The organism is Leptospira sanjuanensis, from assembly GCF_022267325.1.
In the GTDB taxonomy this organism is placed as follows: domain Bacteria; phylum Spirochaetota; class Leptospiria; order Leptospirales; family Leptospiraceae; genus Leptospira; species Leptospira sanjuanensis.
The window spans coordinates 2,430,858-2,488,528 of sequence record NZ_JAIZBG010000001.1 but is presented as its reverse complement, the minus strand read 5'-3'; the positions used below and the strand labels follow the sequence as shown (position 1 = coordinate 2,488,528).

Below are 57,671 nucleotides of genomic sequence, written 5' to 3'. Positions count from 1 at the left end.
CGTGCAAAACATACGCGACTACGACGCCGGCGTCCTGGAAAAAAGAAAGATCCGGGTTCACGAACACTGTTACGGTTGTACGGCCGGAGCGGGGTCCAGTTGCGGAGGTGCAACCGCTTGAAAAAGGGGGGCATATTCCGCTTCGATCTCATCGGCATCGTTGCGGAAAAGTCCGGAGACTCTTTCCAGATTTAAGAACTTTTCCTGTTTTGTCACGACAGGAGTTTGCAGATTTTGGTTGAAATGAAGCAGCGCTTTTCCTTCGTCTTGTCTGCTTTGCACGAAACGATCGTGATTGATTTTTCTTTTTTCCACTAAGACGTTGAGCTCTTCGGAAAGGGTTTGAAGATCGTTGAAACGATCCAGCAGGACCGTGGAATCCAATTCGAAGCCGATCGAATTTCTGCAATTTCCAAGTGCGGCCCGGACGGTCGTGCCCGTTCCGAGAAACGGATCCAAAACGAGATCTCCTTTGAGGGAATACATCAAAATGATTCGATTTGCAAGTTCCAGCGGATATGCGGCGCTTCTTTCGCGACCCGCCTGCGAACTCAAACCCTGTTTTTTACCCTTGAAATCCCATACGTCCGTAAACCAGGAATTCCGTTCTTCCCAAAAAAACGCGCTTTCCGCACGGGCGAGTTTGTCCGCTTTGGAAGGGAATTTACGTTTGTTGTTTTTTCTGAATATTAGAATATGCTCATGTTCTAAGGTCACATACGCACCCGCGGGAAGCATTCCCGAACCCATGAATTTGTTGGGAGAATTCGTCTGTTTTCTCCAAAGAATTCCGGGAAGACTTTGAAAACCGATCGCGTTGCATCCCTGGAGAATTCTCGCGTGATTCATAAAAATACGGAATCCGAATGCGGTGTTTCTCGTGGCGTCGCCTATGTTGATGACGAGAAAGCCCCCGTCCTTCAAAACGCGGAAGGATTCTTTCCAAACCATATCTAGCTCGTTATGCATTCTTTCATAAGAAAGAAGGGGATCGGTCGCGAATGTTTCTTTGATTTCGGAGGAAAAACCGAAAAACAAATCGTCCCACATTTCGATCATCGGATACGGAGGAGAGGTAAGGATCAGATCCACGCTTTCGGATTCTATGGGGAACGTTTCCCTCGCGTCTCTGTGAAGAATTTTGTGGATCGTCCGTTTCATATTCTAAACCATAGAATCCCGATCTCCGTTTTCTCTGTCCACTCAAAACGATTTTGCGGTATTCTTCCGTTTCGATCCTCCGAAAGGATTCTTTCGTTCCATTGATTCTTTTTCTTGGAACGTATTGAATTCTTATGGGAATCGCGTTTTTGCCTTTTTTCTTAAAAGAAAATGATGAGAAGACGTCGAATGCGAATATTTAGATCTAGGGGAGATGTTTCGCATAACGTGTAATTTTGCTTTTCCGCGCCGGGGGACGATTGGGTGCGTTTTCTCTGGAACGGTTTCCAAACCTTGCGATCGAACTTCCTTTTTGGGTTTGGCTTTCCGAGAATATTAGAAAAAAAGAATTTACCATCCTGCTTTGGTGTCCTCTGCTCGTGATCGAAACGTATGTGCAGGCGCATCCGGACTTTCTCGGAATGTTTTTTTTAGCCGGATCGGAGATTCGTTTGTCTTTGCGGATCCTTTTGTCCAAGATATCTTACAAAAAGAGCAAAATATTTTCCAATAAATTCAATATATCTTACAAAGTATTATGTTATAGCGAAATATACGTTGACATTCTAATATCTTAGAGAATTTTTCTAATCGACGGGTGTGAAGCACATCCGTTCTAACTCTAACTTTCTCTGAAAAAGACCCTATTCTACCCCGGGATTCCCGGGCTTTTTTTAGAGTCGGAAAGGAGGTTCTTTTGCATACGATTATGGCTCGCAGTTTAGAAAATCAGAACGATTCTCATTCAACCGGAAAATGCTCGGATGATTTTTTGACCAGTTTTCTGGGTGAGAAAATCCGAAAACGCAGATTGGAATTAGGACTCTCCATGGAGAAGGTCGCGCAGATCGCGCAGGTCAGCCGAGGGATGCTTGGGCTGATCGAGACCGGAAAAACTACCCCGAGTATCGCGATTCTCTGGAAATTGTCTAAGGCGCTTCGTACTCGGGTGGCGGAGTTTTTACCCGACGTTTCCTTGGGCGGTCCGAAAATTCTCAGAAAAGAAGAATCTAAAACCCTCGCATTATTCAAGGATAAGCTGATTGCACGCGTTTTATACAAGGACGCAGAAAACCATCTGGAAGTGTTGGAGATCCGTTTGGCTCAGGGAAGTTTTCCTCTTCCGACGTGGTTTCAAAAACAAAAGTTGCAAACCGTGACTGTAATCGAAGGGGAGGTCGCTCTTGTTTTTGCCGGTAAAAAGAATCTGCTTTCACCGGGTGACAGCGCCGTTTTTCTCGCGAAAGATCTTCAGGAAATTTCAAATCCTTCTCTGACCCAAGCGGTCGTCTATTGGATCAGTTCCACCGCAAATCTTTAATTGAAAATCTCCACTCCTTGATCCTCGGCTGAAAAGATTCTCCGTCGGGGCTTTTTATTTCTTTTTATCATTCCGTATCCTTTTCTTCCCTTTGAGTTTTCTCTCCTGTTTCGCGGTTACGTTAGTCATTCATTGATAAAGATATTGGGTAATGCGCTGATTGTAGTATCTATTATAGTGAAAATTTTGTTCGTTAAAACAGAAAAAATGAAGATTCAAGCCTTTGCCTTCGATGGTGGGTTTAGCTTCCCTTGGGAAAAGAAACCCCGTAGGAAAAAACTAACATAAGGAAATCCACCATGAATCGCAAACTTGGTATATTCGGAATTGTGCCGGTTTTAGCGGGGTTTCTCGGATCCTCTGCAAGCCCGATGAAAAGAAGAATCACGATAACATTTCTTTTTGCGCGTCTTGTCATGTCCGCAATTACGTTCGTTACGGAGACGAGATTCTTTTTTACGCGGTCGTGAAGTCGAACGAGTTTTATGTTCGAATGTTTTTCAGCGGAATGCCGATCGGAAAAAGGAATTTCGGATGGGGGACGCCGAATCGAAACATCTGAACGAGGCCTTGCAAAAAACGGAATCTACGCGGTATGTGTTGTTGGAAAAACGACTTAAACTTCCTCTTTGATCGAAGAAGACTTGAGTTCTTCGGAGGAAGGATTTACAAGATAGGAATTCGAGATCGGAAATTCGATTCGAAAACAAGCGCCTACGGAAGAGGAAATCAGTTCGATACTTCCGTCGTATTTTTCCAAAATGCGTTTGCAGATATCCAGGCCGAGTCCGATTCCTTCTCCTTGTTCCTTCGTGGAAAAGAACGGATCGAAGATCTTGGATTGAATATCTTTGCGGATTCCGGGCCCGTCGTCTTGGATGAAAATTTGGACTCGGTTTCGATCGGGAATCACCGAACCGTAGATGTCCACCGTTCCCGCGCCTCCCGTCGCTTGCACCGCGTTGAGAATCAAATGCGTCCAAACCTGGGTAATTTCCTCAGGATCACAATCGATCGTGGGAAGATTGGAGAGTTTGATTCGAATGAGCGTGTCTCGCAAGGAAAGTTTGAGATTGGTATCCAATACTTTTTGAATGGAACGACTGATTTGAATCGGTCGAGGAGAGCGATTGGCGGAAAGGGAAGAATACGAACTGAGGGCAAAGACGGTCTTTCTCGTTTTTTCTACGGAAAGACGCATAACGCTGATGTTTCTTAAGAACGAAAGCGTCGAGTCGATAAAGCTCAATAGTTCGAACACGTCCGGATGATTCAGGAACGGCGCCCAGCGTTCGTGAACGTCCTGCAGGCCGAGTTCCGTAAGAAGTATCGAAACCCGTTCCGCGTGTAAAACATTATAAAACTTTAATGCGTTTTCCAGAGATTTCGCCTGTTGCCTCATCTTGAAGCCGAGAGGAGGTTCTTTGGAGTCCATCGCGATCGCGTAGATTTCGAAAAAGGAATTTCTGTCCTCTTCGCCCAAACGGGGGATCGTGACCGAAACCTGAAAAATCTTGTTTTGAAAGGATTGGGAAACCGCTTCGATCGTCTGTAGACCGGCCTTGATCGCGCCCAACGGATTGTTGATCTCGTGCGCGATGCTCGTAACAAGCTGACCGAGGCTGGCCCATTTTTCCGAGGTGATCAATTTGTTCTGAGCGTTTTTCAGTTCTTGGAGCGCGTCTTCCAATTCCTTCTTTTGGATTTCGATGATCCGAGTTCGTATTAAAATTTCTCCGTTGGCCTTTCTTAAATCCTCGGCTTGTCTCCAATCGGTGACGTCGAAAACGATTCCCGAAAGCGTTCCGGAAAGTTTCTCCCGATCCGGAACCTCGTTCGCGTTTCCCCAGCCGCCTCTCGCTCTGAACCAGCGAACTCCTTCCGGAAGAACGTTCGGAAAAAGGATTTCGATTTCGTTCGAACTTCCGTACAGGAATTTTTGAACGTAACGAAGCATTTCCATTCTCTGTGCGCGGTGAAATCTTTTTAAGAAGTCCTTCGCCTTCATCTTTCTGGATTCGTTCAGCGATAGAAAGGAAACTTCTCCCTCCGGAAAGAAGACGATTCCGCTTTTGAAATCGAGTTCCCAGGTCGCCATTCCGGCGCCGACGAGAGCCATTCTGAGTTTCTCGTTGTTCTTTCCGATGATCGCGTTGGAAAGCTGCAGTTCCGCGAGGACGTTCTTTAAACTTCTCCGCATAGAATCCAATGAATTGACGAGGGTTCCGAGTTCGTCGTCTTCCGTATGCGGAATCGCGGCGTTCAGATTTCCCTTTTCGATTTCCTTGGAAAACGCTTCCGCCTGTGAAAGTCCGTTTAAAAACCATTTTTTTAATGAGAAATTAAGAACTCCTAATGCGATCAAGGAGAATACGAAGATGAGGATCGTGTTTTTCAGAATCAGAGAAGCTAATTCCTCGTAAAAGATGGAATGGGGAATTCCCACTTCTATATGAAGCTGGGTTCCCGAGTTGGAAAAACGCATCGGCAGGATCGCTCTGAAATAACGTTCCTCGTCGAGCGTATGCGTTTCGCCAGTTTCCTTTTTCAGAAATTCTTCGGAAGGGATCGGAGGTTCGTCTCCGACGGTGGGCGGGAGAAACGTTCCATCCGGAAAGATGATTCTCGCGTAACCTTTTCCTTGCAGCGGTTTGAACGATTTCATCTTTTCGGAGATGTCCTTTAGAATGTAATCCACTCCGAACACTCCCGCAAAAACTCCGTTTCGCAAAACGGGCGTTATGAGGGACACGATCCAGATTCTATGATCGCCCGCGTAATAGAGATAGGGACTTATCACAACGTCCTTCTTGGTTCGTTTCGGAGCGAAGTAGAACTTGCTGCTCTTATCGTTTTCGGATTCGTAATCCACGTTCAGATCGACGCGCAGGTTTTTGGGAGAATCCGATTTATTGACGTAGTAGTTGAGTCTTCCCGTCGAATCGTGAAAGACCGAGTTCCTGTATCTCGCATCGGAACCGTCGAACGCGTTCGGTTCCCAAATCGTCCAGGTTCCGAATACGAGTTCGTTTTCGGAAGCGAGCGTTTTTAAAAGGGACAAGATTTCTCCGCGGCTTTGTTTGGAGACCTGCGCGACGTCCCGGATTCCGAGCAGACGATCGAACGGTCTTCCGAAAGAAACTTCCACTTCTCTTTGAACGCGGATCGATTCGATAAGGACGATTCTTCGTTCGTCTTTTTTAAATTCCGTATAAGTGAGAATCGCCTGTCCGATCGTGATAAGAAAAAACGCGGATAATACGGCGCCGGAAAGATAGAGAGTGATTTTTTTTCGAAGGCTCATCGAAAATTCTGATCTGCAACGCGCAAGATCGTAGATTCTCGCCGAGAATCGAAGGATGTAAAATCATTTTTCGAAGGGTTCTTAGGATTCCGCCAAAAATCCGCCGTTTAAAGAGCGGACCAGAAGAAGTCCTCCGCCTTTCGGAAGTTCGTCCACTCTGAATTCGGGATGATTCTCCCATATATCCAAATCGCAAAGGATCAAATCGAATTGTTTCCAGTCGGAAGCGCTCGAACCCGGAGTCAAAATTTTCACCTTGTCTCGTTTGAGGTTCTGTTTGACGCGGGACGGAACCTGATGGATGGAACCGTTTAAATCCACGATCGAAAGTTTCGAGTTGTAATTTCCCGCAAGGCGTTTTGCGATCTGAAGAAGTTCGAGATCCTTTTCTCCTCCGAAAAGAACGTGGATATTCTTTACGTCTTCGAGTTGGGAAGAAAACAAGATTCCCGCGTTGCAATCCGTTTCGTTCAGGATCGTGCGGATCTTTCCGCCGAGGATATCGTCCGAAAAGAAGGAACGCGCCGCTCCGATCAGAAGAAGTTTGTAATTTCCTTCTTCCACGATTCGAAGAATATCCTTCGTGATATTCGTGGACGTTTTATAGATCGGTTGCAGACGTATGTTCAAATCCTTGGAAAGTTCTTTCAAAGGACTGAAGCTGGACGATTCGTATTTTTCCGCGTGGGATTCCGATATGTTCGAATCCGGAGACAAATGAACCGCGGTAACTTCGCGGTCCTTCTTCTTTTCCGGAAAAAGTCCATAAGCGATTTTTAATAGTTCCAGTCCTCTGGAATGCTGCGCGAAGGAGATTAGAATTCCCGCGCCGGCGGAAGGTTTAGGAACCGATTCCTTTGTCGCAAAAATAAGTTCCACAAGTTTTAATCCGGGACCGGTCATGACCGTCGTCACGAGGGCCATTAAAACCATCATGGAGAAAATTTCCTCGGACAAAACTCCGAGATCGTAACCGATGTTGAGCACGATCAATTCCATCAAACCGCGGGTGTTCATCAGAACGCCCACGGAAAGGGAATCTTTCCAGTTTTTGCCGGACATACGGGCGGCGATCGCGCTTCCGCCTAACTTTCCTAAGACGGCGACGAATAGGATTGAAAAGAAGACCGGCCAAAGACCCGCGCTGGATAAGAGGCCGAACTTGGTTCTAAGCCCGGTAAACGCGAAAAATAAAGGAAGGAGAACCGTAAGACTGAAGTCCTCGATCTTATCGACGAGATTGTTTCTGAGTTCCTTTTTATCCGGCATGACGACGCCTGCGAGAAAGGCGCCGAACAACGCGTGGATTCCGATCGCTTCCGTAAGCCAAGCGGAGGCGAAGATGAATAAAAAGAAAAATCCGGTGATCGTCTTGGTCATCGATTCTTTGGTCGTGTAAAGATTTCCGGCGCGTTTCATCAAAGGACGGATTCCCTTCCACATCAGTAGCATATAAACGACGGACATAAGAATCATCAGAATTCCCGAAGAAAAGGAACCCGCGTTTACGATCGTCACGACGATGGCGAGAACGCACCAAGCGGTCACGTCGTCCGCGGCGGCCGCGGTCAGAGCAAGACTGCCTAACGTGGTTTTGGTAAGTCCTTTCTCCATAATGATTCTTGCAAGAACCGGAAAGGCGGTGATGCTCATCCCGATTCCCATAAAAAGACAGAAGGCGATAAAATCCACACCCTGTGGAGCTAACGGTACGTAGATGAAGTAGGCGAGTCCCGCTCCCAAAAGAAACGGGAACATGATGCTCGAATGGGAAATCACGACGGCGGACTCGGCTTGGTTTCCGAGAATTTTCAGATCGAGTTCCATTCCGATCACGAACATAAACAACAGAAGTCCGATCTGACTTAAGATCTGTAGAACGGAAAGAGATTCCTTAGGAAATAAAAGTTGGAATCCTTCCGGAAACAAAAATCCGAGTAGGGAAGGGCCGAGTAAAATCCCCGCGAGAATTTCCCCGATCACGGAAGGTTGTCCGACCATCGTTGCCAACTTGCCGAAAAAACGGGCTGCAACCATGATTACGATCAACTGAAGCAAGAGTCGCGAGAGAGGCTGTTTCAAATGACCGGAAAACATGTTTCCCACCGCTTCGACGTCGAAAAAATCAGGACGGATCGGCGCGGGTTTAACGGTAGAATTTGTTTCGTTCGTTTTTTTAACCGGATCGATCTGCGTAGAATGGAAGATCTCTTTTTTCAGTTCGAGACCTCGTCCGGTCTGAAGGATAAAACCTAGCGAAACAATGAATAAGAAAATAAGAAAAATGTAAAATACCGATATTTTTTTCATACAGGAAACCCTTATGTGCGAGCATTCTGAGATCGAATTCCGAATCCGTCATTCAGATTTTTAGGCGTTTGCGGATTTGAGCGCGTCGAAACGTTTGCGCTTACTGAAGAACGGATTCTTCCTGGAGAATTTTAGACGCGAGTTTGGCGGCTTCAAGCGGAGAAGCGGGTTGGCCGACTGCGCGCACTCTCGTAAGAAGCAGCCAACGCGTGTTCGTTTTTTGAAACGAAACCCAAAACCAAGAGTTCGCCTCTTCCTGCGTATAATGAAACGCGGAATCCGATCGATACTCTTCGACTCCGTTCCAATCCCCCGGGAGATCGTGGCTTCCGCTTGCGTTCGAAAGAGAACCGGGACTTCGTTTGAGAAGATCCCAAACGGTCGCGATCGTCTTTTTACGGAAAGGCGGAGGCGATTCCTGAAGTCGGATTAAAAAATCCGCAAATTCGGACGGTGAGATCGTATACGAACCGTCGAGCCAAAACGAGTTTCTCGTAAACGGGACTGGATTGGAAAACGCACCTAACTTTTCCAAAAGCGGCTTTCCCTTTTCGGGACCGATCTCGTTCCAGAGTTTTGTGAAATACCAATGCACCGAATACTCGAGCGCGGACCGGAGATTCTGATCCTTCTGCCATCGAATGTAAGGATGTCTCGTCTTGTCCCAAAAAAAGAGGGATTGATCTTCCTTCAGATAACCGCTTTCCAGCGCGGAGAGCGCGAGAACCGGGTGAAAGAGGGAAGAAGGGGGAGTTTTCAGAAAACATTCTTCTTTTTGAAAGTAGATTTTGTTACGCGAAGTGAGATTTGCCAAAATCGCGCAGACGAACTTTCCTTCCGAAATGAGATTCTTTTCGGAAAAAGGCATGGGCGGCGGGGCGTCGACGGGAAGTTCGCTTTTGCAGGCAGAGAACGCGAACACTAATACGAAAAACAACGATAAGACGATCGAACGTTTCACTTGAATTTCGAGTGAATCAGAGGAAAACGGAAATTCCAATCAAAATGACTGCGACAGGGAGATAAAAAAAGAAGAAATAAATTTTTCCGGCCTTCTTCCAGGGTTTTTCGAGTTTTGGACGGATCATCTCTTTTAGGATTTCTTCGTTCGCGTTGTAGAGTTCGGACGCGTCGTTCATTCCGTAAAGATTTCCCGCGAGTCGTTTTAGTGCTTTTTCACGATGTACTTCGAGATAATGTTTGCTCGCGGAAACGAGGGTTTCGTTTTCCGAAAACAGATTCCGAAACACCATGGGAATTTCATAGAACTTTCCGATGAGCAGACTCGAAAAGCGGGTGAAAAGTCCGAGATAAAAGAGTGACGCGTATTGAACGGCTTCCCGTTTTAAACCGAACACGATTATGAAACAAACCGCATAGGCTCCGTAACCCACGATCAAACCGGCGCGTTCCAAAAAACGGTTCCAATAGACTTCTCTTTCAAATTCGAGATCCAAAGTTTCTAAGGACGGTGCGGTTGTGTTCGGGAGAGTCATCGGCAGTAAATTCAAAAAAAGGAATATACCCTTCTTCATCCATGCAAAACCCGGGGCTTGAAATGACAAATCAAATCGCGATCGAATTCTTCCCCGAAAAAAAAATTCAAAGCCTATGTCGCATCGTCTTGATGCGATCGGAAAGTGGCGCTTTCGATTTCGGATTCGAATCTCTTTTTCTTCGCCGGGAAACGGCCGGGCTTACCGAAAATCTTTTCATACGAGGCTTCCCGCATGTCGACCGCACTCAAACGAAAAGAAAGAAAAATTCAAACGGGAGAATTTTGGACATCCCGCCAGAGACAATCCCATTCCATTCACTACAGCGTTAGTTACCGCGCCTCGTTTAAACCCGAACTTCCGGCGTTCTTTTTAGACAAATATCTTTCCAAACGCAAGGGAGTCGTTCTCGATCCGTTCGGAGGAAGGGGAACCACTTCCATCCAAGCGAACTTAGAAGGTCATACCGCGATTCACAACGACATCAGCCCTATGTCCTTGTTTCTCGCCAAGTCCAGACAAACGATTCCTTCGGTGGAAAGTATGGAACGAATTTTGGATCGTCTCGATCTGAGAAAAAAAACGAAGGAAGAAAAAGAGGACAAGGACTTACTTGCGTTTTATCACAAGGATACGTTGAACGAAATCAAGAATCTCAAACGGATTCTTTCCCAGGATTCTTCTCCTGAAATTCAATACATCGGAGTTACCGCCCTTTCCCGATTGCACGGGCACAGCGACGGATTCTTTTCCGTTTATAGTTTTCCTCAGATTTCCATTCCTCCTTCGGCTCAAAAACGAAACAACGAGAAGAAGGGAATCAAACCGGAATACAAGGAAATCAAGTCGCGCATTCTGCAGAAAATGAAGCGCGATCTGAAAACTCCGCTTCCTCCGTTTTATCACGAGTTTTCGGGAAGAAATCGTTATACCAATCATTCTTCCCTGCATCTGGAATCTTTGGAGGATGGAGTCGCGGACTTGGTGGTGACTTCTCCGCCGTTTTTGGATAAGGTGAACTACGAAGAGGACAATTGGCTTCGGTATTGGTTTTTGGAAATCGAACTTCCCGATCACAAAAAGCCGAGCATCTTTTCCACGCTCAGCGCCTGGACCGATTTTATCCACGGAACCTTGGAGGAACTTTCGCGCGTCTTAAAGCCGGAAGGAGTTTGTGTGATGGAGGTGGGAGACATCAAAAAGGGCGCGACCGTTTTTAACCTGGACGAATACGTGATCCAGGCGGCGGCCGGTTCCGGTTTGGAATGGGAGACCACCTTTATCAACGATCAGAAATTCACGAAACTCTCGAATTGCTGGAACGTTTCGAATAACGAAAAGGGAACAAATTCGAACCGCTGCGTCGTGTTTCGGAATTACAAGTGAATGATTTTTGCGAGCGGATTTAGGTCCGCGTGTCGGAACCTTTGAAAATCGTGAACTTATCGTTTGATCCTTCAAGAATGCGGGAACTCTTACAATTTTGCGGCCGCATCCGCTAACGCGGTCGCGCCACTTCGGGCTCGCGAAGTCTCGCTCGGTCTAAACGCGCAGAAAGAATTTCTAAAATTCGACTCTTACTTTGGAAAGCGCGTTTAGACTAAACCCTGCGTGTCGCTTGCGGTTGTGGGAACTCATACAACCCGCGATTTACACGGTAAAGTCCCGAGAGTGTGGGAACTCATACGTTATTTTCGCTCCGCAAAGAGCGAAATGGCGACGATCAATCTCCATTTCGCTCTCTCGCTTCGTCAAGAGCCTTCGATTGAACTCAATCTCGCTCTCTAGGGGCGCAGCGAGAAACTCAGCGCCACTGCTCTCTAAGGATCGCAGCGTCAGGCTCCGGGCTTAAATTCGAAAGAAGCCGCCCGGAGAGGGGGTAGCGTAAGCCGCTTGCGGCTGCAGCGAGGGGGACTCTTCCCCCTTCTAACACATTTTCGGAATTCTGTCTCTTTTTCTCGGAAATTCGCCCCTTTCCCCTTCACCAATTTCGGAAATTGGCCGACTTAAACTAAGAAGAGGGTTACCGGAATATGATGCGCTCACTCTGGACGGCTGCCACGGGAATGATTGCCCAGCAGTTTCATATCGATACGATTTCAAACAACTTAGCAAACGTAAACACGACCGGATTCAAAAAGAACCGCGCCGACTTTGAAGACCTCGTGTACCAACACCAGGTATTGGCTGGAACTCCGGCCACTTCCGTGAGCGAGATTCCCACCGGAGTCAACGTGGGTCACGGGGTAAGAGCGGCTGCCTCTCAAAAACTATTCGAGATCGGATCGTTTCAAGCCACCGGAAACAAACTGGATATGGCGATCACCGGCGAGATGGGATTCTTTAAGATCCAAATGCCCGACGGAAGTTTTGCGTTTTCCAGAGACGGATCGTTCAAAATCGATTCGAACCAACAAGTGGTGACTTCGAACGGATATCTTCTCGAACCTCCTTTGATTCTTCCCGAGGGAGCGATCTTAAACACACTCATGATTTCCGAACAAGGAGAAGTCACCGTAAAAGTCGGAGCCGACATTCGTCCCATCGTGATCGGACAAGTGGAATTATACCGTTTCGTAAACCCGGCCGGATTAACCGCGATCGGAAAAAACTTATTTCAAGAAACCGTGGCTTCCGGTCCCGAGATTCCTGGAACTCCCGGAATGGAAGGATTCGGAAACGTCCTACAGGGGTTTTTGGAAATGAGTAACGTAAAGATCGTGGAAGAGATGGTGAACATGATCGTGGCGCAAAGGGCGTACGAATCCAACTCCAAGGCGATTCAGACCTCGGACAACATGTTGTCCACTGCCATTTCCCTGAAGAGATAAGAATTTTATAAATTTCTTATGAACGTATTTCGGACTTTGTTTCTTCTCCTGCTTGCAGCCAACCCTCTTTTGGGAAGAGGAGTTTCCGGAATTTATCTCAAAGGCCGCGCGATCGTGGATGGAGAAGCGGTCCTTCTTTCTTCCGTAGCGCGAATTCCGGACGGATTCGAGGATCGGGTTCTCGTAAAGAATTTAAAACGTCCGATCTACATCGGTTCGAAAGAAATACTGAACGTCTACGGGGATCTGGAACCGAACGTAACCGGAAAGGAAACCCTGGTTCTTCCCCTCAATCACTCTCTCGAACCGAACGAAATCACGGAATCCTTGAGTGAGGAAATCCGCAAAAAGCATCCGAACGAAGGATTTCGTCTAACGTTTATTTCCGGCGAAACCAAGGTTCCCTCCGAGGGAGTGGAGCTGCGCTGGGCCAACCTTTCCTCCCGTCTGCATCCGGGGCAACTGATGGCCTCTCTTGAAATTTTCTTTCAAGGCAAAAAGGTTCATAGTCTGAGAATCCGCTTTCAAGTGGAACAAAACGTCAAAGTTCTCAAGGCGAAACGTCCTTTGAACAAGGGAATCAAAATCACCGAAGATGATTTTCAGGAAGAAGCGGTTCTTGCTCCCGAAGAAATTTTGGATTCTCCAGGACCGGAGCTCCTCGGTTCTACTCTTCTCAAAGACATGAACGAGGGGGAAATCTTCCGTAAAAAACACGTTCGCAAAATCCAGGACGTTCAAAGAGGAGGGGAAATTCTGATGATCTATCACAAAGGAAGTCTCGTCCTGAAAACGAAAGTAAAGGCTTTGAGTTCGGGAAATATCGGAGAAGACGTTCAAGTGACGACTCATTCGAGAGAAGGACAGATGAAAGCGAAGGTCGTGGATAAGAATACGGTGGTGACGGAATGAAGCTGAATTCCCTTTCTAAGATGATCGTAGAATTGATCCCCGGAATTTTCGGCGCGGTTCTTTTAAGTATTCTTTTGATCTTATTGATTTTTACGGGAAGCGGTTCCGGTCTCAAAGCTCAGGACGTTTCTCTTTGGACGGATAAGAATCCGTATTCGGTCCGTCAAAACATCAAGGTCGGTTCCCCTCTTTATGTGAGAATCACGAACGGCCTGCAGGCGGAGTTCGAACTCGAATCCAACGCGGACGAAACGATCACTCTCAAATCTATGCCCGATAAAAAGATCATCCCAGATATGCCTTCGTATAACAACGATCGTACGATTACCCGCAAAAATAAGGGAAAGATCAAGTCACTCGGAAAGGTGAAGGGAAATCTCACCGCGCTAGTAACCGCGATCGATCCGAACACCGGGCTTTTGACGATCCAAGGACAAAAGGTGAACGTGATCAACGGAGAAGAGAACAGCCTCGCCCTTTCAGGAACGGTCTCCCCCGAATTCGTGGAAAAGGATTCCTCCATCAACGCGGATAAGATCGCCAATCTCCAGGTCAATTTTAACGGGAGAATCAACCGTCAACAGGTAAATCCTCCGATCGCCTTGAAATCCGTGACCAACCCGGACGGCTCAGTGACTGTCAAGGCGGAACTTTCCGAAGAGGAAAAACAAAGGCTGATTCTGAATCAGTTGAACCGGCTTCTGGGAGAATCACAATGAAATCAGAATATTCTATTTTTTGTATGTCTTTATTCTCCGAGCGCGTTCGCGGGTTTTTATCGCGCGTTTTTCCGTTTTACGCGGTTTCGTTTTATGTGCGTTTTACGTCGATTTCCGTCCTAGTCGGATTGATCGGAATTTTTTCCGTTTCTTTGAACGCCGCCGAACTGCGCCTCAAAGACATCGCGCGCATCGAAGGAATCCGCGAAAACCAAATCACCGGTTACGGAATCGTGGTCGGTCTTCCGGGAACGGGGGACAGTAAAACGCCGTTCACTTCGGAGAGTATGAAAAACTATTTAAAAAATCTTGGAGTCGAAGCGAATCTCAAACCCGATCAAACGAGAAACATCGCTTCGGTTTTGATCACCGCTACGATTCCCACCTACGCCCGCAAAGGCGACAAGTTGAACGTGGTCGTTTCGTCGATCGGAGACGCAAAGTCCCTCGAAGGAGGAGTTCTTTTACAATCTCCTTTGAAAACCGCGGGCGACAAGACGTTCGCGGTCGCTTCGGGCGTGATTTCATTCGGCGGAAGACAAGAACAGGAACGGGGAAGCGGCGCTCGCGGAAATAAAAAGACGGTGGGTGTGGTTCACGGAGGCGCGATCGTAGAACAGGAATTGGATCAGAATTTTTACGCGTCGGAACGGGTGCAAATCCAACTCGATAATCAGGACTTTACCACTCTCAATGCGGTGATCTCTCAGATTCGTTCGATTCTTCCCGGAAAACACGGAATCGGACCGGAGTCTGTCGTTCCGGTTTCTCCTTCGGAGATCAATATCGTCCTCGGAAAAACGTTCGAGAACAAGTCGGACGCATTCTTAACTTTATTAAGCGACATCGAAAATCTCACCGTGGAAACTCAGGTGAAACCGAAGGTGGTCATCAACGAAAGAACGGGCGTCATCGTGATGGGAGGAAACATCACGATCGAAGAAGTCGCCGTTTCCCGTTCCGGTTTGAATCTTTCGGTCACCGATAAAAACAGAAGACGCAACTGGCTCGGAAAAGAACAGGAGCCGGTCAAAAGTTCCTTTGTGATCGAGGAATCCACAAGCGTAGGAGACGTGGTCGAAGCGCTGAATAAAGTGGGCGCGTCCACGCGAGACATCATAGCCATTTTGGAAGCGTTGAAAAAATCGGGCGCGTTACACGCGGAGCTGGAAATACAATGAGAATCGATTCCGTTCAAGATTATACGAATAAGCTGAATCTGGTGGAAAAGCCGGAAGTAAGAAGTCTGATCAACATCGAAAAATCCAATCAGGAAAAACGGAACGTTACCTTTCCGGAACAACTTCGGGAAGAATTCAACGAGAAACTTTCCGGTAAAATCAGCTCTTCCGAAGTCCGAATGCCTCACAACATCAAGGAAGAAACCGCGGCCGATCCGTATCGCAAAAAACTGTATTCCGCTTCCGTGGAATTCGAATCGATCTTCGTCAAGATGATGTTAAGCGAAATGAAAAAGACCGTGTCCAAGTCTGGCTTGATCGACGGCGGTCACGCGGAAGAGATTTTCGAAGATATGCTCTACGACGAATATTCCAAAAACCTTTCGGCGAATTCTTCTTTGGGTCTTGCGGAACAGATTTATCAATCTCTTTCCTCCAACCTTCCTCCGGTCAACGCCGGAACCAGAACCGACCGCAAAGCTTAAAGCAGGAGTTCCCACAATTTCAACGCCGAACCTCCTTTAGGCTCGATCGTAAATCGTAGCAGTTCCCACGACTCAATCGATCAAATCCGCAAACTTGATTCCGTCCAAATCGTTTTGGAGTTTTTCTTCCGTCTTTTCGACCTTGGAACCGATGTTTCCCGGAAAGAGCTTGAGTTCCTTATCGCCCGTCAGAAGAGGTTCCGGAATCTTTCTGTAAACGTCGCCGATGCTTAAATCGCTCGGAGCGATGATCGGAACGAATTCGTTCTTCCTCGTCTCGGAAAGAAATTCCAGTTCGCAGAGTTTTTTGGTCAACACGGGAATCTCCTCTTCTTTTAAGCGGGAAATCTGCGAAAGCTCGAAGGGAGAAGAGGGAATCTTCTTTTCTTTTTGGATTTTATACGCGGACTTCAAGGTCAGAATCAATTTGCGGAACTCGTTGCTGGAAGAAGTGTGAATCTCGTCCGAGGATTGAAGCGGCGCGAGATAACGTTCGCGGAACTGCAAGGACGCCGTGATCTCCGCTCCGAATAAGACGATTAGAGAAAGCGAATATACTCCCAAAAGAAAAATAGGAACGGCGGCTAACGCCTTGTAGATGATCATCGTCGTTTCGCTGAACGAGGAAAGATACACGTGAAATCCCCAGAGGAACACGAGGAATATGACGCCCGTAACCGCCGCTCCCGCCGCCGACGCTTTCAGCGGAACCTTCGTGTTCGGAATCAAGGAATAAAGGCTGAGGAAAAAAAGCCAGATTCCGGAGAGAGGAAAAAGAATTCTCAAGAAAGAATAAATCGAAAAGACGCTGTCCCCGCCGGTGATCGTCGTAGTGGAAAACTTCTGATCCTTGGATTCGGTGATGCTGATCGTTTTGTATTCTCCGATATTGAGCATTCGGATCTTTCCGTTTTCTTTCCGTTCCAACAAAAGATTGGCCCAAAGTTTTCCGTTCATCGGAGTATAAAACGGATTCCAATGATCTCCTCCGTCCGTGGAAATCAGGATATGACCGAGGCTGTCCATGAGAAAGAGTTCCATCGCGTCGGTTCCGGTAAAGGACCAGATTCGGATGAAGTTGTATCGTTTGTGGCTGAGTTCGATCCAACTATTTCCGCCGTCCCTCGAACGGTAGATGACCCCGCGTTCGCCGGCGAGAAAAATCTCTCCGTTGTCCGCACGATGAATATCATGAAACGCTAAATGAGTTAGACGGTTCGGATAGAAGTTGAATCCGCCGTCGTTGCTCGTCCAAACCGTTCCCGATTCGTCGGCGATATATCCGTTCAGTGCGTCCGGAAAATACACTTTGGACGCGTTCATTTTGAGACGATCCTTAAAGATCGGTTTGAAGGAAATTCCTTCGGGAATGTAATGAAGAACTTCACCGTTTTTGAATACAATGAAAATGTTATTTAGATTGACGATTTCGATGTCCTTGAGTTCGACGCCTTCGAATGACGTCAAAGTCCAGACGGAGGATTCGATCGGTTTGATCAAAAGCGCGCCTCTGCGGGAGAGTGCGTAGATCAAACCCTCTCGGATTCGAATCCGGATAAAATCGGAACTTCCTATGTCCGGTTTTTTACAGAAGTCCAGGCGGCCTCCGAGGTTATCGAGACATTTCATGTTTTCGAAATCGATCTCGTCTTCCCGGATGGAATATTCTTTTTTGAGATTGGAATCCATGCGGAAAAGGGTTCCGTTTTCCCCGCTTACCCAAATTTTTCCGAGAGGATCTTTTTCCATGGAGAAGTAGTGGGGCGGTCTGAAAAAATCGATCGTCTTTTCGGCGACTCCTTCTCCGATCACGAAAAGAAGAGGGCCGATGGCCAATACGAAAAAGTAGAACACTAGTTTTTGAAAGAGGGAACGGTTGGAGCTGATTCTCCAGATTCCGTTGAACGCATTCTCCAAAGAACGCAAAACTGCGGTCGCCGAAAAAACCAAGATCACGAAACCGATGGCTCCGATCTGAGTCGCGGTGTCGATCAAGTCGCCGATCGTTTCGAGATACGTGTTGATGTCCACGTTGATATTGCTCTGAAGTATGAACGTGTTGATCGTATCGAAAATTTCTTCCTTACGATTTTCCAGACCGGAAGTGATCGTGATCAGGGAAAGAGCGACGGTCAACATCGGAATCAAGGAAACGATCGTAGTGTAGGAAATTCCGGAGGCCTGCATCAAACAATCGTCTTTGATGAAACGATAGGCGGAACCGACGATGATCCGGATCGAAAGTACGAAAATTCTTAAAAAACCTTTTTCGGGAATTCGATCCGAATCGGTAAGCCAACCCGGTTTTAAAAGATGCTGCATCGTTCATTCCGCCTTGAAGCTGTACAGAACCATGGACGAGGTCAAGGGTCTGCCTTTTTTTTTGAGTTTGCTCTTCCAATGATAGATCGAAATTCGAATCCATTTCCAGTATTCTTTCCAGGAACGAAAACTTCCTCTGGACTTGAGCAATTTTGCAAGGAGCGAAAAATCGACTCCGGGATACGTGATATGATTCGTAAAACCCGAGCGATCAAGAATTTTTTTCAAATTCGATTCCGAATAATAATAAAAATGTCCCGGAAGATAATAGTGATAGTTCGGCCCCGCGTCGATCGCTTGCCAGCCTTCGAAGTTTGCGGTTTGCAGAAGAAGAAGTCCACCGGGTTTTAAGATCCGACCCAGTTTTTCAAAAACCTTCTCCGGTTCGGAAAGATGTTCGATGACTTCCACGAGAGTCACCACATCGAAATACGCTTCGGGTAAATCCGCGTCTAAAAATTCTCCCGTGTATATTTTGAATCCCCGAGATCTTGCGACATCCGCGGAATACGAGGAGATTTCCACGCCTGTTACGCCGAAGCCCGCTTCTTTCGCGCAGTTTAAAAATCCGCCGAAGGAACATCCTATGTCCAAAAATTCTCCCGTTCGTTTGAACTTGCGGATGTTGGAAAGACGCGCCTTCCAAACGTATCGATCGTAAGTTTCGGTTTGCCGTTCATCGCGATAGGAAAAATCGGCGCCGCCGGAATAATATTCCTCCGTATAAAGCGAAGAGGGTTCCGGTCTCGGATACTGGGTCTGAAGCCCGCAGGTAGAGCAGAGGTATATTGGAATATTATAATTTTGAAAGGAAGAATGGTATAGAAATTTCCAATCTTTTTTTTGACAGCAGGGGCAGGTTTCGTCTATAGTTTGGCCAGAAAAATCCAATGACAGATCCTTTCTTCGAGTTTTCCCAAAGGCGTCCGCTCCGTATAACCGAAATCCGTTCGGGAGAATCCTTTCAAATCCTCTTTCAATTCTTCTAATGTATAAAAACGGGAATAGGCGCCTTTTAAATCCGGGGTTTGAATCACGGTTCCCTGCGCCTGTAGATGCGTGTCGCCGACGGCCCGCACCGAACCCGCGAGAAATCCTCCGGGTTTGAGAATCCTTTTTTTCTCCTTCAGGATTTCCCTTGCGAGTTCGACGGAGTTGTAGTGAAGAACTCCCCAGCTTACGATCACGTCGAAAAAACCGTCTTCATACGAAAGAGGAGGGTGTTCGTGGATCGACGCTTTGACGAACGGATATTCCTGCGAGATCGTTTTGACCGAATTCTCCGTATAATCCGTGGCGTAGACTTGATAACCGAATTCGTTTAACAAAACGCAGTGTCTTCCCGAACCGGCTCCGAAGTCGAGCGCCTTTCGCTGTTCCGAAGATTCCGTTTGCGTCGATACGATCTTGGACAACATACGCACCAGATTCTCATCCGGATAACCGAGTCTGGATTTGTTCCGGGTATAATGCGTGTTCCAAGCGGATTGGGAGGAAGATTCAGAAGGATTCAAATTTACCTTCCAGTCTTTGAAGAACGGACTTCTTCCATTCTTCCAAAGTCTGTTCGTTTTGTTCGGGACCGACGAGTCCGACCGTGCGGGTGCGAACTTCGTTTCCTTCGGAGGTTTTGAGAATATCGCCTTCCTCTTTCAGTTTACGATCAAAAAGAAGTTTTTCTTTTCCCGCTGGAGCGAATTCGCCATGTCCCGCAAGTTTGGATTTTCCTTCGGGAGGAGTGGAGAAAAAGATTCCCGCGTATTTTTTGGGAACTCCCGTATAATTCTCGAACGGACGAATCGGTTCGCCGACCAGAAGTTTCACCAAGTTGTCAAAGTAGGCCGATCCGAAATAATTGGGGATGAGAGAATCCGCCAAAAATTCTCCGCCCACTTCGGGAACCGCCTCGATCAGATAGATTTCTCCTTGAGGAGTGATTCTGAATTCCGCCACGAACGGGCAGTCGTTCATTCCGGTCGCCGCGATGAGCGCGCGGCAGTTGAGCAGGATTTCTCCGATCAATTCGGTGCGTAAAAACGGAAGAGTATGAGCGATTTCTAAATAAGGAGGATATGATGTTACGTCCTTGTGGGAGATCGACGCTGGAAAGAAATTTCCTTTTTGGACCAACCCGCAGACCGTGATTTCGAAACCGGGAATGTATTCCTCGGCGATCCAATTCTCCTTGTCCGCGTTAGACGCGCTTGTTTTCTTTTTGGAAGGCGCCGTTTTCGATTTCGGTGATTTCTTTTTGGATTTTAAGAACGTTTCCCATTCTTCGGGTTCGTGAAAGGTTCGGATTCCTTCTTTGCTGTTTCCTCGGACGGGTTTGTAGACGAACGGGAATTGATTTTTAGATAAGTTCGAATGGATGTCGTAGTTTTCGGGGACGAGAATTCCCACTCTGGCCGCGGTTTCTTTCAGAAGATTTTTATCGGAACAGATTTCCACGCAGTTCAAGCTCGCATAACGCAGCTTGAGTTTTTCGGCGATGTAAGAAGCCGTATACGTCGCCTTTCCGTAGGAACGCGTTCCTACTCCGAGAATTCTTCCGTGCAGAGGAATTTCGGAAACCGTCTTTAGAATTTTACGATATTCTGTAACGGACTCCATGATTCGAAGAGAGGACATCCCCAAGCCGGGAGCGCGATCGTTTTGATCGACCGCGATCACCGAATAACCCAGGCGTATCGCCGCGGAGATTAAGGGAACCTGATTGGTTCCGGCTCCTATGGAAAGAAAATGCCCCTTTTGTTTCATTTCCCATAGGTTTCTTTTAGGGCGGGGAGAAAGTCAAAGGATTTTTAAGCGCTAAGAACGTACGACTCGATCCAGTTCCTGGCTCGAATCGGATCCGTATAGAAGTGCTCGTTTTCCTTTCCGAATTTTTCCTCGTAGTTTCCGATCTTCGTTTCGTCTTGATGAACGTGCACCGCCGCGATGCAACGGATTCCGCGGAGATTTTGAAACCGCATCGATTTGGATTCTTCAAAGAGATTCAAGTAACCGACCTTCCATCCGTAGTCCGATAAGATTTGCGGTATGATCTCGCGAAAGCGTTTGTGCGCTTCGAGGTTGGCGGCTTGGAACCCGTGTAAGTTGATGAAGATCTTAAACGTTCCGTTGTCCGGTATTTGTGCGAGGGAATCGAGAAGGGATTTTTCCCAGACTTCCACGTCTTCGATTTCGACTTTGCCGCTAATTCTCGTGCTGACTAATTTTTGTTTCGGGTCCCATTCCGTTTTCGTAATGATTGCGGTTTCCATCCGTCTCCTTTTCGCGTTTTATCCACGCGTCTGTTCGACGGAGAACGGATGAACGAAGGTCGTCAAAATTCGGGATTCGAAAAGAATTTGTTTCTCTTTTTTATAAGAAGCCGTCGGGAAACTTACGAAACGCGTTCGTAGAGGATTCGAACTCCTCCCGCTTTTTCTCCGTTCGGTCTGAGGTTTTGAGAGAAGATAATCAACTTATCGTCCCCGTCTTTTTCCAAACTGGTTCTCCAACCCCAACTGGTTTCCGGAGTATCGCCGCCGTAGTGTCCCGTAACGGACCATTCCTTTGCGCCTGGAACTCCTTCCGAAAACAGGATTCCGCTCCCCATTCCGAAACTTTCGACCCAAGCGGATTCGTATCGTTTTTTGTCGATGTGATATCCGTAGATCGCGATTCCTTCGAACGGTTCACCTCCGTAACTTCCCTTGTATTCGTGCAGAAGAAATCTTCCGCCTAATACGAGTTTGATGGTTCCCGCAATCGGAGATTCGTCGGTGACTTCTCCCTCTTTGAACATCATCTGGTTGACGCCTTTCCAATTCCCCGTATAGGATTCGAATTCTTTGTGGACGCCTTCCCGTTTGGAGGTTTCGAACTTTTCTTTACTCATGGCGAAACAGTGAAGTCGGTTTCGGGATAGAAAGCAAGAAGAATTAAGAGTTCTTAGCGGACTTCGAACTCGATTAAAACCTTGGCTTGGATCTTTCGTTCCCCCACGGAAAGCGGCGAAGAATCGCTTTCTCTTCCTTTCATCTGATAAACCACCTGTTGATACGCCGCGGAATCGGATTCGACGATTTTGATCGCCGTGACTTCTTTTTTGCCGATCGCATTGGCGAGAACCAGCGCCTTGTTTTTCGCGTCTTCATACGCGGAAACGAGCGCGTCTTTTTCCTGTTTGGAAGTGGAATCCGACTTGAATTCGATTCCGCTTACGTTGTTGACTCCCAACTTTTGAAGTTCCAGCAATACGTCTTTATAAAGTTTTAAGTTCCTGAGTTTTAAAAGAATTCCGGACGTGGACAGATACGGCCTTTGTTTTCCGTCCTGAAGATATTGTCTTTGCAGAGTGTAATCGGTGCTGTATATATCCTTGGGGGAAATTTTGAATTCTTTGGAGAGCGCCTGGATCACGTTAGACGTTCTTTCGAGATTCTTTTCCTGGGCCGTTTTTGCGTTCGCTTCCTCGACTTCCACGGCAAAGGTCATCTGGATGTAGTCCGTTTCCACGACCGCGGTTCCGCTCCCGGAGACGGTTACGGTTTGTTTGTTCTCGGAATAAATGCCCAATCCGGGAACGACGAATAACGTAAGAAGAATCAGTTTCAATCGGTTCATAGTTCGGAAATGTTTTTTGAAAATCCGATCCTTGAAAACAAAAAAAGGCGGAAGAGGGGAACCTCGACCGCCTTTTTGCGATTGGTAAAGAACGTTCGGATGAATTACATCATTCCGCCCATTCCTCCCATACCGCCGCCCATTCCCGCCATCGGGTTTGGAGCGTCTTTTTCCGGTTTATCGGTGATCGTAACTTCGGTAGTCAGAATCATGGAACCGATAGAAGCCGCGTTTTGAAGAGCGGAACGAACCACTTTCGCAGGGTCGACGACTCCGGCTTGGATCATATCTTCCCAAACCATCGTAAGAGCGTTGAAACCTTCGTTTCCTTTTTTCGCCTTCGCGTGTTCTACGATTACGGAACCTTCCAGACCTGCGTTGGAAGTGATCATGCGGATCGGTTCTTCCAAAGCTCTGAAGATGATTTTTGCTCCGGTGGCTTCGTCGCCTTCGAGTTTCAATCCGCCAACGGCTTCCTGCGCTTTGAGAAGAGTCAAACCGCCGCCTGGAACGATTCCTTCTTCCACCGCGGCGCGAGTTGCGGAAAGAGCGTCTTCCACACGGGCTTTTTTCTCTTTCATTTCAACTTCGGTAGCCGCTCCGACGTGAATCACCGCAACCCCGCCTGCGAGTTTTGCGAGTCTTTCTTGGAGTTTTTCCTTGTCATACTCGGAAGTGGTGTCTTCGATCTGTTTTTTGATCTGACCGATTCTTCCTTGAATGTCTTTCGTTTGGCCTTTGCCTTCGATGATGGTGGTGTTCTCTTTATCCACGGTCACTTTGTTCGCGCGACCGAGCATTTGAAGAGTGGTGTTCTCGAGTTTCATTCCGAGGTCTTCGGAAATCACTTGTCCGCCGGTCAGAATCGCGATGTCTTCGAGCATCGATTTTCTTCTGTCGCCGAATCCAGGAGCTTTTACAGCAACGCAAGAGATGGTTTTTCTGAGAGTGTTGACTACGATCGTAGCGAGAGCTTCTCCTTCCACTTCTTCGGAGATGATCACGAGAGGTTTTCCCGCTTGAGCCACTTTTTCAAGAACGTGGATCAGATCTTTCATAGAGGAGATCTTTTTGTCGTAGATGAGGATGAAAGGATCGTTCAGAGTCGCAGTCATCGCTTCCGGATCGGTCACCATATAAGGAGAAATGTATCCTCTGTCGAACTGCATCCCTTCAACTACGTCGAGAGTTGTTTCGATGGACTTCGCTTCTTCCACAGTGATGACTCCGTCTTTACCGACTTTGTCCATCGCGTCCGCGATCAGATTACCGATCGTAGTATCGTTGTTAGCGGAGATCGTCGCAACGTTTGCGATGTCTTTTTTGTTTTCGATCTTAACCGCTCTTTTTTGAATGCTTTCCACCGCAGCGGCAACCGCTTTGTCGATTCCTCTTTTGAGAGACATCGGGTTTGCGCCCGCGGTTACGTTTTTCAAACCTTCGTTGATGATGGATTGAGCGAGAATGGTTGCGGTAGTGGTTCCGTCACCTGCGACGTCGTTCGTCTTTGTGGAAACTTCTTTCACCATTTGCGCGCCCATGTTTTCCAGAGCGTCTTCGAGTTCGATTTCTTTCGCAACGGTAACGCCGTCTTTAGTGATGGTAGGCGCGCCGAATTTTTTATCGATCACTACGTTGCGACCCTTAGGCCCGAGGGTAACTTTCACCGCGTTCGCGAGTTTGTTCACACCTTCGAGGAGCTTGCGTCTTGCTGTTTCGTTGTATTCTATATCTTTAGCCATGATTCACTCCTGATTATTTTTTAACAACGGCGAGAATATCGCTTTCACGGATGATGAGATATTCTTTGCCTTCGGATTTGATTTCAGTTCCGGAATATTTTCCGTAAAGGACGGTATCGCCTACCTTCACTTCGAGAGGAACGAGTTTCCCGTCTTCGTATTTGCCGCTTCCGACTTCTACGACTTTCCCTTCTTGAGGTTTTTCTTTTGCCGTGTCAGGAACGAAAATGCTACCGATCTTTTCCTCGGCTTCCTGTCTTGGTTCTACGAGGACTCTGTCACCCAGAGGTTTAATCGATGCCATAGACTAACTCCTTATTATCGTTAATTAGCACTGCATGAGGAAGAGTGCTTACTGTAGTTTTCCATTTAAAAATTCGTTGAAAAAGGGTCAAGCACTTTAGGTGAGAGAGTGCTAAAATTCGATGACGAGAAAAAAGAATCGGGAAGAAATTTCAAAACGAATCGATTCTTTCTGCGTCTAAGGAAAAAACTTCCGAAGCGCGTGAAAAGAAGAAAATGTTTCCGAAAGAAAATCTGATCCGGGTCCGCGATCTCAATCAAAAGCCGGTTCGGGAGGAAAAGCCGATTCTTCTGTATTGGATGTCCATGGCGAGACGGTTGGCATGGAATCATTCCCTGGATTACGCGATTCATCTTTCCCAAAAATACGAAAAGGAACTCTGGATCTACGAACCTCTGAAAATGGATTATCCTTGGAGTTCGCCGAGGTTGCATCGTTTTCTTCTCGAGGGGATGGCGGCGAACGCGAAAGAGGCGAACAAACTCGGGTTGAATTACCGCGCCTTTGTGGAAACTACGGACAACCCGATCACGGAGGTTTTCGGGAGAATCGCGTCTACGGCCGCGCTTGTCGTCACGGACGATTATCCGGCTTATATCGTTCCCGAATTGTTAAACGAAGTCGGCAAAAGAATCGAATGCAAGCTGCTCGCCGTCGATTCGAACTCCATCATTCCTTTGAGCCTTTACGGAGAATTCGCTTCCGCCGCGAGAATCCTCCGGCCTCGAGTTCACAAATTGTTCGCCGAAGCCTGGAAGTTTCGATCTTCCCGTAAACCGGGAAAACCTTACGTAAACACGAACGGATCTTCGCTTAGGAAGAATCCGGATTCTCCGTTTTCCAAGATCGTTTGGTTCGACGGGGATGAGAAGAAGATCGAAACTATATGCAAAAAAGTGAATTTTCTCTGTCCGGACGTTTTGCCGGTTACGGGTAAAATCGGAGGAAGGGAAGAGGGATTAAAACTTCTCAAACGTTTTTTAAAACAAGGATTGAACGGTTATGCGGAACTTAGAAGTCAGCCTCGAGATCCGAAAGAATCGTATTCTTCCTTGTTGTCTCCCTATCTCCACTTCGGTCATATTTCTCAGGAAGAAGTCGTAAGCGCCGTTCTGGATTGGAACTTGGACGAACCTTGGAATCCCGGAGTGATCGTTCCCGAAAATAAAAATCGAAAGGAAGGTTTTTATCATCCGGACGACAATGTGAATTCTTTTCTGGACGAACTCGTCACTTGGAGGGACGTGGGTTTCTTGATGTTTTGGAAACAACCTTCGTTTCGAAAAGACCTTTCCATTCTTCCCGATTGGCTACAGAAGAATTTGGATTTTCACAAAAACGATATTCGTCCGTATCTTTATACGAAGGAGCAGCTCGAGAACGCAAAGACGCATGACGCAGTTTGGAACGCGGCTCAGAAGGAGCTCGTTTTGACCGGATCGATGCACAATTATCTGCGGATGCTTTGGGGAAAGAAGATCATCGAATGGACCCCCGACTATGAAACGGCGTTTACGATTCTCGAAGATTTGAACAACAAATACGCGTATGACGGACGAGATCCGAATTCGTATACGGGAATCTTATGGTGTTTCGGTTTGTTCGATCGGCCTTGGTTTCCCGAACGAAACGTTTTCGGTAGCATACGCTATATGTCATCCGAATCCACCGCTAAAAAATTCAAACTCAAGTCCTATTTCGAATACGTGGAATCTCTGGAAGGAAACGGCTTGAATCTGTTTTGAGTCAAATGCTTGCTTTTTCGAAGCGCGGAGCGTAAAATCGTAGAAAAAGAGGATTGGTACTTATGACAACTGAGGCAGCTCCAAAGACATATACAACTTTCAAAGAATTTTGGCCGTTCTATTTGGGAGAACATGCGCATCCTGTAAACCGTGCGTTGCATTTCGTGGGAACTTCCTTTGCGATCGGTTGGATCTTGACGGCCATCATCAATCTCAATCCGTATTACATCTTGGCGGCTTTGTTTTCCGGATATTTCTTTGCGTGGATCGGGCATTTCTTTGTGGAAAAAAACCGTCCTGCAACGTTCACATATCCGTTTAAATCCTTTATGGGCGACTGGGTGATGTATTTTTACATTCTCACCGGACAGATCGGAAAGGAATTGGAAAAGATCGGTAAGAAGTAAGGTCAAGTTCTAACGATTGCAAATGATAGGCTTTTTCGATATCCTTGCGATTTTTCGAAAAGGCCGGTTTTCATTTTGTAAAAGAAAAGATTGATGCAGGAAGTTCGTATTTCGTTCTTGGAGTATTTGAAATTTGCGTGCTCTTCTTTGTGTGTTGCCTCCATTCTGCGGATTTTCCTAAGGTCTTCTCCCGAGTTTCACTATTCGATGTTTCTTAACATCGTACTTTTCTTAGAATATTTCGGAATATTGTTTTTCATTTCTTTGTTACCGACTGTGTTCGGATATTTCGTCGTCCACTTCTCCTTTCGAAAGAATCGATTTTTTCCTCACATCCAGTTCGTATCTTTTGTATTCGTTTATTCTCTCGTATTAGAAGGGTTGGAACTTTTTGCGGCTAATTTTGACTGAATGACGATCGAAGAAAAATTCTTATTCACGTTTCCCTTTTTCGCGATTCTCGTTTTGTGCATCGTGATTTCGTGTCGGCTTTCCGTAAAAACGAAATCCGTCCTTTTTATCTTTTGGATTTTATTGGCTTCGGTTTGGTTTTGGCATCGACCTCAATATCTCCTCCATCGTTGGAAAACTGATTCTTTCGAAGATTCTAATGTTTCCATTCTTTCCTTCGGTTTAAGGGCGCATGCATACGCGTACGAGGAATTTCTCAGCGACATCGTATTTTACAGACCGATCTTACAGGAGGTTCTCCTCAATAATCCCGATCCAAAGATGAGAATTCGCGCAGCTCTTTTTCTCGGTTATTCAAAAAAAGAATCAGATCGACAAACGTTTTATCAAGCGCTGGAAGATCCGGAGTTCAGCGTAAGGCTCGCGGCTTCTTTAGGTTTGTTGCCGCAGGAGTATTCGAGATCCCCTGAGAGTTTTCTTGCATATAGTAAGTTTTGCCTTTTGATGAAACAAGTCGAAGATTGTAATCCTGATGAAAAGTTAATTCGAGAATTTGTGGATTTGAGTAAGGATCAAATTCGCTGATCGCTATCATCAATTTACCGAGAATACAAAGCCGGCTTTTCTAAACGCTTTCAGTAGCTTGAGAGCCGTCGTTTCGCTTTCGCCTAACTTGCTTCCTATGGGGCGTTTCTCATCTACGATGAGAATCACTCGCGACGCTTCGCTGCTCGTTGGCGGCTTCGCTCTCTATGAATCGCTCAGATTTCTCATCTACGATGAGAACCACTCACGACGCTCCGCTGCTCGTTGGCGGCTTCGCTCTCTATGAATCGCTCAGATTTCTCATCTACGATGAGAACCACTCACGACGCTCCGCTGCTCGTTGGCGGCTTCGCTCTCTATGAATCGCTCAGATTTCTCATCTACGATGAGAACCACTCACGACGCTCCGCTGCTCGTTGGCGGCTTCGCTCTCTATGAATCGCTCAGATTTCTCATCTACGATGAGAACCACTCACGACGCTCCGCTGCTCGTTGGCGGCTTCGCTCTCTATGAATCGCTCAGCCCCACATGACCTCATAGGTTTGGATTGGTTCTTCTTTGCCTTTGACCTTGACGCGGGGCATTCGTGTGAGAGTGTATTTGCCGCCTAACAGTTCCATGGTTTCTTTCGAGATGAGAAAGGACTTTTTCAAAACCTTGCAGAGCGATTCGATACGAGAAGCAGTGTTGACCGCGTCTCCGATCACAGAATATTCTCTGTGAAGATCGCTTCCGATGTTTCCCGCAAACACTTCTCCCGTATGAATCCCGATTCCGATCGTGATCGGCGTTTTGCCCTGCGACTTTCGAAACAGATTCCATTCGGCGAGACGTTTCTGCATGATAACTCCGCAGCCGACCGCGTTTCTTGCGTCGACTTCCGCGGAGGGCGAAGGGTGAGGAGTTCCGAACGTAGCCATCACCGCGTCGCCTATGTATTTGTCCAAGGTTCCGTTGTTTTCGAAAACGCATTCCATCATAATTTTACGAAATTCCGATAGAAGTTCTCCGAGTTCTTTCGGATCCATGTTCTCGGACATCGCGGTGAAATTTCGAATATCCAAAAAAAGAATACTTACGATCTGACGATTGCCGCTCTGAAGAGTTTCGGGATTTTCCATCATCTCGTTGACGATCTTCGGAGAAAAGTAACGGGACAGTTCCGTCTTTTGTCCTTCGGCGATTCCGATTCTCCTCACCATCGAAACCGTGCGGAATATCCCCATGGAAATCATCACCGCAAAACAAAAATACAAACCGGGTTTACCGGCGACGACGTCCTCCAAAAGAACTTCCGGTCCGCTGATATAACGGCCCCAGTCGTTCGTGTATGTCAGCTGATTGGTTGAAACCGCAATCCCAAGAATCGAAAAGTAGATCGCATAGAATAAAAACAACCCTAGGAACACGAAACGGATTCGAAATTGCAAAAGGGAATAGACGATCGGAAACAAAAAGAAGAGGTTTATGGAATTCTTCAGTGCGAAACCGAGATCCACATTTTTGGTTGTGAACGTGTAAAACAGAAGAACACCCAAGATCAAAAGGTATTCCGCAAACAGGGTGACGTAATTGAAAACGCTGACGATCGAATCGGGGCAAACTCGGATGATGACCGTGTGCGCGAGAGTCAGAACGAGATAGATGGAAAACGCGATAAGATTGGCCTCGCTGTCTCCGCTGTGAACGTTGACTACGATCTGAACCAGAAAAAAGAGCGCGATGAGATAACGGAAGTAATTCGTGATGATGATTCCGTTTCTTTCCTCCGTTTTGAGAACATCCAGAACGGAATCCGGCATGGACTTTCGGTCCAAAATTTGAAACGCTTTCTTGATCGATCGGAATAGATTCACAAAGTTCAGGATAGAAATTTCGGGATTCAAGATCAATTCTTTCCGGGAAAGGGAAGGACATTTGAAAAAAATTCTTTCATAAAAAACGGACCTCCGCATTCTTTTCGCAGTTCAGGAGAAGAACGAAACATGGCTCAAAAAGCGGCTTTGGTTGCAGGCGCGACCGGACTCATCGGAAGGTATCTTTTGGAAGAATTGAACGCTTCCGGCGAATATCAAAAAATTTACGCACTCGTACGTAAGCCCGGTTCCGTTCGCGGCGCGGAGGAAATCGTGGTCGACTACGACGCGTTAAACGCTTCTTCCTTTCCGAAAGGGATTACGGAAGTTTATTGCAGTTTGGGGACAACGATCTCCAAGGCCGGAAGTCAGGAGAATTTCAAAAAAGTGGATCACGAATACGTGATGCAGATCGCAAAACTCGCGAAAGAAAAAGGGGTTCGATCCTTTCTCGTCGTAAGCGCTTTGGGCGCCGACCGTAAGTCGTTCGTATTTTACAATCGGGTCAAGGGAGAAATGGAGAAAGATCTGGAAACGATCGGATTTCCGTTTCTCGGAATATTCAGACCTTCTCTTTTAGAAGGCGAACGGGAAGAAGCCAGACCGGGCGAAGTCGTCGGTCAATTTTTTGCAAAGATCATCAATCCGTTGTTACTCGGCGGAATTCGGAAATACAGATCGATTCACGGAAGAACGGTCGCCAGAGCGATGATCCTTATCGCGCAAAAAGATCCTTCCGGGATTCGTATTTTAGAATCGGATCGAATAGAGTCCGTGGGAGGAAATTGATTCGATTTTCCTTTCGAGTTCGTTTTTCGGAATCGAAAAACTCCCCGACGCCTACGCAAAACAAAGCGGCGAATTCGGAGAGTTTTTATGATAAGTCTTACGCGAACGTCAGTTGCGATTGACGGTTTTCGATCATGATCCGGTTGGAAAGAAGAATCGCCTTGGATTCCAAGTTGTATTCTTTTGCGAGCGCTTCTCGTTTTTCCTTCGCTTCTCCTTTGAGTCGGGAAGCGCCTCGTTCCAGTAACATTCCGATCAGAATTCTCGCGGTCGATTGAACCACTTCGAAAGCGACCTCGTCTCGAAGCGAAGAATTTTCGATCGCAGAATACGCTTCCACGATCTTTTCGAAAGCTTCTTTGTTTTCGTTTAACAATGAGGAACCCCCTCCGATTTTGGAGAATTCTTCCTCGAAGTATTGACGAAGATGTCCTTTTGCCGTCATGCCGGAAACGATTCCTCCGATCGCGGCGACAACCTGAAGCTGGGTCGTTCCTTCGTAGATGTTCGTGATTCGGACGTCTCTATAGATTCGGGAGATGTCGTAGTCGTATGTGAATCCGGCTCCCCCGTGGATCTGGAGACCGTCGTACGCGATCTTATTTGCAAGTTCCGTAATATAATATTTCGATAATGGAGTAAACAGGTTGGCCAGTTTTTCCCATTTTTTGACCGATTCGTCCTTGCGGATTTCCTTTTCGTCGACTCCGTGTTCCTTCATTCTTTCGGATTTCCAGTGATAGAGGTCGATGGAACGGGACGCTTCCAGCAATACCGCTCTCATTCCGGCGATTTCGCGGTCCATGGTAGTCAGCATCTTGCGAACCGCGGGTATGTTTTGGATCGTTTTGCCGAACTGTTCCCGTTCCGCAGCGTATTTTTTGGCTTCCATATAAGCGGCGGTCGCGATTCCCATCGCTTGAGCCGCGATCGAAAGACGGGCTCCGTTCATCATCGCCATGGAATAACGAACCAAGCCGTATCCTTCTTCACCGATCAGAATTCCGGGAGTGTTTTCGTACACGACCTCGCAAGTCGGTGAACAGTGAAGTCCCATCTTCTTTTCGATTCCGGCGATAAACACGTCCGAACTTTTCACTAAGAAGAAGGAAAGTCCTCTCGCTCCGCTCGTGGGCGCGCCCGTTCTTGCAAGTGTTAAGATGACCGCCGGAATTTCTCCGAAGCCGCATCCGTGTGTGATAAAACGTTTAGCGCCCGTTAGTCGCCAGACTCCGTTCGCGTCTTTGACCGCTTTGGTCTGCAGGTTCGGCAGATCCGATCCGTAGTTCGGTTCGGTCAATGCCATCGCGCCGAAGATTTCTCCGTTTGCCATTTTGGGAACGTATTCATCGATCATTTCCTTGGACCCGAATCGTTCAATCGTTTCTGCCAGGTTCAAACAACCCAACGTGATCGCAAAGGAACCGTCCGCTCTGGAAAAAAGTTCCATCATCATCGTTTGAACGGTTGCGGGGATTCCGAGCCCGCCGTGTTTTCTTCCGATGCTGTAAGGGAGAATTCCGGCGTCTTTGACTTGGTTGACTCCTTTGATCATCGATTCGGGAAACGTGACTTTTCCGGCGGAATACTTCAATCCTTCTACGTCCATATCCTTGGCGAGGGGAGCGATTTGTTTTCCGGCGATGTCGCCTCCCGATTCTAAAATAGATTTATAATATTCTAATGCGTCTTCATAGGAGCCGGGCGCCATCGCAAGGGAGTCCTTACCGCTCTTTTGATATTCCTTATGATCTTCGAAATCGCCTTCGAAACCGTCGATGATCTCTTTCCAATCCACGATCGATTGGAAGTTTTCCTGCAGGTCTTGGTTTTCTAAAAAATAGTTATTCTCGATCATTTCAATTCCTTTGTGAACTTCTGTTCAGCTTTGTATTCGATTCTTTACCACTCCAAGATCGCGTTTCTCGATTGAAAACCGAAAATTCTTCGTATCGAACGCCGTTTGGAGCGGAGAATCGCTACTATTGTAACTCACGATAACCTGTCTTTGCAAGTAGAATCGATCGGGATGACGTTTCGATTTTGCAAAAGGACGGGGGTACATCTTGGAAAATAATTCGGATTCTCCTTTGGGAACAAAAAGAAGGATGGGACTGAATCGGGATGCGTCTTTACGATAAAAGGGAAGATAGGAAAATTCAAAATCGTTCCGAAAAAAGAACAAAATGGAGATCAGATTCAAACGAAATTATTTCTAAAAAAGCGGGCGCCGTGAAACAGGAAATAAAAAAGCCACCTTTCGGTGGCTTTCACCTTATAGAAACTGTTTAAGCTCTAAGTAAAAATTACTTAGTTGCGTCAGCTGCTGCTTTTTTCAAAGACTCTTCAGCTGCTACTGCTTGTTTTTGCAGTTCATCAGGATTTGAGTGAATCAGAGGGCTCACACCTGGAATACCTGGTGGGAAGAGCAGACCTACTGATGCAACGAAAGACCCTTTCACTTCACCTGGTTTGTAGGTAGTGAAAGCGATTCTGTAAAGACCTCTTACTAAAAGTTTTTTAGTATCGATGTTTTTCAGTTCGTCAAAAGATTTCGGAGGATTAGGGATGGTGATTCTTGTAAGAGAGTTGTACTTTGCGTGTCTCTCTTCTTTGTAAGTATCGTCCCCGTCATCATCGTCATCGAGCTTTTGAAGTGGTTTTCCTTTCGCAGCTTTTGCAATTTGGTCTGGCATAATAGCGGACATTCTTTCAACGCGAATCCAAGTATCGAACCAATTTGGCATTGATTTTTCTTCTGGAGTTGCAGCTTTGAAAGCGTCACTTACTAGGTCTCCGTCGCCTGGCTCACCGATTTCGCCTGTTGGGGAAATCATACGAACTCCCATTTCAGCGATAACAGCAGGTACCCAAACGTAGAGATAGTATGCTTTTTTGCTTCCATCGACTAAACCGTCCGGCGCTTGTCCTGGCTTGATGTATCCATAGTAATGGATTACAGTCCCGTATGGAAGTAACGTTTTTACAGTTTCGTTTGTTCCTGGGATTGTGCTCTCGCTCAGTACAAAAGAGCTTTTAAGGCTTGGCAGACCACCGAACGCACCACAAGCGGTAATGCTTGCAAAGAGTGCAACGGAGACAGCCAAAATCGAAAGTTTTTTCATAGACTCTCCTTAGTTAGGAAGATCACGGTATGAACTCGTGAACTTTTTGTAAATCAATATTGGATAATTTTTTGCCTGAAAGTTCATGATTTAAGTTCTAACTGATAAAAACGGAAGGTCGGAAACAGGGAAGAAATCTTGCTTACCCGGGAATGAAATCCCCGCAGATTTTAACATGAGAAATTTTGAAAGAAGATGGAATTCGTTCTTTCGGCCTGAATTCTTACTTTTTCTGAAAAAACCGTTTTAACCAGTCCCAAAGATCCAAAATCCAAGCAAAGATTCTCCCAAAGATGGTTGTGTATGAATATCTTTTTAGGAGTTCTTGAACGCGTTCCTGTTCCTCGGAAGTAAATTCTAAACGAATATTGTTTTCTTCCGCCTCCATCTGAACTCTTTCTTTTTTATTCCGAATATCCACGATTCGAACATCCACGTATTCCCAACCGAGAATTTTTACGCTTTCGAGTCTTCTTTCTCCGGAGATCAAGGTGTTGTCTAGATCGATCAAGATAGGATGAAGAAGTCCCAGCTTTTGGATGGATTCTTTGAGAGGGCGAAGGTCCCCGAGATCTTTGCGGATGCGATTCTTAACTTTGATGTCCGAAACTCGAATTTTCATTGTTTCTCAAAAATATTCCGGGTGCCTGTGCTTCAATTCAATTCTGACTTAGGTTGCTCAATTTGTTCTAGAATGCGGAAGGAACATAGTTTGGATCTTCTTGACACTGAAGGAATCCGCAGGTTTTTGGGATCAGAGCGGGGTTCCTCCGGACTTTCCCGTCAATTTTCACCCATCAGGAAGAACAAATGTCTTTAAAAGATTTTATTTTTACTTCGGAATCGGTAGGCGAAGGCCACCCTGACAAGGTCTGCGACCAAATTTCCGATGCGGTTCTGGACGCCTATCTGGAACAGGATCCAAAATCTCGAGTCGCTTGCGAGACCTTAGTAACCACAAACTTGGTCGTGATCGCAGGTGAAATCACAAGCAAGGGGAAAGTAGACGCTCAGGAAATCGCAAGAAACGTAATTCGTGATATCGGTTATAACGATATTACCATGGGTTTCGACGCGGACTTTGCGGTTGTTTCCGCTCACGTGCACGCGCAAAGCCCGGACATCTCTCAAGGGGTGACCGAGGGGGAAGGTCTTTTTAAAGAGCAAGGAGCGGGGGATCAAGGTTTGATGTTCGGTTTCGCGATCAATGAAACTCCGGAACTCATGCCGATGCCGATTTACTATTCTCACGAATTGGTGAAACACTTAGCGGGTCTTAGACATGGAAACAAACTGAAATTCTTAAGACCGGATGCGAAGTCCCAAGTAACCGTCGAATACAAGGACGGAAAACCGGTTCGTATCGACACAGTGGTGATTTCCACACAACATTCTCCGGATGTAACTCATAAACAAATCGAAGAAGCTCTCATCGAAGAATGTATCAAAAAGGTCATTCCCGCAAATCTTCTCGTAAATACGAAATATTTTATCAACCCGACCGGCCAGTTCATCGTCGGTGGTCCGCACGGTGACGCGGGTCTTACCGGAAGAAAGATCATCGTAGATACGTACGGCGGTTACGGAAGACACGGAGGCGGAGCCTTCTCCGGTAAGGATCCTTCCAAAGTGGACCGTTCCGCGGCGTATATGGGACGTTATATCGCGAAGAACGTCGTAGCTTCGGGTCTTGCGGATAAGTGCGAAGTGCAGCTTGCTTATGCGATCGGTGTTGCGGAACCGGTTTCCGTTCACGTAGACACGTTCGGAACCGGAAAAATTTCCGAAGACGAATTGGTAAAAAGAATCCGCGCGAACTTCAAATTGACTCCGAGAGGAATCATCGAATCTCTCAAACTTCTTGAAAAAGGAAGAAAATACAGAGAAACCGCTTCTTACGGTCACTTCGGAAGAAAAGGTTCCACATTCACTTGGGAAGAAACCGACAAAGCTGCGGCATTAAAGGGATAAGAAGAAAATGGGAGCTCCAAGCACATCGACTGCGACTGAAAAAGCGACTCGCGACGGATACGGGGACGCACTGCATGAACTGGGAGCTTCCCGTCAGGACGTAGTCGTCCTGGACGCTGATCTTTCCGGCTCCACAAAAACCAACAAGTTCGCCAAGGCTTTCCCCGATCGTTTTTTCAACGTGGGTGTCGCCGAACAGAACTTAGTCGGTCACGCGGCCGGTTTGGCATTGTCCGGATTGGTTCCGTTCGCTTCTTCCTTTGCGATGTTTCTTTCGGGAAGAGCTTGGGAAGTGGTTCGGAACAGCGTGGTTTATCCGTTTTTAAACGTGAAACTTGTCGCTTCTCACGGCGGCGTTACCGTCGGAGAGGACGGAGCTTCCCACCAGTGTATCGAAGATTTTGCGATCATGAGGGCTATCCCCGAGATGACAGTGATCTGTCCTTCGGATTACAACGAATGCAAACAAATCATTCATGCGATTGCGGATTATAAGGGTCCGGTTTACGTTCGTGTAGGCCGTCCGAACGTTCCCGTGATCGAACGTGAAAATTATAAATTTCAGATCGGAAAAGCCGAAGTGATGAGAGAGGGAAAAGACGTTCTCCTCATCGCGAACGGGGTTTTGGTCAATGAGGCGATGAAAGCCGTGGAAGAATTGGCAAAAGAAGGAATCGGTGCGACTCTTCTGAATATGGCGACAATCAAGCCGATCGACAAGGACGCGATTTTAAAATACGCAAAAGAATGCGGGGCCGTGGTTACCTGTGAAGAACATAACGTTCTCGGCGGATTGGGTTCCGCGGTAAGCGAATTTCTTTCCGAAGAATATCCGGTTCACGTTTTGAAAGTGGGAATGAAGGATCAGTTCGGAAAGTCCGGAACTTGGAAGGAGCTTTTGGACTACTTCGGACTTCGTTCCAAAAACATCGTCGAAACCGCGAAAAAGGCGATCGCTCTCAAAAAATAAGATCGGATGACTTGACTTAAACGGATTTTCGCTTACTCTTTTTTCTTTTTAAAGGAAGAACGAAACAGCGGAAGAGTTTTCCGAAAGAATCCTTTGACTCAAATTTTCCCGGGTTGATTAGCGAGATGGCGGGCACACAAACTCCTGACTTAAATGAAATTACCGAGGAGTCCACGAAATCGACCGGGGGACCTTGGAGAGTGGTTCTTTGGGACGATAACGAACATACCTACGAATACGTCATCGAGATGCTGGTGGAAATCTGCACGATGACGGTCGAAAAAGCTTTTTTACACGCGGTCCAAGTCGATCAGGAAAAACGCACCGTAGTTTTTTCGGGAGAATTCGAACACGCGGAACACGTTCAAGAAAGAATCCTGACTTATGGCGCCGACCCGAGAATGTCAAATTCAAAGGGTTCCATGAGCGCCACGCTCGAAAAGTGAGAAGAATGTAGGAATTCCAACATTTTCAAAAAAACACTCTCCCTCAAACGAATTCAGGAATCCATTTTCACAACGAGCTTGATCGCGGGTTCGAGCCAAGCTTCCACCGCGTCGTCAAAGGAGCAGGTTTTGGTCACGATCTTTTCGGGTTCTATCTTCTTTTCCACGATCTTGTTCAAAATCTGCGGGATATGTTCTCTCGAATCCACCCGTCCGATCTTCAAGGTCGCACCCGTATTATATAAATCTAAATAAGGAATTTCTAATTTATTCGTCCAGAATATCGACGCCGAACCGTAAATCCCTTCCGTGGAAAGGGACTTTAAGGAAAAGTCCATTCCTTCTTTCAGTCCGTGACAATCCGCGATCAACGGGAATTTTTTCTCCCAGACCTTGGGAAGAGTCGAATAAGAAACCGCGGTCGCCCCCAGATTCTCCGCAATTTTGAGCCTTTCCTGGTCGTTGTCCAAATATAAAACTTCGGATGCGCCCATGCCGACCGCGAGCGAAGCCGAATACAAACCGATGCTTGAAGCCAAGCCGCCCAAAATCATCACGGGAGAATTCGGTTTTTTCTCAAGCCACTGTCCCACGAGTTTCCAAGCTTCGACGATATTGTCGCTGATCGAAGCCAGAGCGATCGCGTCCATATTCGAAGGCATAGGGATTAACATCTGTTTGGCGAATGGAATCCAAATTCTTTCGGATAAAGCTCCTCCGAATTCTTTTGCGGATGGTCCCATTCCGTAGTGGCTCGCATAGGGGATGGAAGTGCAGGCCTTGGAACGTCCGCCTGTACAGTCCGGACAAAGTCCGCAAGAAATCTGAAACGGAATGATTACCTTGGTTCCTTTCGGATATTCGTCCGCGATTTCGGGACTGGTTTCTTCGATCGTTCCCACAAATTCGTGTCCGATCGGAATCCCCGGTCGAAATAACGTGTAACCGTTTACGATGGGAAGATCCAGATCGCAGCGCGAAACCGCGATCGGTTTTACGATCGCTTGATTTTCGCCTTGAATCTTAGGTTCGGGAACGTTTTCCCATTCTAATACATGCTTCTTTTTGAATACGATTCGTTTCATAATTCACCTTGTCTCCGATCTAAAAATTAAAATATTTTGCAAAAAATGCGGCCTGCAGCAGTTCGTCTAAAATTCTAACTTACTTTTTTCGAATATTCGATTTGCGAGATAAACTTGGAAACAATCCGAAACTTTGGTCTTCGTTCCGATTTCGCCTCAAAGTCCGTTCACTTTCCTTGAAAAACCGCGCTTCTTTTTTCCACGAACGAAGCGAGTCCTTCCTCTGCGTCCTGCGTATCCATCAATTCCAAAAGCTGCGGAAAAAGATTTTCGGCCGCCTTGGATTCTCCGTATAAAACGGATTCGAGGGAAGATTTTAAGGTCGCATAGACTCCGAGCGGCGCTTGCGCCGCGATTTTTTCGGCGAGTAGAATTCCTCTTTCGATGAGATCGCTTTTTTCTACGACTTCCTGAACGAGTCCGATCCGAAGCGCTTCTTCCGCCTCAAACGGTTCTCCGGTAAGAATGTATTTCATTGCGTTTCCCCAACCGCATTGCGCGGGCCAGCGCATCGTTCCTCCTCCGAACGGGAAGATTCCCCTTTGCACCTCGACTTGACCGAATAACGTGCGTTTGGCGGCGATGCGGATGTCGCTTGCTAGCATCAATTCGATTCCGAGAGTGATGCACATTCCGTGTACTGCCACTACGACCGGTTTCGTTTTTGTTTTACCGGTGGTCCCCCAGGGATTGACGCTTTCGGGGGGAAGAGGGAAACGCCTTTGTTTTTTTAAAAATTCCGCGACATTCTTTAAGTCGAGACCGAGCGTGAAATGTTTTCCGTTTGCGTAAACCAAACCGACTCGGATTTCGGGGTCCGCTTCCAATTGGTCGTAGGCGCGACTCAGAGCGTAGAGCATATCCACGTTGAACGCGTTTCGTTCCTCGGGTCGGTTGATGATGATGTGAAGAATGTGTCCTCTTTTTTCGGTGAGAATCGGCTCGGACATGTAAATCTCCTTGATAGACCGCGCAGTCTATTCTGAAAAAGTCGAATATAGACTATTTAGTCTATCATTTTTTTCGGTTTTTGTTGAACTTTTTTCGGGGGTTGTTATTCTGATTCTTTAGAATGGCTTCGAATCTCGATAAACAGAGCAATCCATACGATCGTTTGATGACCTCCGCGCTCGATCTTTTTTATCACCGCGGATATTCGGGGACTTCCACCAATCAGCTGATCGCCGATTCCGGAACTCACAAGGCCAGCTTTTATCGTTATTTTCAATCCAAAGAAGAGATCGCTCTCGAATATCTAAAGCTGCAAGGGGAGAATTTCGAGAACGGTCTGCAAAGAATGATGGATCGCGCGGAAACTTGGGAAGAATTCGTGCACACTTGGAATTCTCTATTGCTGAAACAGGTGAAGAGCGGTAAGTTTATCGGATGTCCCATCGCGCGTTTTTTAAACAGCGTCGAGGAAAAGAATGAGGACTTTGAACTCGTGGCAGAAAAAATTCTGCACGGCTGGATTCAAATTTTCGAATCCTATTTTGAATCCGAAAAGAAAAAAGGAAATCTGGATTCTTCTTTGGATTGTCACGCTGCGGCAAAAAAGATTCTCAAGCTGTTTCAAGGGAGTTCCCAGCTTTTTCGAATTACAGGAAAAACCGAATATCTTCAGGAATTGAAAGGAGAGATGCAAGAGGTATTGGGAGGGAAGAAAAAGTAGGAAGGAGTTCCAACAAAAAGCCGTCTCGCATTCGATTTTGACGATCAATTCTGAAATTGTCTCTTTTCGGGAAATTTCTCTTGTTTGTATGAGTTCCCACAATTTCGGAATTTAGGGAGAATTCCTCGAATTTTCTTTTTTTTTAGAAATCGTTTGTCGGAACAACGGAAAGTTTCTTTCCTGCAATTCAACGCTCGAATTGCGGACAACGTCTTAGAGATCCGAATTCAATGGGAAAACATTGATTTTGATTCTTCCTGAAATCCTCCACTATATCAGAATGTGGGAACTCAAACAAAAACTGAATCGGGATACAATCTGTGGAAAAGCTCGTTCGTTCTCCAAGGGACAAAATCTGTGGGAACTCCATCGTTTACTCCAAACTACGGTAGATTCGAAGTCGGGAACGGGAAATACACGGTGATCATTTCGATTTTCGTTTCAATTTAGAAAGATCAAACCGGAAAATCGAAGTTCTCGATTCGGAATGTAGAATGAACTTGGGGAGTTTGCCGAATCGCACGGCGCCGGTAAGAACGTTTTCTCGCGCCCCGAGAGGAACGAGAGAAAACGCTCGAGGGGATTAACCTTTTTTCTTAACGAGAATCTTTCTTTCGATTTCGAAGATCTTTTCGGGAAGTTTTTCCTTTCCTAGTTTCTTTTTATCGTTTTCCTTTAAAAACAGATCTTCGCCGAACTTTTCGAACGCGTCGTTCGCCTTGATGTTTTTCAAGCCGATGATCTGCAGATGAACCGCACCCGCCGGAATTCCGAAGTCGTTTCCGCGGTCTTCTACGGAAAGAACTCTCGTGATCGCGGTCACGGTGTCCCCGCTGAAAGAAGGTTGCGTGTGATATCCTTCGGTGAATCCGAGATCCCAGATCATGTTTTCCGTAATGTCTCTGGATGCCATTCCGCATAACCATGCGAAGACGAGTCCTCCGTAAACCACGGGTTCGCCTCCCATCGGTCCGGAAATTCCCGCGGAGTAAAGTTTATCGTAGTGAAGCGGGTGCGTGTTTCCGACTCTGTAGGTCCAAGGAAAATGTTCGTCTGTGATCGTTCTTCCGTTTTGGTGGATGTAGATCTGACCTGCTTTGAAATTTTCGAAATACGTATCGGACCAAGTCGAGGACTTAAACTCGGTGGGAAATTTCAACGCGGGAAGTTCGATCACGGGCGCGTCCGTTTCCGGAAAGAACGCGTCTTTGATCACCGGTTTAGGACTTCCTTTCGGTTTTCCGTTGGATTGATAGATCATGATCTTTCTTTCATATTGAAGAACCAATTCTTTCTTTTGGTTTAAGCAGATCGTACGAACGCTCACGATTCCCGGTTTGTCCGGTCCTTTGTCGTCCACTTTGAGAATTTTGGTTTTCGCGGAAAGAGTGTCTCCGGGATAAACGGGCTTTAAAAATTGAACGTTGTAGTAACCGAGATTTGCGAGCGCTTTTTCGGAATCGTTCTGAACTCCGAGAGAAAGTGCGATGTTAAAAACTTGAAGAGAGGAAACCAACATGTCCTGAAAGCCGTGCGCTTGCGCGTAGGCGGCGGATAAGAAAAGAGGATTCGCATCCATAAAGGTGGTTGCGAATTCTTGTGCGAAAGCTCGATCGATCGTGATCTCCCTCGGGTGTTCGAAAATTTCACCTTCGGTGAATTCTTCCAGATATCTTCCGTAAATATTGCGTTTTACTTGATCCTTGGATACTGCAGTGCTCGGAGCCAGCTCCGCAAAAGGTTTGTTTGGAACTTTTGTCATGACTAAAGGCCTCTTGATCTTTTTTTTTCCAGTGTTTTGTCTGCGATTCAAGGGAAAAGTTTATTTTCCCTGATAAAACGCATCCAATTCGTCCCTGCTTCCCGTTCTGAGTTCGATTCCCTGAAGTTTTTTCTTGGCGAGTTCCGGGTTTTGATCCTTTTCCGAAAACATGTGATTCCATGTGTTGATGAATAAAACCGGCTTTCCTTCTTCCTTCTTAAGCTGATCGGCTTTTAAAACGGAGTCGAAGTGTTGCACCGGATCTTCGTTGAATCTCTGATCGCCCGAGTAGACGTTCTTTAAATGAACCGTGGACAATTCTCCCGTTTTTGAAAATTGAAGACGGAAACTTTCTATGTCCTTGTTTCTTCCGTATTTGAATCCGCGGTAGATTCGATAAACGACATCCTTCCATTTCGACGGATGTCGTTCGTCCTCAAAGACGAGACTGAGTTCGATCCGTTTTCCGGAAGGCGTTTCCCTTTGGTTGCAATAAACGACTTCCAACCGGTTGCCGTCTTCTATGTCGTGCGCGGGTTGTATCAAAAGAGGGATTTCTTTTTCGGAGCATTCCAAGTTGGGGGAGAATGTCGGCAATTCGTTTTTGGGACCGGAACAAGCCGTTGCCGTTAACAATGTAAATGCGGCGAACCACGCGAAAGGGAGAATGGTAAATCGGAATCGTATCGGGTCGGAATGGAACATAGATTCGTGTTTTAAAACTCTGCGACGGAGAGTCAAACCGGAAAAAGTGGATGAACTTTCGCAAGGGGAAAACGAGATTGACTTTGATGTTGCCAGAATTCAAAGCGGACGCACCCGAACGCACTAAAAACGAAATCTTAGAAAAAATCAAAACGATCCGGGAACAACTTCCGATTCTTCTTTCAAAACAAGATAGAACGTACGATCACGTCATCCGTCCTTTGAACGACCTAGTGCAGGAAATGCAGATCGAATTTACCGTTCTTTCGCATTTGAACAGCGTAAAGAATTCCAAGGAAATCCAGGCGCTTTATACGGAAGTGCTACCGGAAATCACCGCGTTTTATTCCGATCTCGGTCAAAACGAGGAACTCAATCGCGCCTATCAGGAAATTCTAAAGAAGGAAGAGGCGACTCTCGGCGGACCTAGAAAAAAAGTACTTCAAGATTCCATCATACAGTTTAAGCTCAGCGGGATCGGTCTCGAACCGGAAATCAAAAAAAGAATCCAGGAAATTCAAATCTCTCTTTCCGACCTGGACAATCAATTCTCGCAAAACCTTTTGGACGCGACCAACGCGTTTGAACTGATTATCGACCGCAAAGAGGACGTGGAAGGAATTCCGGAGTCCGATCTGAATGCGGCCAAAACGGAGAACGGCAAATGGCGTTTTACTCTTCAGATGCCGAGTTACATCGCGTATATGACGCACGGTCCGAATCGTTCCATTCGGGAATCCTTATATAAGGCTTATACGACCAAGGCCCCTCAAAACGGAATTCTGATCGAAAAGATTTTGGCTCTTCGAAGCGAACTTGCAAAACTGTTAGGATACTCCAATTACGTGGAATTGTCTCTCGCGACCAAGGTGGCCGATTCGGGAATTACGGTTCTGAAATTCCTGCGCGACTTGGCCAAACAAGCCAAACCGATCGCCGAACAGGAATTTGCCGATCTTTCCAATTTCGCAAAGACGTTGGGAATCGATTCTTTACAAGCCTATGACACCGCCTTTGTCAGCGAAAAACTGATGAAGGCCCGTTTCGATTTCGACGAGGAACAAACACGTCCGTATTTCGAGAAGGAAAAAGTCGTTTCGGGAACATTCCAATTTTTGAATCAACTTTTGGGTTTGGAATTCCGCAAAACATCCGCGCTGGTCTGGGAAGATAAGGTGCAGGTGTTCGATTTATACAAAAACGGAAAACTTCTTTCCCGTTTGTATTTGGATCTCGAAGCGCGCAAGGACAAACAGGGCGGGGCTTGGATGCACAACTGGTATTCCAGAAATCGGATCGACGGCCGCGAGATTCTTCCCGCCGCGTTCGTGGTCTGCAACTTTCCGGTTTCCACGGCGACTTCTCCTTCTCTTTTGAAACACAGCGACGTTGTCACGTTTTTTCACGAGATGGGTCACGCGTTGCATCATCTCTGCACTAAAATCGAAGAACCTCCGGTCAGCGGAATCAACGGAGTCGAATGGGACGCGGTGGAATTTCCTTCGCAGTTTTTGGAGAACTTCGCTTTCGAACCGAGCGTTCTGAAAATATTCGGCAAACAGTATCAAACAGGAGAAACGATTCCCGATTCGATGATCGCAAAGCTCAAGGAAACGAAGAATTTTCTTTCCGCGATGGGAATCGTACGGCAACTCGAATTTTCCCTCTTCGACATTCTCATTCACGAAAAAAGTCATACAGAAGAGGAAGTTCATTCCATTCTTCAGAACGTCCGCAAGGAAGTGAGCGTCGTGATTCCTCCGGAATACAACCGGTTTCAAAACGGATTCTCCCATATCTTTTCGGGAGGATACGCCGCGGGATATTACAGTTACAAATGGGCCGAAGTAATGAGTGCGGACGCATTCTTCGCATTCGTCGACAAAGGCGTGTTCGACGCCTCGCTGAGCGACGCATACTTTACCGAAATTTTAGAGAAGGGCGGAAGCGAAAACGCGATGGTTCTTTTCAAACGGTTCTTAGGAAGAGACCCCGAAGTCGGGTCCCTTCTCAAATTGTACGGATTGAAAAACGCGGCTTAGGAATTCGAGTTAAGAAAGGCTTTTTCTGAAACTTTGGAGCAGAGATTCTTTTCCCGCCAACAGCACTTCGACCTGGTCCTGATCGATGTTGTAAACCACGTTGCTTTTGAGTGCGTCTTTGAATTCGTTCTGGTTGATCACTTTTTGATCGTAGCTTTCTTTTAGAAAATTATACCAGCCGGCCAAGAGAACTTTGAGATGGGGAAGTTCCCGGATCGGGATCGAAATTACTTTTTCTGGTTCCATAAAGACCAGAGCAGGCTATTTCCCGTACCGGGAGAGTCAAATCAATTTTGGAGGAAACCGGATAAGAATTTCGGCTCTAATCTATTTTCGCTTTCGCTCGCGCGAGAATTTTTCGAAGAGTTTGTTTTTCCTTTTCCACAAGAGCCGGCCCTTCCTTCGTTTTCATAAATTCGTAGTATTCTTTCCAACCAGCGAGTTGATCCAATGGATGATTGTCCGGATAAATGGATCTGAGCTCTTCGTCGATCACGCTTAGGTTTGCAAACGCGGAACAATCCGCCAGAGTGAAATTCGACCCCGCGATATACGGAGAAAATCGTACCACTCTTTGAAGGGCTTTGACTCCTTTGATCAGGATCGGATGAATTTCTTCGATCAATTCGGGTGCGATCGTTTTTCCTCTGGTCGCGAGCAGATAAATCCTTCTTGCGGGAATGTCGATGTAGGTTTCGACGATCGTCGTGATTTCCCGGACTCGGGCCGCTTCCCAAGGATCATTCGGAAGTAACTTGGGTTCTTGCGGGTAAATCGTATCTAAGAATTCTAAAATAGCCCCCGATTCGAATATGAATTTTCCGTCGAGTTCCAAGACCGGTATCTTTCCCATAGGACTGATCTTTAAGAATTCTTCATCTTGAGAGGGAGCCACCCTGATTTGTTCGTATTCCAATCCCTTCTCTAAGATCCCTAACTTTACTTTATTTACGTAGTTGCTGATGCTTGCGCCATGCAGTTTGATCATGAAAAAAGAAGTTTATCGATCGCTTCGGTTTGGAAAGTGTTTTTTGGGAAGAATGTCCGGGTTTGGTCCGGAGGAGTATAGAAGGGTTTAGAATTTGAAAATCGACCGAAGTATGAAATGTGAAATTTTGCATTCTGTTTGATTTCCTGATTTGAAAAAATAGTGTTCAATCAATGATTGCAGTTTATAACATGTACAAACTCATGATTGAGCAAAAGGATTGTATGAAACTGAAAAAACTCGTTCTGTTTCTAATCCTGATTCCGGTAGCAGTCTCCTTTCTAAGCAACTGTCATCGATTTCGGGTTGGAAAACAATTTAAAGCACAACCCTCTGTCCAGCTGGAAGGAAAGGTTGCATTGGTTCACGAAAACCACCTCGTAAAACGATACGGTTTTGTGGATGAAAAAATATTCCTGAAGGAATTCGAAGAGGAACTCAAAGACGTAAAAGGATTGGAACTCGTTTCTTTTCGCGAAAGTCGTAAGAGGATCCAAGACGCGAAATTGGATTCCGATTTGGTAAAAATCAATCTGCACGATCCGGTCGCTTTAAAAACGAACCCCGCCGTTCTCGCAAAACTTGCGAGCGCACTCGGCACGGACAATGTGATCGTGGTTTATTCCGACGAAGACGCGTTTCCTAAATCGGATTCATTTATGTATTTCGGTTCCGGTGCGGTCATTTCGACCAGCGTCGGACATGGAAGAGGAATTTTTCATTCCGTTTCTTTGATCCAACTCAAATCGGCGGATTTAATTTTTCAAGAATTCATATCTTCCGAAGATTCTCCGGTGAACGGCCCCGCAAGAGGAAGAAAATTGGCTTCCATTCTTGTTGACGGTTTGTTAAGCGCAAAGGCGGCGAACTAATATGAAAAGAAGTATAAAACTGACTTTGATTTTGATGAGCTCACTTTTGATCGGTGCGGCCTGCGTTAACGTTCCCTATCGAGCGAGAGTGTATTCTTCCGTTCCTTCTCCGAAGCTGAACGAGTTGAAAACGAAAAAATGGGCGATTCTTCCTACTTTGAACGTCTATCCGGCGGCTGCGGTGGGCAACGAGATCGATGGTAGATTGGACGCTTTGAAGGCGAGTCGATCGGGATACGTTCAGTCGACTCCTGCGGATATTAAAAAGTCTTTGAAGGACGCGGCGTTCACGAAGTCACTTTCCAAAATTTATACATCCGTTTGGGAAAGGGAAAAATCGGCAAGAGTCGCTTTAGCAACCGGTAAGGAACTTCTGCAAGCCGCAACGGTAAGAGCGATGAGCGATCCTGCAATGGCGGGCGCTACGGGAATGCAGCCCATCGAAACCGACGAAGACTTCTTTGTGGAAGATCTAAAAGGTTTGGAAAGTGATTTTAAAGGTTTAAAGCTGAAGGAAGATTACGCGATCCTTCCGGTTCTTTTGGACTATAGACCGACCGTTTCCGTAACCGACGTTTGGTTTGTGGCACTTCCCGTTTATATCGGAAAAACAGTATTAGAAAATTATACTATGACTTATTTCGTCGTAGACCTGAAATCCGGAAAAAATATCCGCACGATCCGTTCCGTACACGGTGCCGGCGGCGTGGAAGAATCCAGCGAACAGATCGACGCAATGCTCATGCAAGTTTTGGAGAATTAAGATGAAATTGAATCGATCTATAACCTCATTGTTGGGAGCCTCGGCTTTACTTTTCGCGAATTGTATTTCGTTTTCGCATTACAAAGCGGATTATTTAGCCGAAGGAAAGGACGTTAAGGGTTCGAAAATTCTTCTGATCCTGCCGAATTACAGCGATTACATTTCGGAAGACGTGTATCACACTCCGTTTCAGGACAGTCAAAGAAAGAACGCGCTGAGCAAACCGAAGGCAAAAGGCGGAATCGTGGAAATCAGCGTGGATTCCAGAAAACAATTTCAGGATTCCCCGGCTCGTAAAAGTTTCAAAATGTTTTTGGAAGGAAGTCTTTATTCCACACTGAAAAACGTTCTTTCTACGGAGAATCCTTCGGTACAGTATCTGGACGAGAAAGACGAAAAACGTCTAACTCCTGAAATCCAGAAGACGTTTAAAAATCCTTTCGTTCCTTTGAGTGCCGGTCTTCGCGACGAACTGAAAAAGAAAAACATCGAGTATGTTTTGGTTCCCTACGCATACAGCACGCCCGGAAACGAAATTTTTACGAAGACCATTTCGGTTCAGCAGCAGAACAACAATAATAATTCCGGAGGCGGAGGAGGGACTACGACTCAAACCCGAACCACTTCCAGCCTCGAAGCGGGTTCCATCGTTGGAGTTCGTTTGCAGCTGATCGAAGTCCAAAGCGGAGAAAGCGAACGGATTTCCAGCATTTTCGTTCCTTGGACGTATGCGGATATCGTAAAGCCTGACTTTCAAAAGAGCGTCTTACTTCTGGTCCAGGGGATCTTTCCTTCGCAGAAGTAATCGAACGTTTTAAAACTCCATCCGAGTGTAAAGCCGCCTTTGAAAAATCACAGGCGGCTTTTTTTTTGGAGTTCTCGGATTTTCCAACTAAGCCGGAAGCCACTCGCAACACTCCGTTGCTCGTTTGGCTACCTGGATGCCGATCCATAGAGAGGCATCCGCTGAGTTAAAAAGAACGAAACGCTGAGTTTTCTCTCTAAGGATCGCTCGGATTTTCCAGCTATGCTGGAAGCCACTCGCAACACTCCGTTGCTCGTTTGGCTACCTCGCTCTCTAAGGATCGCTCGGTATAAAAAAGTCTTTCTCTCTTTTTTCCCGCGAATATTTTCGACCGACAAAAGGAAAAGTGCAAATGGCAAGAACGGCAATCATCACGGGCGGAACGGTCGGAATCGGCTACGAACTCAGCAAACTGATCGCGGCGGACGGATACGATATTATACTCGTCGCAAGAAACGAAAAAACACTCAAATCGGTAAAGAAGGAAATCGAATCGTCTTACAAAGTGAAAGTGGATACGCTTTCCGTCGATCTTGCGGACCGCCAGGCGCCGAAGAAAATTTTCGACTTCGCGAAAAAATCCAAAGCGGTCGTCGAAATTCTGGTGAACAACGCGGGTTTCGGCACGAGCGGAAGATTCGATAAGATGGATCTGAAAAAAGAACTCGCGATGATCCAAGTCAACGTCACTTCTCTCGCCGAGTTGACGCATCTCTTTTTGCAGGGTATGGTGGAACGCAAGAGCGGAAAAATTCTGAACGTCGCGTCCACGGCTGCGTTTCAACCGGGACCGAACATGGCCAATTATTATGCGACAAAGGCGTATGTCCTTTCACTTTCGGAAGCGATTTACGAAGACGTATATAAGGACGGAGTCATCGTTACCACTCTTTGTCCCGGCCCGACCAAAACAGAATTTTTCGAAAGAGCCGAAATCACGAAATCGAAACTTCTGAATAATCCGATGGCGCCGATCATGAGCGCGAAGGAAGTCGCCGAAATCGGATATGCGGCTTTGAAAAAGGGAAAACCGGTCGTGATCTCCGGAGCTTTGAACAAGATTTTGGCGCAGAGCGTTCGTATAACGCCTCGATTCATCATTCGCAAGATCGCAAAATTCTTAAATCAAAACGGTTAATCGTATGCAAGGATCCATCATAGACTTAGCGGTGCCTTTCTTTCTGCTTCTGATCGGAGTGGAGGTTTTGTATTCCGGGATCTCCGGGAAAAAAGTCTATCGATGGAACGATACGGTCGCCGATTTAAGCACCGGAATTCTGTTTTCTCTGACGGGGGTTCTTGTCACCATAGCTTCACTTTGGGTATATGAGAAGTTTAGAATATTCTACTCTTTGCAGACTTTGTTCGGAGTTCCGGAGATTCCGTTGGGTGCGCCGATTTGGAAGGACTCGACCGGTTTTCACGGGGATCTTAGGAATTTGGCGGGATGGATATTCGTATTTCTCGCGGTGGATTTCGTGTATTACTGGTTTCACCGCGCGACCCACGAAGTCAATTTCCTTTGGGCTTGTCACGTTACGCACCATTCCAGCGAAGAATTCAATCTTTCCGTGGCTTTGCGTCAATCCAGCTTTCAAAGAATTTTCGAATATGCTTTCAATCTCGGAATCGCATTTTGCGGAGTTCCTTGGCAGGCGTTTCTTTTGGCGCACGGAATTTTAAAGATCTATCAGTTCTGGGTTCACACGAGACTGATCGGAAAGCTCGGCTTCTTGGAGGAAATACTCGTGACCCCGGCGCATCACCGGGTTCATCACGGAAGAGATCCGAAATACATCGATAAAAACCACGGAGGAATTCTCATCTTCTGGGATCGGATTTTCGGATCGTTTGCGAGAGAAGAGGAAGAACCGGTCTACGGTTTGACGAAACCGGTCACAACGTTCGATCCGGTTTATACGAACTTGCACGTGTACGAGGAACTTTTTTCGTTAATGCGAAAGGCGCCTAACGTGAAAGATAAACTTCTCCTTCTCCTCAAACCTCCGGGCTGGAGACCGGCGAGCATCGGACCGTCTTTGATCCCCGAAGAAGTGGATCGGAGCAGTTATCTGAAATTCGATCCGGTCGTTCCGTCGCCCCGGAAATGGTTCGGCGTTATCGAGTTCGTTTTCTGGACCGTTTTGTCTCTCGCATCGGTTCGATTTTTCAAATCGGGAGCGCTCGAACTTTGGAAAATTCTTCCCGTGATTTTATACGTCTTTTGCGGATTCAAACATACCGCTTCGGTTCTCGACGGAAGAACTTTGGGAAGAATGTGGACGATTTTTTTGCCGGTCGGAGCCGTATTGTTAGGTTGGATTTTGTTTTTTCTTTGAACCGGTGTTGAACCCCGGAAAGAATTTGAAATCATGGTTTGATTGGGAAATCGGCGAGTCGCATTCATGTTCAAAAAGTTATTTCAAATCATCGCCGTTATTTTTCTGTTCGCTTCGGTTCCCGTATTCGGGATCGATTTGGTTCGTCTGGACGATTCGTCCGTGGGATTGGAGGATTCCTTCGAATACTACGAGGATTTTACGAACAAACTCGGCTTCGAGCAGATCCGGGCTTTGGCGGATCAGGGTAAATTCAATTCCGGGAATATTAGTTCTTTAGGATATACGAATGCTTCCGTTTGGGTTCGTTTGAATGTGGAGAATTCCTCCGCGCAGCCGATTCGATGGATCGTGGAATATCAATATCCGAACGCGGATTTGGTCGAATACTACGACGTAAAAAAAGGAGAATCCCCGTTTTACAGGGCGGGCGATTCGATCCCGTTCGGAATCAGGCCGATTCAATACCGCAACCCTGCCTTTCCTTCGGTCGGTCTTCCAAAAACGAAAAAGTCCGTTTTTTTGCGGATCAAATCCGATTCGAGAATCCAGCTTTCCCTGCGTTACTACGGTGCTCTCGGATTTTATCAAAAGGTGATCTACGAACAATTTTTTTTCGGATTGTTTTTCGGAGCGATGCTCGTTCTTGCGCTTTACAATCTTCTATTGTTCGCTTCCACAAAAGAACGAAGTTATTTCTTCTTTGCGATCTACATCTTCGGATTTTCCCTATTTCAATTCGTTTTGGAAGGGTTCGGATTTCAGATTCTCTGGCCGGATTGGGTCGCATGGACAAACGTAAGCGTTCCGTTTTTTCTTTTGATCTGTCTGACTTTGATGTGTTTATTCGTGAACGTATATCTGGATTTGAAAAACCGTTCTAAAATCTCCCATCGTATATTCCAATATTTGCAAGCGGTATTTTTGACTTGTGCGTTTGTTTCTCTTTGGATTCCGGAACGTTTCGGAATTTGGATCGGATTATTTTGCACGTTCGCCTGCGTGATCCTTTTGTTTATCAACGGAATCAGAAGCATCGCTTGGAATCAATGGAATGCGTCGTATTTTCTTTCCGCCTGGGGAATTCTGGTCTTAGGATCGATTCTATTTTTATTTTTGCACAGCGGTTGGTTCCGTAACTTCGGTTTAAAATTTTGGGTCATCGAGATCGCGTCCCTGTTTCATGTCGTTTTAATGGGACTGGGTCTTGCGGACCGGGTAAAAGTATTGTCCAAGGTTTTGTCCGCGAAAATCAAGGAACTCGGTTCCACCAAACTCGTAGCCGAACGATCCGAAAAACGTTTCAAGAATCTCTTCGAAGAATCGGAGGAATTCCTTTTTACGATGGATACGAACGGGAGAATCCGAAATGCGAACAAGGCGCTCGGAAGACTTCTGGGTTTCGATCCGGAAGAGGTGATCGGTTGGGATTTTCTGGATCTGATCTTCGTTCCCACGGGCGGGGATGTCGCTTACGCAAAAATTTTGGCGAAGGATAAGATCGACGAACTTTTGCGAACCGGGAAAAGTTCGGAGTTCGCGGTCGAGTTTAGGCAAAAGTTCGTTTTGGAACCGAGACAGATTCGGGTTCGTCTTCAGCTTTTGGACTTGGGTGATAGGAAAGGAATATTAGGAAAGGCTTATGAACTCGACGAGGATATTCTTTCGAAGTTCATCGTAAGCGAATCCATGCACTTTACTCTCAACAACTATCTGCGGAATGCGGATCTGTTGAGCCGACTTTTGACCGTCAATCTTTCCAGTTTCGTAGGGACCGAAATTATAATCGCGATCCGAACCTGTATCCGGGAAATCGTCATCAATTCGATCGAACACGGAAATTTGGCGATCAGCTTCGACGAAAAAACGGAGGCGCTCGCCGAAGGGCGTTATCTCGAATTCATCCAAAAAAGACAAAAGGAACCGTTCTACAACTATCGAACCGTAAAGGTTTCGTATTCTCTCAACGCCCGCAGGATCGGATTTCTGATCTCGGACGAGGGAGAAGGTTTCGATTATAAGAAAATTCTAAACTTAGATATCGAAAAACTGAACGAAACGAGTTTGACTCACGGAAGAGGAATCGTGATGACGAGAAGAGTCTTCGATATCGTTCGGTTTAACGAAAAAGGGAACCGGGTTCTTCTAATCAAATATTTGAAAAAACCGCTTCGTTATAAGCGGGAAAAAACTTCCTTCGACGTTTAAACGCGTCGGCGGAAAACCCCCGCGTTTTAAAGTTTAAAACTTCTGCGCGACTCCGAAAAACAAGGTCGTAGTCAGGACTTGGAATTCCAGTTTACGGGAAAATTGATTCGTAACCAAGATCGCGGTTTGATTGTTCGATTCTGTCAGAGGTGTGACCCGTCCGTCTTCTCTCAAATAAAAGCTGGCCGATTCTCCGTTGAACGTTCCGTTTAAGGAAGGAATGTTGATCCAGGAAAGCGCGATCCCGAGTTGAAGACTTGTGGAATCGGTGATTCTTCGATTGACCGAACCTTCCAAACGAAATTCGATTCCGGTTCCGGTCAGGGAACCTTCTTGTCGAAAGCTTTCTCTTCCCGAAGTCGCGTATCCTTTCGAGTCCCAATATACTTGCGACATTCCGGCTCCGAGTCCGCCTTGAAAGATCCATCGTTTGTAATTCCATTCGTGCCAATACATCAAAAGAAAATACGGATTGGAAAGTTTAAAAGTCAGATCGGTGTAAAACGGTTCGGACGAAACCTGTTTCAATCCGAACTTCTGCCATTCGCGATAGCCTCCGATGAAACCGATTTGACTCTCCGGCCCGATCTTTCTGCGTAAAAACAATTCTCCCTGAGAAACGTTCGACGGCGGGTCGAGTTTGGTTTTGGAAGCTACCCTCGGATCGTATGTATCCGTAAATCCTCTCAGAAAAGAATTGAGTCTGTCTTCTCCCTTATATCCGATTCCGGCTCGGAGTCCGAGTTCCCAATACGATTCCTCTTCGGGAGGAATTTCGAGCGCGGGTTTTCGGGAATGAGACTTCGTTTTGGAAAGCTCCGTTTCGGCGTTCAAAGCGGAAGAAGGGTTGGGGAGAAGCGGGAAAAAAAGTAAAACACAGAATGAGATCCCGAAAATTTTGCTGGTAGCGCGCATGATTACAGGATTTCTAGCAAGGACTTCTATAAAAAGCGGATTTTCTTTCGTATCGGGCGGAGACATGTTGCAATTTCAGTTTTTTCAGTTCTTTGATTGGGATTTACTCAAACCGTATTTCTACTTCCTGAGTTTTATCGGAATCTATCTGACACTCAGACTCCGATTCCCCCAGATTCGGTTCCTCTTTCTCGCCGTAAAAATTTTTTCGGGCAATATGGACTACAAAGGTTCGCGGGGAAGGCTCGTCCACTCCCAGGCTTTTTTTTCCGGAACCGCGTCCTCTCTCGTTCCGGGGGCGGTGATCGGTTCGGCTCTCGCTCTGATGATCGGCGGTCCGGGGGTTCTCTTCTGGATTTGGATTTCTTCCTTTTTTATCATGCCTCTCCGTTTCGTTTCTTCGACTCTTGCGATCCGATTTAGAACCAAGACGGCTTCGGGAAGATATCTTTCCGGTCCGATGTATTTTATCGAAAGCGCTCTCAAAGCGAGATGGCTTGCGGTGAGTTTTGCGATCGCCGGTCTTTTGACCGTTCTCGTTATGGGCGGCGCGGTTCCGATGTTGTATGTCACTCATATCGCCAATCGTGCGTTCGAGGTGAGCGGGATGACGGTTCCGTTTTTGTTGTCCGTGGTTCTCGTATTTATCGTGTTAGGCGGCGTACGAAGAGTGGGAAAAGTTTCCGCGTATCTCGCTCCGATTGCGATCCTTTTGTTTTTTTCCGGTTACTTTTTTCTATTTAAGAATTCCTTAATGAACTTCAAGGATTTCCTCTGGCTTTCGTTTCAGGATGCGTTCCAGCCGTTGACCGCGATCGCGGGAGGGAGTTTCGTTCTCGCAAGAACCTTCAGCACGGCTTCCGGAATCTTCTTCGTTTCCACCGAAACCGGAATCGGGAAAAGCGCAGGGTTGTCCGGTGTCGTAAGAACGGATTATCCGGCGAAACAAGGACTGGTGAGCATGCTTGCCACCTTCTTTGAGGGATTTGTGGTGTCGACTCTCGTGATCTACGCGCTTTCTTCGTACGGAGCGTTTAAGATGGAAGAGCAGATTCTTTTCGTGAACGCGCTTTTTCAAGGACATACGAATCCGATCAACATGGCGTTTTTCGGATCGTTTCTGCTTTTGGGAGTCGTATCGATCACGGGTTGGTTTTATACGGGAGAACAGAACGCGCTGTATGTGTTCGGCGAAAAATTCGCGAATTTTTTTCGAATGCTCTTTCTTGTGACTATTCTTTTGGCCGCCTATTTGTATGTGAAGAACGGCGAACAAATCGTGTTCGAAGCGTTCGGTTTGGGATATTCTTTGTCGATCATCACCGCCGTTCCGGTTTTGATTTCTCTCGTTTTGCTCGAGAAGATCGCGAGAACCGAGTTGAAGCGTTTCTTAACGGAAAGCGGTGCGCGCTACGAAGTGTTGAAGGACTTTTATCTTCTAATTCTTTCTCTCGTACCGAAGAATCTTCTTTCCCGTTTGTTCGGATTATTGGCTTCTTCCCGCCTGCCGCGCTTTGTGATGATTCCGGTTTTGAAGGCGTTTGCAAGGGCGTATAAGATCAATCTCGACGAAGCGGAACTGGAAATTCAGGAATACAATTCCCTCAACGCATTTTTTACGAGAGCTTTGAAAGCCGAAGCGAGAATCATCGATTCCGCGGATAACGAAATGGTTTCTCCCGTCGACGCGAGAGTTACGGGATACGGGGATATCAATCAGAGAATCATCATTCAAGCCAAGGGAGTGGATTACAATCTCAAGGAACTTCTGGGTGGCGGATTGTCGAAATACATCGACGACTTTACGAACGGAAAATACATCACATTCTATCTTTCTCCGCAGGACTATCATAGAATCCATTCTCCCGCGTATGGAAAAATTTTAGGGTATTACTACGAACCCGGAAAATTATTTCCGGTGAACGAACTCGCGGTTTTCGGGATTCGAGGACTTTTTCCGAAAAACGAACGATTGATTACGTATCTGCAAACCGAATACGGTAAAGTCGCCGTTATCAAGGTGGGAGCCTCGAATGTCGGGAGAATCCGCGTGACTTACGACAACAAGATCGTGACAAATACGCTCATTCGGACCGCGAGAAACGTCGAATATAAGGACGTTTCGATCATGATCGACAAGGGCGCGGAACTCGGACGGTTTGAGATGGGATCGACCGTGATTCTTCTTATGGAAAAAGATACGTTCCAATTCGAGACGCTTTCCGTGAATGAAAAGATCACGTACGGAACTCCGATCGGGAAGTTTTTGGCGAAGAAGTGCAAGCTTCCGAAGTGACTCCTGACTGGTTCTATTGAAATCGGGGAAACGTGTGGGAACTCATACGGACTCGTGAGATTTCGGGAAATGTGGGAACTCATACGGACTCGTGAGATTTCGGGAAATGTAAGAACTCATACTGACTCGTGAGATTTCGGGAAATGTAGGAACTCATACTGACTCGTGAGATCTTGAAAATGTAGGAACTCATACGAAATGACTCAACTCAGTTTAAAAGCCACCACTCCCGATCAGATCGATTTCGACGAAAATCATCTGAAGATCACCTGGAAGGACGGAGTTACGTCCACCTTCGAGCTTTTGGATCTCCGGAAACGTTGCCCGTGCGTCGTTTGCAAGGGCGGACACGGAGGAAAAGTGGGAACTACCACGGGCGGAATTCAATCGATCAAACTCTATTCGATCAACAAGGTCGGAAGATACGCGATCAATCCGGTATGGAGCGACAACCATCAAACCGGAATTTATTCCTTCGACGGCTTAAGAATGCTTGCGGATGGGTTGGGAGGCGATCTCACTCTTTGAGCCCGACGAGAAAGGGCGTTTTTCGAAAAAAAGGTTGTTTTAACCCGAAAAACCGGTGGAATCAAGTTGAGACAAAAAAAATGAGGTGACAAAAACTCTTTTCTTATGTCCCATTAACTAAAATTCCCGGGAGAGTTCCCAAAATGGGCGAAGGTTCCCTTTCACAGGAAGAAATTGATGCATTATTAGCCGGTGCAAGCGATACGTTTGACCCGGGGGCGGTAGCATCTACAGCCGCACAAAAAGAAGTTCCGGGAATGTCTCCCGTGGACAGGGATATCTTGTCCGATCTTCTTTCTTCTTGTTTTCAAGTTGCCGGGAACACGTTAGGCGCCGTTCTTTCCCGTTCTTCCGCATTCTTAAATCCGAATGTGGAAACAAGGGCGCGTAAGGACATCGAGTCCGAATTAAAATCAGGTTCTTTTCTTTTATATTCCACGTTATCCGGAAGCGTAAACGGAAGAGTGGTTCTTGCCATGTCCGCCGAAAACGCGGTCAAGATCGCCAATTCCATGATGGGCGGTTTTGATTCGGGAGAATTGGACGAGGCGCAGATGCAGACTCTCCGCGATTCTCTCACTCCGGTGATGGGCGCGTTGATTTCCCAGATCAGCACAAAAACCGGAGGGGGCGTCAACGGATCTCCTTCCGAAACAAGAAACGTAACTTCTCCCGCGGCCTTGGTGTTGCCGGACGGCGAAAGTATCGTTCGAGTCTTTTTCAATTTAACGATCGAAAGCATTCCTTCCTTTCGGGTTCAGTTTCTTCTCTCTCTTTCCACAGCGTCCGATCTTTTGAACCTGTATCGTCGTTCCGGAAGCGGCGGCGGAGATATGGGAGGGATGGGAATGGGCGGCATGGGAGGAATGGGAATGTCCGCCGGTTCCATGTCCGTTAAGTCGGTCGCGTTTCCGAATTTAGGGACCGCGAGTGGAGCGTCGAATACTCCGAACTTAAACCTTCTCATGGACGTTCAGATGAGCGTCACAGTGGAACTCGGTCGAACCAAGATGTATATCAAGGACATTCTGGGTTTGGGAGAAGGTTCGATCATCGAGTTGGACAAACTCGCGGGTGAACCCGTGGATCTTTTGGTCAACGGGAAGCTGATCGCCAAGGGAGAAGTCGTGGTCATCGACGAAAACTTCGGGGTGCGCGTAACGGATATCGTAAGTCCTACCGATCGGATCAAGCCGGAGGGCAAGTGAAATTCTTAGAATCCTTCCCGGCAAACGGAAGGAAGGTCGCGTTCCTACTTTCCATTTTTCTTATATTCAGCTTTGCTTTTGCTTCTTTACGGGCGCAGTCCGAGCGGGAGCTTATGGACGAGGCTCTCAAAAAAGAATTGGGACAATCCTCGGCTTCCAAAGACGAAAAGAAGAATTCCGATTCCGGCGAAAAAAAGACGGATTCTTCCTCGACCTCCGGGACGACGGGAAATACGGGCGCGAAAAGTTCCGCCGCGGACACTCAAACCGCGCCGAATCCCGTGGAAGAAAGATATCGCCCGAGCGACGACGGTCCGGGAATCGCGGGAACCTTGTTCCGGGTCGTTTTTATTTTGGGACTTCTCTGCGCGGCGCTTTACTATATTCTAAAATACGTATCTAAAAATCGGGAAGGGCGTTTGCCGGTCCGCGGCGAAATGAACGTTCTTTCGAGTTTGATGCTCGGACCGAACAAGCAGCTTCAGATCGTGGAAGTTTCCGGAAGACTTTTGGT

53 protein-coding genes (2 of these 53 cut by a window edge) are annotated in these 57,671 nt (G+C 46.7%); 28 read left to right on the top strand and 25 right to left on the bottom strand.

What is annotated here, in order from left to right; genetic code table 11:
- A protein-coding gene (gene arsS / locus LFX25_RS11240) for an arsenosugar biosynthesis radical SAM (seleno)protein ArsS (protein WP_406600495.1) crosses the window boundary here: on the top strand, positions 1-121 show its 3' portion. The gene continues 929 nt to the left of window position 1, outside the view; only the last 121 of its 1,050 coding nucleotides appear in the window; the start codon falls outside the window, past its left edge; the stop codon is at positions 119-121.
- On the opposite strand, the gene LFX25_RS11235 is transcribed toward arsS, so the two are convergent.
- Positions 70-1,161, bottom strand: a complete 1,092-nt coding sequence (locus LFX25_RS11235; RefSeq protein WP_238730316.1) for a DNA-methyltransferase — start codon at positions 1,159-1,161, stop codon at positions 70-72. The two genes, arsS and LFX25_RS11235, sit on opposite strands and share 52 nt — an antisense overlap.
- 260 nt (positions 1,162-1,421) lie before the next feature.
- Here LFX25_RS11235 and LFX25_RS11230 point away from each other — a divergent pair, with 260 nt between their 5' ends.
- Complete coding sequence (locus LFX25_RS11230) at positions 1,422-1,739, top strand: hypothetical protein (RefSeq protein WP_238730315.1); 318 nt, start codon at positions 1,422-1,424, stop codon at positions 1,737-1,739.
- Between the two features lie 194 nt (positions 1,740-1,933).
- On the top strand, positions 1,934-2,482 hold the full coding sequence (locus LFX25_RS11225) for a helix-turn-helix domain-containing protein (RefSeq protein ID WP_238730314.1): 549 nt from the start codon (positions 1,934-1,936) through the stop codon (positions 2,480-2,482).
- 616 nt (positions 2,483-3,098) lie between these two features.
- Here the strand turns inward: LFX25_RS11225 and LFX25_RS11220 are convergent.
- The 4 genes from LFX25_RS11220 to LFX25_RS11205 form a co-directional block, all read right to left on the bottom strand.
- Positions 3,099-5,786 carry an ATP-binding protein gene (locus tag LFX25_RS11220; RefSeq protein WP_238730313.1) on the bottom strand — a complete coding sequence of 896 codons (2,688 nt, stop codon included), beginning with the start codon at positions 5,784-5,786 and terminating at the stop codon, positions 3,099-3,101.
- A gap of 81 nt (positions 5,787-5,867) precedes the next feature.
- A complete protein-coding gene (locus LFX25_RS11215; RefSeq protein ID WP_238730312.1) occupies positions 5,868-8,096 on the bottom strand; it encodes a cation:proton antiporter in 2,229 nt (742 codons plus the stop codon).
- Positions 8,097-8,196: 100 nt separating this feature from the next.
- Positions 8,197-9,018 carry a penicillin-binding transpeptidase domain-containing protein gene (locus LFX25_RS11210; RefSeq protein ID WP_238731578.1) on the bottom strand — a complete coding sequence of 274 codons (822 nt, stop codon included), beginning with the start codon at positions 9,016-9,018 and terminating at the stop codon, positions 8,197-8,199.
- 55 nt (positions 9,019-9,073) lie between these two features.
- A complete protein-coding gene (locus LFX25_RS11205) occupies positions 9,074-9,631 on the bottom strand; it encodes a hypothetical protein (RefSeq protein ID WP_406600494.1) in 558 nt (185 codons plus the stop codon).
- Between the two features lie 195 nt (positions 9,632-9,826).
- On the opposite strand from LFX25_RS11205, the gene LFX25_RS11200 reads away from it, so the two are divergent.
- From LFX25_RS11200 to LFX25_RS11175, 6 genes are all read left to right on the top strand, one after another.
- Complete coding sequence (locus tag LFX25_RS11200) at positions 9,827-10,978, top strand: class I SAM-dependent methyltransferase (RefSeq protein ID WP_238730311.1); 1,152 nt, start codon at positions 9,827-9,829, stop codon at positions 10,976-10,978.
- Positions 10,979-11,628: 650 nt separating this feature from the next.
- Positions 11,629-12,423, top strand: a complete 795-nt coding sequence (gene flgG, locus LFX25_RS11195) for a flagellar basal-body rod protein FlgG (protein ID WP_118955940.1) — start codon at positions 11,629-11,631, stop codon at positions 12,421-12,423.
- Between the two features lie 18 nt (positions 12,424-12,441).
- Positions 12,442-13,335: a flagellar basal body P-ring formation chaperone FlgA gene (gene flgA, locus LFX25_RS11190; RefSeq protein WP_238730310.1), complete on the top strand. Its 894-nt coding sequence runs from the start codon at positions 12,442-12,444 to the stop codon at positions 13,333-13,335.
- Entirely contained in the window at positions 13,332-14,054 is a 723-nt protein-coding gene (locus tag LFX25_RS11185) for a flagellar basal body L-ring protein FlgH (RefSeq protein ID WP_406600493.1), read from the top strand. The genes flgA and LFX25_RS11185 overlap by 4 nt, the downstream gene beginning before the upstream one ends.
- On the top strand, positions 14,051-15,235 hold the full coding sequence (locus LFX25_RS11180; RefSeq protein ID WP_238730309.1) for a flagellar basal body P-ring protein FlgI: 1,185 nt from the start codon (positions 14,051-14,053) through the stop codon (positions 15,233-15,235). Before LFX25_RS11185 ends, LFX25_RS11180 begins: the two co-directional genes overlap by 4 nt.
- Positions 15,232-15,720, top strand: a complete 489-nt coding sequence (locus LFX25_RS11175; protein WP_238730308.1) for a rod-binding protein — start codon at positions 15,232-15,234, stop codon at positions 15,718-15,720. The genes LFX25_RS11180 and LFX25_RS11175 overlap by 4 nt, the downstream gene beginning before the upstream one ends.
- Before the next feature lie 72 nt (positions 15,721-15,792).
- Here the strand turns inward: LFX25_RS11175 and LFX25_RS11170 are convergent, their stop codons facing one another.
- From LFX25_RS11170 to groES, 9 genes are all read right to left on the bottom strand, one after another.
- Complete coding sequence (locus tag LFX25_RS11170) at positions 15,793-18,042, bottom strand: YhjD/YihY/BrkB family envelope integrity protein (protein WP_238730307.1); 2,250 nt, start codon at positions 18,040-18,042, stop codon at positions 15,793-15,795.
- Between the two features lie 3 nt (positions 18,043-18,045).
- A complete protein-coding gene (locus LFX25_RS11165; RefSeq protein WP_238730306.1) occupies positions 18,046-18,933 on the bottom strand; it encodes a class I SAM-dependent methyltransferase in 888 nt (295 codons plus the stop codon).
- On the bottom strand, positions 18,909-19,556 hold the full coding sequence (locus LFX25_RS11160; protein ID WP_238730305.1) for a class I SAM-dependent methyltransferase: 648 nt from the start codon (positions 19,554-19,556) through the stop codon (positions 18,909-18,911). The genes LFX25_RS11165 and LFX25_RS11160 overlap by 25 nt, the downstream gene beginning before the upstream one ends.
- On the bottom strand, positions 19,543-20,802 hold the full coding sequence (locus tag LFX25_RS11155; protein ID WP_238730304.1) for an ATP-grasp domain-containing protein: 1,260 nt from the start codon (positions 20,800-20,802) through the stop codon (positions 19,543-19,545). Before LFX25_RS11155 ends, LFX25_RS11160 begins: the two co-directional genes overlap by 14 nt.
- Before the next feature lie 44 nt (positions 20,803-20,846).
- Entirely contained in the window at positions 20,847-21,308 is a 462-nt protein-coding gene (locus tag LFX25_RS11150) for a hypothetical protein (RefSeq protein WP_238730303.1), read from the bottom strand.
- Positions 21,309-21,430: 122 nt separating this feature from the next.
- Positions 21,431-21,928, bottom strand: coding sequence for a DUF1579 family protein (locus LFX25_RS11145; protein WP_238730302.1), 498 nt, complete (start codon positions 21,926-21,928; stop codon positions 21,431-21,433).
- A gap of 53 nt (positions 21,929-21,981) precedes the next feature.
- The gene (locus LFX25_RS11140) at positions 21,982-22,656 is read right to left on the bottom strand and encodes an SIMPL domain-containing protein (protein WP_238730301.1); all 675 of its coding nucleotides are present in this window, start codon (positions 22,654-22,656) and stop codon (positions 21,982-21,984) included.
- Between the two features lie 104 nt (positions 22,657-22,760).
- Positions 22,761-24,398 (bottom strand): chaperonin GroEL, encoded by a 1,638-nt coding sequence (groL, locus tag LFX25_RS11135; protein ID WP_238730300.1) that lies wholly within the window; start codon positions 24,396-24,398, stop codon positions 22,761-22,763.
- A 13-nt stretch (positions 24,399-24,411) separates the two neighbouring features.
- Complete coding sequence (gene groES / locus LFX25_RS11130) at positions 24,412-24,702, bottom strand: co-chaperone GroES (RefSeq protein ID WP_010574451.1); 291 nt, start codon at positions 24,700-24,702, stop codon at positions 24,412-24,414.
- A 215-nt stretch (positions 24,703-24,917) separates the two neighbouring features.
- On the opposite strand from groES, the gene LFX25_RS11125 reads away from it, so the two are divergent.
- From LFX25_RS11125 to LFX25_RS11115, 3 genes are all read left to right on the top strand, one after another.
- On the top strand, positions 24,918-26,447 hold the full coding sequence (locus LFX25_RS11125; RefSeq protein ID WP_238730299.1) for a deoxyribodipyrimidine photolyase: 1,530 nt from the start codon (positions 24,918-24,920) through the stop codon (positions 26,445-26,447).
- Positions 26,448-26,509: 62 nt separating this feature from the next.
- The gene (locus tag LFX25_RS11120; protein ID WP_238730298.1) at positions 26,510-26,854 is read left to right on the top strand and encodes a DUF962 domain-containing protein; all 345 of its coding nucleotides are present in this window, start codon (positions 26,510-26,512) and stop codon (positions 26,852-26,854) included.
- A 411-nt stretch (positions 26,855-27,265) separates the two neighbouring features.
- Positions 27,266-27,850 carry a HEAT repeat domain-containing protein gene (locus LFX25_RS11115; RefSeq protein ID WP_238730297.1) on the top strand — a complete coding sequence of 195 codons (585 nt, stop codon included), beginning with the start codon at positions 27,266-27,268 and terminating at the stop codon, positions 27,848-27,850.
- Between the two features lie 480 nt (positions 27,851-28,330).
- Here LFX25_RS11115 and LFX25_RS11110 read toward each other — a convergent pair whose 3' ends face one another.
- The gene (locus tag LFX25_RS11110; protein ID WP_238730296.1) at positions 28,331-29,767 is read right to left on the bottom strand and encodes an adenylate/guanylate cyclase domain-containing protein; all 1,437 of its coding nucleotides are present in this window, start codon (positions 29,765-29,767) and stop codon (positions 28,331-28,333) included.
- Here LFX25_RS11110 and LFX25_RS11105 point away from each other — a divergent pair.
- A complete protein-coding gene (locus LFX25_RS11105) occupies positions 29,663-30,457 on the top strand; it encodes an oxidoreductase (protein ID WP_238731575.1) in 795 nt (264 codons plus the stop codon). The genes LFX25_RS11110 and LFX25_RS11105 overlap by 105 nt on opposite strands.
- Before the next feature lie 97 nt (positions 30,458-30,554).
- On the opposite strand, the gene LFX25_RS11100 is transcribed toward LFX25_RS11105, so the two are convergent.
- The 3 genes from LFX25_RS11100 to LFX25_RS11090 form a co-directional block, all read right to left on the bottom strand.
- Positions 30,555-32,315 carry an acyl-CoA dehydrogenase family protein gene (locus tag LFX25_RS11100; protein WP_238730295.1) on the bottom strand — a complete coding sequence of 587 codons (1,761 nt, stop codon included), beginning with the start codon at positions 32,313-32,315 and terminating at the stop codon, positions 30,555-30,557.
- A gap of 448 nt (positions 32,316-32,763) precedes the next feature.
- Positions 32,764-33,582: a major surface lipoprotein LipL32 gene (gene lipL32 / locus LFX25_RS11095; protein WP_238730294.1), complete on the bottom strand. Its 819-nt coding sequence runs from the start codon at positions 33,580-33,582 to the stop codon at positions 32,764-32,766.
- A 223-nt stretch (positions 33,583-33,805) separates the two neighbouring features.
- Complete coding sequence (locus LFX25_RS11090; protein ID WP_238730293.1) at positions 33,806-34,204, bottom strand: ParB N-terminal domain-containing protein; 399 nt, start codon at positions 34,202-34,204, stop codon at positions 33,806-33,808.
- 188 nt (positions 34,205-34,392) lie between these two features.
- On the opposite strand from LFX25_RS11090, the gene metK reads away from it, so the two are divergent.
- From metK to LFX25_RS11075, 3 genes are all read left to right on the top strand, one after another.
- Complete coding sequence (metK, locus tag LFX25_RS11085; RefSeq protein ID WP_238730292.1) at positions 34,393-35,553, top strand: methionine adenosyltransferase; 1,161 nt, start codon at positions 34,393-34,395, stop codon at positions 35,551-35,553.
- A gap of 7 nt (positions 35,554-35,560) precedes the next feature.
- Positions 35,561-36,523, top strand: a complete 963-nt coding sequence (locus tag LFX25_RS11080) for a transketolase family protein (RefSeq protein ID WP_238730291.1) — start codon at positions 35,561-35,563, stop codon at positions 36,521-36,523.
- A 125-nt stretch (positions 36,524-36,648) separates the two neighbouring features.
- Complete coding sequence (locus tag LFX25_RS11075; protein WP_238730290.1) at positions 36,649-36,969, top strand: ATP-dependent Clp protease adaptor ClpS; 321 nt, start codon at positions 36,649-36,651, stop codon at positions 36,967-36,969.
- Between the two features lie 53 nt (positions 36,970-37,022).
- On the opposite strand, the gene LFX25_RS11070 is transcribed toward LFX25_RS11075, so the two are convergent.
- Together LFX25_RS11070 and LFX25_RS11065 are read right to left on the bottom strand one after the other, a co-directional pair.
- On the bottom strand, positions 37,023-38,054 hold the full coding sequence (locus tag LFX25_RS11070; protein WP_238730289.1) for a zinc-dependent alcohol dehydrogenase: 1,032 nt from the start codon (positions 38,052-38,054) through the stop codon (positions 37,023-37,025).
- Positions 38,055-38,221: 167 nt separating this feature from the next.
- On the bottom strand, positions 38,222-39,004 hold the full coding sequence (locus LFX25_RS11065) for a crotonase/enoyl-CoA hydratase family protein (protein WP_238730288.1): 783 nt from the start codon (positions 39,002-39,004) through the stop codon (positions 38,222-38,224).
- Positions 39,005-39,126: 122 nt separating this feature from the next.
- Between LFX25_RS11065 and LFX25_RS11060 the strand changes: the two genes are divergently transcribed.
- Positions 39,127-39,726 (top strand): TetR/AcrR family transcriptional regulator, encoded by a 600-nt coding sequence (locus LFX25_RS11060; protein WP_238730287.1) that lies wholly within the window; start codon positions 39,127-39,129, stop codon positions 39,724-39,726.
- 583 nt (positions 39,727-40,309) lie between these two features.
- Here the strand turns inward: LFX25_RS11060 and LFX25_RS11055 are convergent.
- Complete coding sequence (locus LFX25_RS11055; RefSeq protein WP_238730286.1) at positions 40,310-41,488, bottom strand: MaoC family dehydratase; 1,179 nt, start codon at positions 41,486-41,488, stop codon at positions 40,310-40,312.
- Positions 41,489-41,548: 60 nt separating this feature from the next.
- Entirely contained in the window at positions 41,549-42,193 is a 645-nt protein-coding gene (gene lsa23 / locus LFX25_RS11050) for a surface adhesion protein Lsa23 (RefSeq protein WP_238730285.1), read from the bottom strand.
- An 86-nt stretch (positions 42,194-42,279) separates the two neighbouring features.
- On the opposite strand from lsa23, the gene LFX25_RS11045 reads away from it, so the two are divergent.
- The gene (locus LFX25_RS11045; protein ID WP_238731574.1) at positions 42,280-44,235 is read left to right on the top strand and encodes a M3 family metallopeptidase; all 1,956 of its coding nucleotides are present in this window, start codon (positions 42,280-42,282) and stop codon (positions 44,233-44,235) included.
- 9 nt (positions 44,236-44,244) lie between these two features.
- Here LFX25_RS11045 and LFX25_RS11040 read toward each other — a convergent pair whose 3' ends face one another.
- Positions 44,245-44,481: a hypothetical protein gene (locus LFX25_RS11040; RefSeq protein ID WP_118955914.1), complete on the bottom strand. Its 237-nt coding sequence runs from the start codon at positions 44,479-44,481 to the stop codon at positions 44,245-44,247.
- Between the two features lie 76 nt (positions 44,482-44,557).
- Positions 44,558-45,223: a glutathione S-transferase family protein gene (locus LFX25_RS11035; protein ID WP_238730284.1), complete on the bottom strand. Its 666-nt coding sequence runs from the start codon at positions 45,221-45,223 to the stop codon at positions 44,558-44,560.
- A 224-nt stretch (positions 45,224-45,447) separates the two neighbouring features.
- On the opposite strand from LFX25_RS11035, the gene LFX25_RS11030 reads away from it, so the two are divergent.
- The 6 genes from LFX25_RS11030 (at position 45,448) to LFX25_RS11005 (ending at position 52,210) form a co-directional block, all read left to right on the top strand.
- Positions 45,448-46,095: a hypothetical protein gene (locus LFX25_RS11030; protein WP_238730283.1), complete on the top strand. Its 648-nt coding sequence runs from the start codon at positions 45,448-45,450 to the stop codon at positions 46,093-46,095.
- A gap of 1 nt (position 46,096) precedes the next feature.
- Positions 46,097-46,858 carry a hypothetical protein gene (locus LFX25_RS11025; RefSeq protein ID WP_238730282.1) on the top strand — a complete coding sequence of 254 codons (762 nt, stop codon included), beginning with the start codon at positions 46,097-46,099 and terminating at the stop codon, positions 46,856-46,858.
- 1 nt (position 46,859) lies between these two features.
- Positions 46,860-47,663 carry a hypothetical protein gene (locus LFX25_RS11020; RefSeq protein WP_238730281.1) on the top strand — a complete coding sequence of 268 codons (804 nt, stop codon included), beginning with the start codon at positions 46,860-46,862 and terminating at the stop codon, positions 47,661-47,663.
- 352 nt (positions 47,664-48,015) lie between these two features.
- Entirely contained in the window at positions 48,016-48,801 is a 786-nt protein-coding gene (locus LFX25_RS11015; RefSeq protein WP_238730280.1) for an SDR family NAD(P)-dependent oxidoreductase, read from the top strand.
- 4 nt (positions 48,802-48,805) lie between these two features.
- Complete coding sequence (locus LFX25_RS11010) at positions 48,806-50,002, top strand: sterol desaturase family protein (protein WP_238730279.1); 1,197 nt, start codon at positions 48,806-48,808, stop codon at positions 50,000-50,002.
- Positions 50,003-50,068: 66 nt separating this feature from the next.
- Positions 50,069-52,210, top strand: a complete 2,142-nt coding sequence (locus tag LFX25_RS11005) for a 7TM diverse intracellular signaling domain-containing protein (protein WP_238730278.1) — start codon at positions 50,069-50,071, stop codon at positions 52,208-52,210.
- Positions 52,211-52,243: 33 nt separating this feature from the next.
- On the opposite strand, the gene LFX25_RS11000 is transcribed toward LFX25_RS11005, so the two are convergent.
- Positions 52,244-53,125 carry an LIC_11366 family protein gene (locus LFX25_RS11000; protein WP_238730277.1) on the bottom strand — a complete coding sequence of 294 codons (882 nt, stop codon included), beginning with the start codon at positions 53,123-53,125 and terminating at the stop codon, positions 52,244-52,246.
- 64 nt (positions 53,126-53,189) lie between these two features.
- Between LFX25_RS11000 and asd the strand changes: the two genes are divergently transcribed.
- The 4 genes from asd to fliO form a co-directional block, all read left to right on the top strand.
- Entirely contained in the window at positions 53,190-55,421 is a 2,232-nt protein-coding gene (gene asd, locus LFX25_RS10995) for an archaetidylserine decarboxylase (RefSeq protein WP_238730276.1), read from the top strand.
- A 198-nt stretch (positions 55,422-55,619) separates the two neighbouring features.
- On the top strand, positions 55,620-55,949 hold the full coding sequence (locus LFX25_RS10990) for a DUF971 domain-containing protein (protein WP_238730275.1): 330 nt from the start codon (positions 55,620-55,622) through the stop codon (positions 55,947-55,949).
- 143 nt (positions 55,950-56,092) lie between these two features.
- Positions 56,093-57,157, top strand: a complete 1,065-nt coding sequence (fliN, locus tag LFX25_RS10985; RefSeq protein ID WP_238730274.1) for a flagellar motor switch protein FliN — start codon at positions 56,093-56,095, stop codon at positions 57,155-57,157.
- Positions 57,154-57,671: the 5' portion of a flagellar biosynthetic protein FliO gene (gene fliO / locus LFX25_RS10980; RefSeq protein WP_238730273.1), read on the top strand. The gene runs 301 nt beyond the window's last position; the window shows 518 of its 819 coding nt (coding positions 1-518); its start codon is at positions 57,154-57,156; its stop codon lies beyond the right edge, outside the window. The genes fliN and fliO overlap by 4 nt, the downstream gene beginning before the upstream one ends.

What these genes read in the sequence shown, in the direction of transcription:
- LFX25_RS11235 (WP_238730316.1), bottom strand. Translation starts at nt 1,161, where the DNA reads ATGAAACGGACGATCCACAAAATTCTTCACAGAGACGCGAGGGAAACG.
- LFX25_RS11220 (WP_238730313.1), bottom strand. Translation starts at nt 5,786, where the DNA reads ATGAGCCTTCGAAAAAAAATCACTCTCTATCTTTCCGGCGCCGTATTA.
- LFX25_RS11215 (WP_238730312.1), bottom strand. Translation starts at nt 8,096, where the DNA reads ATGAAAAAAATATCGGTATTTTACATTTTTCTTATTTTCTTATTCATT.
- LFX25_RS11205 (WP_406600494.1), bottom strand. Translation starts at nt 9,631, where the DNA reads ATGAAGAAGGGTATATTCCTTTTTTTGAATTTACTGCCGATGACTCTC.
- LFX25_RS11200 (WP_238730311.1), top strand. Translation starts at nt 9,827, where the DNA reads ATGTCGACCGCACTCAAACGAAAAGAAAGAAAAATTCAAACGGGAGAA.
- flgG (WP_118955940.1), top strand. Translation starts at nt 11,629, where the DNA reads ATGCGCTCACTCTGGACGGCTGCCACGGGAATGATTGCCCAGCAGTTT.
- flgA (WP_238730310.1), top strand. Translation starts at nt 12,442, where the DNA reads ATGAACGTATTTCGGACTTTGTTTCTTCTCCTGCTTGCAGCCAACCCT.
- LFX25_RS11185 (WP_406600493.1), top strand. Translation starts at nt 13,332, where the DNA reads ATGAAGCTGAATTCCCTTTCTAAGATGATCGTAGAATTGATCCCCGGA.
- LFX25_RS11180 (WP_238730309.1), top strand. Translation starts at nt 14,051, where the DNA reads ATGAAATCAGAATATTCTATTTTTTGTATGTCTTTATTCTCCGAGCGC.
- LFX25_RS11175 (WP_238730308.1), top strand. Translation starts at nt 15,232, where the DNA reads ATGAGAATCGATTCCGTTCAAGATTATACGAATAAGCTGAATCTGGTG.
- LFX25_RS11170 (WP_238730307.1), bottom strand. Translation starts at nt 18,042, where the DNA reads ATGCAGCATCTTTTAAAACCGGGTTGGCTTACCGATTCGGATCGAATT.
- LFX25_RS11155 (WP_238730304.1), bottom strand. Translation starts at nt 20,802, where the DNA reads ATGAAACAAAAGGGGCATTTTCTTTCCATAGGAGCCGGAACCAATCAG.
- LFX25_RS11150 (WP_238730303.1), bottom strand. Translation starts at nt 21,308, where the DNA reads ATGGAAACCGCAATCATTACGAAAACGGAATGGGACCCGAAACAAAAA.
- LFX25_RS11145 (WP_238730302.1), bottom strand. Translation starts at nt 21,928, where the DNA reads ATGAGTAAAGAAAAGTTCGAAACCTCCAAACGGGAAGGCGTCCACAAA.
- LFX25_RS11140 (WP_238730301.1), bottom strand. Translation starts at nt 22,656, where the DNA reads ATGAACCGATTGAAACTGATTCTTCTTACGTTATTCGTCGTTCCCGGA.
- groL (WP_238730300.1), bottom strand. Translation starts at nt 24,398, where the DNA reads ATGGCTAAAGATATAGAATACAACGAAACAGCAAGACGCAAGCTCCTC.
- groES (WP_010574451.1), bottom strand. Translation starts at nt 24,702, where the DNA reads ATGGCATCGATTAAACCTCTGGGTGACAGAGTCCTCGTAGAACCAAGA.
- LFX25_RS11125 (WP_238730299.1), top strand. Translation starts at nt 24,918, where the DNA reads ATGTTTCCGAAAGAAAATCTGATCCGGGTCCGCGATCTCAATCAAAAG.
- LFX25_RS11120 (WP_238730298.1), top strand. Translation starts at nt 26,510, where the DNA reads ATGACAACTGAGGCAGCTCCAAAGACATATACAACTTTCAAAGAATTT.
- LFX25_RS11115 (WP_238730297.1), top strand. Translation starts at nt 27,266, where the DNA reads ATGACGATCGAAGAAAAATTCTTATTCACGTTTCCCTTTTTCGCGATT.
- LFX25_RS11110 (WP_238730296.1), bottom strand. Translation starts at nt 29,767, where the DNA reads ATGCGGAGGTCCGTTTTTTATGAAAGAATTTTTTTCAAATGTCCTTCC.
- LFX25_RS11100 (WP_238730295.1), bottom strand. Translation starts at nt 32,315, where the DNA reads ATGATCGAGAATAACTATTTTTTAGAAAACCAAGACCTGCAGGAAAAC.
- lipL32 (WP_238730294.1), bottom strand. Translation starts at nt 33,582, where the DNA reads ATGAAAAAACTTTCGATTTTGGCTGTCTCCGTTGCACTCTTTGCAAGC.
- LFX25_RS11090 (WP_238730293.1), bottom strand. Translation starts at nt 34,204, where the DNA reads ATGAAAATTCGAGTTTCGGACATCAAAGTTAAGAATCGCATCCGCAAA.
- metK (WP_238730292.1), top strand. Translation starts at nt 34,393, where the DNA reads ATGTCTTTAAAAGATTTTATTTTTACTTCGGAATCGGTAGGCGAAGGC.
- LFX25_RS11080 (WP_238730291.1), top strand. Translation starts at nt 35,561, where the DNA reads ATGGGAGCTCCAAGCACATCGACTGCGACTGAAAAAGCGACTCGCGAC.
- LFX25_RS11075 (WP_238730290.1), top strand. Translation starts at nt 36,649, where the DNA reads ATGGCGGGCACACAAACTCCTGACTTAAATGAAATTACCGAGGAGTCC.
- LFX25_RS11070 (WP_238730289.1), bottom strand. Translation starts at nt 38,054, where the DNA reads ATGAAACGAATCGTATTCAAAAAGAAGCATGTATTAGAATGGGAAAAC.
- LFX25_RS11065 (WP_238730288.1), bottom strand. Translation starts at nt 39,004, where the DNA reads ATGTCCGAGCCGATTCTCACCGAAAAAAGAGGACACATTCTTCACATC.
- LFX25_RS11060 (WP_238730287.1), top strand. Translation starts at nt 39,127, where the DNA reads ATGGCTTCGAATCTCGATAAACAGAGCAATCCATACGATCGTTTGATG.
- LFX25_RS11055 (WP_238730286.1), bottom strand. Translation starts at nt 41,488, where the DNA reads ATGACAAAAGTTCCAAACAAACCTTTTGCGGAGCTGGCTCCGAGCACT.
- lsa23 (WP_238730285.1), bottom strand. Translation starts at nt 42,193, where the DNA reads ATGTTCCATTCCGACCCGATACGATTCCGATTTACCATTCTCCCTTTC.
- LFX25_RS11045 (WP_238731574.1), top strand. Translation starts at nt 42,280, where the DNA reads ATGTTGCCAGAATTCAAAGCGGACGCACCCGAACGCACTAAAAACGAA.
- LFX25_RS11040 (WP_118955914.1), bottom strand. Translation starts at nt 44,481, where the DNA reads ATGGAACCAGAAAAAGTAATTTCGATCCCGATCCGGGAACTTCCCCAT.
- LFX25_RS11035 (WP_238730284.1), bottom strand. Translation starts at nt 45,223, where the DNA reads ATGATCAAACTGCATGGCGCAAGCATCAGCAACTACGTAAATAAAGTA.
- LFX25_RS11030 (WP_238730283.1), top strand. Translation starts at nt 45,448, where the DNA reads ATGAAACTGAAAAAACTCGTTCTGTTTCTAATCCTGATTCCGGTAGCA.
- LFX25_RS11025 (WP_238730282.1), top strand. Translation starts at nt 46,097, where the DNA reads ATGAAAAGAAGTATAAAACTGACTTTGATTTTGATGAGCTCACTTTTG.
- LFX25_RS11020 (WP_238730281.1), top strand. Translation starts at nt 46,860, where the DNA reads ATGAAATTGAATCGATCTATAACCTCATTGTTGGGAGCCTCGGCTTTA.
- LFX25_RS11015 (WP_238730280.1), top strand. Translation starts at nt 48,016, where the DNA reads ATGGCAAGAACGGCAATCATCACGGGCGGAACGGTCGGAATCGGCTAC.
- LFX25_RS11010 (WP_238730279.1), top strand. Translation starts at nt 48,806, where the DNA reads ATGCAAGGATCCATCATAGACTTAGCGGTGCCTTTCTTTCTGCTTCTG.
- LFX25_RS11005 (WP_238730278.1), top strand. Translation starts at nt 50,069, where the DNA reads ATGTTCAAAAAGTTATTTCAAATCATCGCCGTTATTTTTCTGTTCGCT.
- LFX25_RS11000 (WP_238730277.1), bottom strand. Translation starts at nt 53,125, where the DNA reads ATGCGCGCTACCAGCAAAATTTTCGGGATCTCATTCTGTGTTTTACTT.
- asd (WP_238730276.1), top strand. Translation starts at nt 53,190, where the DNA reads ATGTTGCAATTTCAGTTTTTTCAGTTCTTTGATTGGGATTTACTCAAA.
- LFX25_RS10990 (WP_238730275.1), top strand. Translation starts at nt 55,620, where the DNA reads ATGACTCAACTCAGTTTAAAAGCCACCACTCCCGATCAGATCGATTTC.
- fliN (WP_238730274.1), top strand. Translation starts at nt 56,093, where the DNA reads ATGGGCGAAGGTTCCCTTTCACAGGAAGAAATTGATGCATTATTAGCC.